The organism is Leptolyngbya sp. FACHB-261 (assembly GCF_014696065.1).
GTDB lineage: Bacteria > Cyanobacteriota > Cyanobacteriia > FACHB-261 > FACHB-261 > FACHB-261.
Window position 1 is genome coordinate 56,812 of the sequence record NZ_JACJPL010000028.1, and the last position, 57,671, is coordinate 114,482.

The following is a 57,671-nucleotide window of genomic DNA, read 5'->3' on the forward strand; positions in this document are numbered from 1 at the left end:
GATTGGGGAGAGGCGATGGATGCTGCTTGCTTTTCTGGTCGGGTTCAGGAACTGTCTCAACTCCAGCAGTGGTTGCTCCAGGATCACTGCCGTTTGATTGCTCTGCTGGGCATTGGCGGCATTGGCAAGTCGGCTCTGGCGGCCAAGCTGACTAAAAAGGTGCAAGGGGATTTTGATGTCATCATTTGGCGTTCTCTGGAGTTGGCATTGCCGATGGACGAGTGGCTGAGGAGTGTCTTGCGTTCCTTCGCTCAGTCCCGTGGTCCGGAAGCAGGGATGGAAACGGCCCTCCCCCGTAGCTTGAATGGCAAGATTAGCCGCTTAAGACATGAGTTGCAGGAGCGTCGCTGTCTGCTGGTCTTGGATAACGTCGAGACGGTGATGTGCGCGCCCAAACCGATGGGACAGTTTCAAGCGGGCTATGAAGGCTACGGTCATCTGCTGCGGTGGATAGGGGAAGTGTCCCATCAGAGTTGCCTGCTGCTGACCAGTCGCGAAAAGCCAAGGGAAGTCGGGCTACTGGAAGGCCAGCACCTGCCGGTGCGCTCATTTGTGCTTAAAGGCTTAGAGATTGCGCAGGCCCAGGAGATCTTCCGGCAAAAGGGGATGTTTTCAGGCACCGAAACGGAGTGGGCTGAGGTGGTTGATCACTATGGAGGCAACCCGCTGGCCTTGAAGCTGGTAGCAACTGCGGTGCGCGAGAGCTTTGGCGGTCGGCTGGGCGAGTTTCTGTGCTACATGAGACAGGGCATGGAAGTGTTGGAAGACGTGGAAGCTCTGGTGGGTCAGCAGTTTGAGCGCCTGTCGGAAGCGGAGCAAGCAACCCTGTGCTGGTTGGCGGTCAACCAAAAAAATATGACTCTCTCCATGCTGAAAGAGGAAGTTCCAGCCAGAATCAAGCGATATTTACCCAGAGCGCTGAACTCGCTGTTGAGGCGTTCTCTGATTGAGAAGCGAGAAAACGGCTTTTTCCTACAGCCCTTGGTGATGGACTATGTGCTGGAGCGGCTGAACCAGCAGGTTTGCCAAGAGATGATGCTCAAGGTCGATTAGCCCGCTGCCATCAAGGTGACTTGAACCAGGCCACTTGTACCAGACGGGCGGAGAGGTTGTAGAGAACAACTGAGCGTCCAGCCTCATCGAGAATGCGCAGGCTCTCGACCCAATGGGCTGCTTCTAAACTCACCAATAAACGTTTGACTTCCTCGTTGCGTAGGCCGGAGTCGCGGATGATCAGCGAGGCAGGAATATTGGCTTTGTGGCTGTGCGAGTCGGTGTAGTTAGCTAGCACCAGCAAAATTAGCTTGAGCGAGGGCATCAGTTTGAGGTCGCGGCTGATGTGATCCCAGAGGTGTAGGCGAACTTGGGAAGGGGATAGAGAAGGAGTCATTGGCAGAGCTTTAGGGATTAGGGATTAGGGGTTATGGAAGCTAGAAATCAGAACCTCATTGCCTGCGGCACCTCCCCTTGCTAAGGGGAGGTTGGGAGGGGTCGGATGGGTAGTGAGAGTTGCAAATCAAATCAGAACCTCATTGCCTGCAGCTCCTCCCCTTGGCAAGGGGAGGTTGGGAGGGGTAGTGAGCTGGTCTAAATCCAATTGCGCTTTGCGTTGTTGCCAAAGTCGGCGCAAGTAGGCAATGGCATCAGGTGCGTAGGTGAAGCGTTCGATTTCGGTTTTGAGCAGTTGGCCAAATTCTTGTAAAGCTTGGTGCGTTTCGCAGGTGCGAATGGTTTGGACGCAGGCTTCGAGCCAATGAATCAAGTTGCGATAGCTAATGAATTGCCCACCCCGGTCTTTGCGATGCACAAATAGAACCTGTGCCCATTGTTCAAAGCGCAGAATGCAGTCGGGTGGGATGCCGAGATAAGTGGCGAGGTAGGAGAGTGAGATCTCGAATTGACGCGGATTGATGGCTTGCAAAAGTTTGCGCATGGGGATGCAGTGGTGGATGAGAAATTGGGTATTTCAGGCCCCCCCGGCCCCCCAAGTTTGGGGGGAGAAAGAGAGTTGATTGAGGGTTTAATGTGATGGCAAAAATGAGTTCCAGTTCCCCCCAGCATTGGGGGGTTAGGGGGGCCAGTATGCGGTCGTGGGTAGGGGCGAGGTTGTCTCGCCCTGTGTCCCCTACGCAATTCACCCTTGAACTGGCAGGGTTCAAAACGTGGTTGCGGCAATATTGCACTGGGCAAGGAAACCTTGCCCCTACCGATGGAATTCATCACCATTGACATCAATAAGGTTTAGAAAATTTGCGGTCGTGGGTAGGGGCGAGGTTATCTCGCCCTTACCGGAATACCGCCAAATGATTAGCCACCCTGTTTTTGGCAATGCAAAGTCGGGGTGGCTAGGAGGGTGTTAAAATCACCCGTTAGCCTCCTGACTGGGTCGAACCAGTTGAGGGGTTAGCTGTCCACAAGTTGGCTTCTAACTTCTGGGCAGCGCTAAATTTTTGCAGCTATTAACCGTGATTGACGATAGGCAAAAGCTCCGCTCAATGCGATGCAGCCAAGATTAGCAGAGCAACGGGCGTTACGCAAGCGAGTCTTCTACGGGTCAGCAACCAGCCGCTCCAGCCAGCCAACGGAGCCAAAAGTTTAGCGACTCGTGCCTCCGCGCAGGCACCAAAGCCTAAAAATTAGCCAACGGAGCTAAAAATTAGCCAACGGAGCCAAATTTTTAGCTCGCGTCGGTCTGAAATAGCAAAAGATGGCTACTGAAATACCAATGGCTCTAAAAAGTTGATTAATTTCCTTCCGAATCATTAACTTTCCAAATCAATTTAACCAACTTTCGCTATTCAGAAGCAAATTTGGAAGAAAATCTAACAAAGTTGGCTAAATTTAGCCAACTTTCGCTGCTGCGACTGAAACTTGGCTACCCAATAGCAAAACTTCAATCAGAAATAGCGAACCGAGCTTATTTTTAGCAAAACTATCCTTAATCTCACTGAGTCTTTGGCCTCTGCTATGCAAAGTTCGGTATTTTTACGAAGTTAAAGCCTAGTCTTTTGGGGGCATTCCTAAATTTAACAAGTTGATTGTAAATTCCTAAAAGGTTGATCAAAATGCCTCTTATACCAGTTCACGCTACTATCTCCACCGCCTCCCAAGAAAGGATCGCCGCCGCCGTTGGCGTCCTTCGTCAAGAACTTTCCTTCCTGGTCAAAATGACGCCCGCCGAAGGCAAATCCCTAGCCAAAATGGGCGACAAAGCTCAAACTTTTGTCCAAAAGTCAGCCGAGTTTGCGGTTCGCAATCCCGACTATCTGCCGCGCCGCTTTGACCTGGAAACCATGCTGCAAGATGTGGAGCTGTTGGAAGATCTGTATCCCATCCTGATGTCCCTGACCGACCTGCGCGAACAAATGAATGACACCTATCGCGTCGTTGGCAATCAAGCCTACACCGCAGCCCGCAAAATCTACATTTCAGCTAAGGCAACCGGTGAGGGCGAAGTAGATGGTTCGCTGAGCCAACTGGGCCGCCACTTCCGCAAAACCCGCAAACCTCAAACCGACGCTGAAGCCTCCTGAGCAATCTTTTCAGTCTCCATAGTTCTCAAAGTCCTTAATTCTCCCACGCCTTTTGCAAGACGCTGCAAGGGGCATTTTTTTGTGATTAATTGCACCCGTTCACTACTTTCTGGACACTCGGCAGGCTCAAGAGATAGGCTGTGGCAGTTGCATAGCTACCAAACCCGGATGAATTGACCCTCAAATCTAAAACAAAGTACCCTCATCCGGTGGTTAAGAGCACCAGTCATCCACTGGAGCCTTGCTGGAGGATGCAGAGGGGGTTTCTGTGCCTACGCTTTTTGAGAGCTTGATTTTGAGTAGTGGTCGATGCTCCCCGGTGTGTTAGAAAGCCCATCACTGCTGCCGTACTCGTTTTCTTCAGATGGCATTTACTGTGAAGCAAGATAGAACAGTGAATCAAGTAAACATCAGTTTTCTTAGTTTGAAAGGAGTGGTACTTGAGGTGGTTGCAGGACAGTTTTGAGAAACCTTAGGAACACGGCAAAGTAGTAATTTAAGTGTAAATGTAATCCGCCTTTTGGGTCAGGTCGGTTTTAATTCTTTAGTAACCACCATTAACTATCATGTTGATTCGTCAGGTTGAGCTAGAGGTGCCCGCTGATAATCCATTCCACAATGATGCTTTAAACCGGAAGGAACTGGAACCTCCACTTACGCAGTTTGTAACCCAAGCCTCAGGCCCATTTGTACTTGCGTTAGATAGTTCTTGGGGTTCAGGAAAAACAACGTTTCTCAGAATGTGGCAACTTAAACTTGCTGAGACCGGACATGCTTGCCTTTACCTTAATGCTTGGAAAACTGATTTCACACAAGAACCTTTAGTGGCAGTTGTTGGGGAATTGTCAAGTGCTATTGAAAGTTTTGCACCTACTGGACAGCAAGGAACAGCTCTGCGACGACATATGAAAAAAGCTCGGCAAGTAGCTGAGTCGATTGCTAAACGCTCAATACTTGTAGGTGTAAAGCTTGCAACAATTGGCATCCTTGATACTAAGGATTTGACAGAGAAAATTATTTCCGATCTCGCGTCAGATATTGTGGAGGATCGGATAAAAAACTATGAAAAGGGCAAATCGGAAATTGAAGAATTTAGAAAATCCCTCGCCTCTCTTGCAGGAGAAGTGGAAAAACTGAGACCAGATGTATCAGCCAAAGTTGTAATCATAATAGATGAATTAGATCGTTGTCGTCCTACTTATGCAGTGCAACTTTTAGAACGGATAAAACATCTCTTTGATGTACCAGGAGTAGTTTTTATCCTCGGCATTGATCGATCCCAACTTAACCATTCAATACGGGCGCTTTATGGCTCAGACTTTAATGCACAGGGGTATCTAAAACGCTTTATTGATGTGGACTATCGACTACCAGAACCAAAAGCGGGGGATTATTGCTCATATCTTTTCAAATGTTTTGGTATTGAGGAACTGATATCAAAACGAAAAACACGAAATAAGCAATATGAGCTACAAGCTTTAAGAGATTTTTTAGGGTGCTTTATGTCTGCAGCCGGAATGACCTTGAGGGAGCAGGAACAAACTGTGGCGAGATTGAGAATTGTGCTACAAACAATTCCAACTAATCATTTTCTTTTTGAGATAACACTGAGCATTCTTTTATTCCTGCGAGAGTGGAATCGTAATATTTATACGTCTCTCTTGGCGGGTGAAGTTAATATTGAAGATATTCTTACTGAGATTGAGCAACTTCCTAATATCAAGGAAGCTTCTGGAAAACTTGATAGAGATTTACTTGAAGCAGTTCTTCTGGCTGGATTGATTGAGCTGGGTGTGACTTCTCCTAGTTTAGAAGATTATAGAAAACTTGTTGGCTCAGGCTCGAAGGAACCCAATTTTAATAAAGCCCAGAAAATTCTCCGTATCATTGAAAAACTTGACGATCCATTTGATCATGGTGGACCAGGATTTAAGGTTACGGAGCAACGATTGGCACTTACAAGTCGCTTTGTATCATATGACGATGAGAGTAGAACTTAACAAACGCATGTACTGTACTAGCTGAGATGCTTTCTATCTAGTTTCAACACTCTCGGAGCCTATGACGCTAGTTATTAGTCCGCTAAATTAGGGTCGGAAGTGTAATCTCAAGCCTATAGGTAGATGTGATGATTAAGTTGCGCGTAAAATCCAAACAAGAAAAAATCAACAAGGCGATAGTACTTTCAAACCTTCTTATCTTCGAATTTAATGCTTTAGAGACGGAATCGTTTGAGTATCCAGCAAGTCCCTAGAAAAGTTCATGAGTAACCGAAGATACTATTCCATTCGCACTGGTAAAAATCCTGATGCAAGTCGCTATGATTTGCCTATTCTTCTTAGACTATTTCACGATTTTTATCTTGAGTTTCTAAATAAAGATTATTTTCAGGAAAATTTTGGTTATATCTGTGTAGATGCTGGAGAGGTTTCAGGTAACTTAGGTTCTGACATCGAAGCTCAAATGTTTCGTGCCATTAGAAGACCTAAACTGTGGCCAATTCAGATAAGATATAAGAGCTACTCAGAAGACGATTTATTTGATGTTATTGAGTTTCTTTATGATCATGTCTCTAAACCAGTTGATGGGTATTTTCATGGCCACAATGCATGCGGCTATCATTACGATACTTTTGATAAAAGGACAGGCCAGCAGGAATTTAGAGATGTTATCAATCAAATTCTATATGATTACAAGGAGGGGTATGAACTTTCCGATGAGGGAGAAATTCTGGAATCTCCAGAGCAGGGATTAGAGAAGTTGTTTACTGCAAGTTTGCCTACGCGTGATGCTAACAATGTTGAGCAGCGCGTTCAATCTGCAATTCTCAAATTTAGGCGTTATCGCTCGTCTCTAGATGAGAGACGTGATGCAATTCGAGATTTAGCTGACGTTCTTGAGTTTCTGCGTCCTCAAGTTAAGACAGTAATATCGAAAAAGGATGAGAGCGATTTATTTTATATTGCTAATCAGTTTGGGATACGGCACCACAATGAACAGCAAAAGCAGGATTATGATAAAGCCATTTGGTACAGTTGGATGTTCTATCACTATTTAGCAACAATACACGCTTGTTTAAGGTTAATTAAAAAAGCTGAGAGCAAGTCTCCGAGTGAGGGCTAACACTCCACGACAACGGACGAACGAAAGTTGCTTCTGATGTTCCAAAGGTTACTAAAGTGATCTAATGTATAGTTAACCTACTCCACACAGAGAAGTTGCACTTGCCTTTGAAGGATATCAATGAGCTTGAAGGCGCTTGAGAGGCAATTCAAGGAAGAGGGTGAGCCAACCGTTGATAAGTTACAGCAAAAAAAATGTTGCAAACAAAGTTGTATGTTTATTGGAAGTGGATTGCTTTAGCTATCTTTTCGGCAATTTTATCTATTTTTTTATTTTCTACACCTAATATTGCGAACGCACAAAATGCGACATTCTCCACAGATCAAAATCCGTTATGTCAACAACTCGACTTCGAAAAACTAGGAAACAAAGAACGTCCTACCTTAGACTCAATAATTATAGAAACCGGGTCACGCATTATTCCAGACGGTGAAACTATAACTGTCAAGATTTCTAAGCCTTCACCTGCAAATACTGTCTTCTGCGCCAGGATCTATACAAATAAAGAGATCAAACCAGTCAGAGTAATAACAGCAAAAAACTCCTCTGATGGCAATACCATCCTAACACTAAGAACTCCTAGCATTGACTGGAGACTATTGCGTATCGAAGCAAAGTTTGATTTGGCCTCTATCCCGTTTGATGAATCTACTGGGAAATATCGGATAAATTCTCCAGATACATACGTGTCACAAGATGTAAAGATTAGTTCTTGGCCATTCTCTGTTGTTGGTTCTATTATTGCTATTTTTGTAGCTTATTCAGTGGCAGCTACTGCTGTCTACCGTTTGAAGAACAATCAAGAAAAAGGTCCCTCACAAAATATGTTGGGCTACTTAGATCTTGTTGCTTTTACATCAGAAAAGTCTGGGAAAGCCAATATTTCTAATTTGCAAATTACGTGGTTTACTTTAATTGTATTTGGTCTACTGGTCCATGTTCTGTTAAGAACTGGTGAGCTAAGTCCTATTTCAGACAATATTTTGTGGTTACTTGGAATCAGTGCTACTGGTAAGATTATCTCAAGAGGAGTGGATTTTACCAGAAATCGGTTATCACTTGAAAATCGGGCATGGTTGTATTATCAAGGATGGTTAAAAGATACTGGGCCATTAAAGGCAGCTAAGTGGGGAGACTTAATAATGACTGATAGTAGTTTTGATGTTTATAAGTATCAACTACTAATTTTTAGCTTGATCGTTGGTATAACTTTGACAGTGAGCGGTCTCAATGCGCTAACAACATTCAACCTTCCACAGGGATTTGTAAGTTTGCTTGGTCTAAGCAATGCTGTTTATATTTTTGGAAAAACAACATCTCCAAATCTTGTTGCAGAGTTAAATGAACATTTGAATCAACTACGTGGCCTTGAAAAGAGATATTCTGAAGATCCTGAAGCTTATAGAATGAAGGCTAGAGATGTTGCTAGTATGCTTGTTTTAGTATATGGAGAAGAACTTACAAAATTTAATTCTGGAATCACAAATTCTTCTTTAGAACCTAGACTGGTTGATTGAAAAATTTCTAATGAGTGACGAACTTAGAAAACCCACCTAATAAGACTAGCCAAATCACCACAGCTAGCCAGTGTATAACTGATGGCAACCAAATTGAGCCAGTACCTAAGTAAGCAATTGTGCATATAACCCCCAATAAAGCAGCTAAAACCAGAAAGATTGGTTGCACAAAGACGTAGTAACCAGAAGGATTCCAAGTCATACCTTGAATTGGATGGTAGACAATAAAAATTATTATGCCGATGATTATCCAAAGCATTTTTGTTTTCATAGACGGGTTTTCAAAAGGATGTGGTAGCAATAGAACTCGAAAAAGTATCTCCTCGCTCAAAGCTGGCATAACAAAGGAAAAAGCTGCAATTTTTACGACTTCTTTCCACGTTTCATTGATTATTTGAATTCTCAAGAAGTTAGATTTGAATCCGATAAATAGCAACAGAGCTATCAATACTAAAATAGGTAGTAGCAAACGTTTTAGTTGATTGGGACTGATGAAGTTAGTAAAAGCAAAATATAAACGCTCCCATAGTAATTGAACCATTGGTAATCTCTAGAAAATGACTTACTGATTGAATACCTTGAAATTCTACACTTATGATAGAGACTATCGGTGATGAGTAGAACAAGTTGTCGTGTTGCGGCATGTAGCTTGACAGGAAGCGCAACAACCTACCCAAAGTATTGGTAGGGGAAAATCCAGAGGGAAATATGCAATACGTTCTCATTATTCACGAAGTCGAAGATTACCCAGCATGGAAAATAATTTTTGATAACGCCGCACAAATCCGAAAGGAAGCCGGAGAAATTAGTTATCAGTTGCTCAAGTTTGAAAATGACGCTAATAACATTGTGCATTTCTCACGATGGGACTCATTGCAAAACGCCAAGAACTTCTTCGAGTCGGAAGCATTAGTCGAAATTCGTAAGCAAGCTGGTGTCAAAGCGCCCAAATTTGTTTATTTGAACGAAATTGAAAACGGCAATTTATAGAAGCGTGTAAAATCTGGGCACTAGCCTCAGTTACATTTGGAATCGCCTAGAATTGAGCAACCTACTAGAAAGTATGGATTAAATCCTTCTTACACAACGCATCTAACGCCTCTAGAATCTTACAAGGGGCGTTTTTTAGTGACCAACCTGCACCCATTCCTCCTGAACACATAGATTTAAAGCTATGGCATTTGAATTTGATCATCTCTTTATCTGTACTGATATTGGGGCTCCCGAAGCTGAGCCTCTAGTATCACTTGGTTTGATTGAGGGATCATCCAACACCCATCCTGGACAAGGCACAACCAATCGTCGCTTCTTCTTCCACAACGCCATGTTGGAACTGTTGTGGGTTTATGATCCAGAAGAAGCTAAGTCTGAGCCAATTCATCGCACTCATCTTTGGGAACGCTGGGCAAATCGGAATAACGGCGCCTGTCCATTTGGCCTCTGTTTACGTCCAGCCACAGACTCCAGTGACATCATTGCATTTCCTAGTTGGCCCTATCGTCCACCTTATTTGCCCGAAACAATGAGCATTGCAGTGGGCAACAATAGCAACGTGTTAACTGAGCCAATGCTGTTTCAGACTCCATACGGTCAACGTCCAGACCGTTACTCTGCTGAAAGGTTACAACCTCTCGACCATCCCGTAGGGATACAAGAAATAACCCGTGTAGAGCTAGTGAGTCCCACTGCCAACAATCCGTCACCAGAGCTTCAAGCCGTGATTGATACAAACCAAGTAAAGCTACGGGTAGGAGCAGAATATTGTATAGAGCTTGGCTTCGATGGAGAAGTGCAGAAACAACAAGTAGATTTCCGACCTGGGTTGCCGCTTATTATCCGTTGGTAGCGTAAACCTCAGACAACATAGAGAAACGACATCCCGAGCCATCAAACTCAGCTACCCCTTAAACCTGTTTATGCAATTGCCTATAAAAAACTGATAACTACATCTCACTTCTCTAGATTCTAAACAAGGAGCTGCAATGGCCAACTCATCCGCCAAATCATCAAAACGCCCATTCTTTATTGAACCTCGAACACTCATTGCTTGTTTCGGTGCCCTCCCTGCTTGTTTCGCTGTTTATACATGTCTCTATATGTTCGCTGTTCCGTATCTGCTAAATTCAAGGAGTGTCGTCATAACTTATACTGGATTTTACATTCAATTTCCAACTCTTATCGGAGAAGTGCACAACCTTCGCTGTCAGACTAGTGGGGCAGTTGTAGACGGTTATGAATACTTCTGCCGCTTTAATGCCGAACCATCAAGCATTGAGCAGTTTGTTAAGGAGATGAAATTCACTGCTGGGGAGTACGAATGTGGAGATTTAGAGCAGTATCCTCAAGAGCAGTGGTGGAAGCCGACAGACATAGCCGGAGGACAATGCTACTTAAACAGCCCCGCTGGTCACCCTATACTGTTGTATTCTCCAATCAGTCAACTTGCTTATATAAAAGATGCTGACTACTCTATAGACCATACTGACGACTAATCTTATTCTGGGACCACACGATAAAACTTTCCCAGGCTCAGAAGCCACTATCTCTAATAAAGCTGACTAATTATGCTACTAGGCGACCAGTGGGAACATAACCAAAAGCTTACTGCTAGAGCGAAGGGCAAAGTGGCTTAGAATTGTTGGTAAGGCAATGCTTTGAGAGGCAGAGTAATGAGATTAGGGAGCACTTTTCAAGTCAGCGTAGGGAATGAGTGAGATGAATCCACTAACTTCAAAGATCATTTTCACAATTGGCATAATCTCATGGCTGATCATCAGGATCCCTTACCAACGAGAGCAAAAACAGAACACCATCGTTGATGACCGAAAAACCCTTCAAGAAAAGGTAGTGCGCCTTCTGCTATTGCTTGGGATACTGTTCCTCCCGTTGGTTTACGTTCTATCTCCTTGGTTAAACTTTGCCAACTACCATCTACCAACCTGGGCAAATGGATTAGGCATCGCTACTCTTGCGCTCTCCCTCTGGTTGTTTTGGCGCAGCCATCACGACTTAGGCAAAAATTGGTCATCAACGCTGCAAATTCGAGAAGGACACACATTGACAACCAATGGTGTTTATCAAAACATTCGTCATCCGATGTACACCTCTGTCCTGTTACTTTGCATTGCACAAGCACTATTGCTGGCAAACTGGATTGCAGGTCTATCTGGATTCATTAGCTTCAGTATTGCCTATACAACCCGAGTTGGCCAGGAAGAACAGATGTTGCTTAACAGCTTCGGCGATGAGTATGAAACCTATAAGCAACGCACAAAGCGATTAGTTCCCTACCTGTTCTAAGCTGAGCCTAACAGCAAGTGACCAGCCGCACATGCTGAAGAAATGTTCGCTGTTCTTAGTAACTGAAAGATTGTCTGTGGACATTTTGGCTCAAGCTACCGCAGAAATTCCGTAAAAGCCTTGATAGACTGCTGTCCCCGCTGTGCATTTCCCGTGGTCAAAAAGTCCAAGATGGCACCCTGAAACAAGTGAAATAGAGATAAAGCAGTGGTTTTATCATTTGTAAGATCAAATAGAGCATCTAACCATTGTTGACTCTCGCGTTCTAAGAAAAGCTGTGTCTCTGCGTCGCCTTGTATGGCACGTCGGTTTAGCTCCATGGTCAGTTTCAGCAAGCCATTCATCTCTGGTGAGGTCAAATGCGTCCACATCTCCAGCAGTCGTTCTACTAGAGAATTTGACCCTTCCCGTGGCACGCCTTGAATTGACCACAATTTTTCACGCAAACGAGTCTCCAAAAGACCAATGAGTTGCCGCTCCAACTCGTGTTTAGAGCCAAAGTGATAAACGAGCATCCGTCCGCTAGTGCCCACTCTTTCAGCCATCGCGTTGATGCTACAGTCCAAAGCTCCCACCCCAATCGCGGCAGCTAGACACCGTTCTAGAAGCTCTTCCTTCTTCTGAGGCTCAGTGGGTCGGCTCATGGGTTGACAATTATCGTAATGGTCATTACATTAATGATTAGCGTAATAGCCATTACAGTAACACCGCTCAATAGGAAAATGACCATGAACGCGAAAAACCAAATCAGCCTCGTCTTGATTGGCTTCGTTATCTGGGTAGCAGCAACACTGGTTTTCCGGATAGCTGGTTCGTACTTCTTTGAACGTTCCGCTACTGAGTATTGGATCAATGTGATCGGCACAGGTGCCTTGTATGCTGCTGTATCCGTGGGATTAATGAAGTGGTGGCGTATTGAACCCAAAAATTGGTTGCAGGGTGCAATCTGTATTGCTTTACCTGGGATGCTAGGCGAGATTCCTATCCTCTCTAGCTTTTCTGAACTAATGAGCAATATGCAGCCCGAGACAGCAGGGCGCTATGCAGCCTTTTTATTTGGTGGTTATGCATCATTAATTGGTTTTGCTTGGCTAATGTCCACCAAAGCAAGTTCACTGCTCACGCCCGACAGCAAGTAATCAGCCGCGAGCAGTGAAGAGCAACCGATAGTGACGCCTCCTAATAAGTCAATGAAGCGGACGGTATAAAGTCTTGGTGGCAATACCAAGGTTGATTGCCACCACTGACTACAGATGTTAAAGCGCTCTATGCACACCATTGACATCGGCAAATTGAAGTTGGAGCCGCAACTTGCAGCACACGCTGAAGAAATGTTTGCTGTTCTTAGTGACCCGGCGATCTACCAATACGAAAATGAACCACCCGTGTCCGTGCAGTGGTTGCGCAAACGCTTCACAAGGCTTGAAGCAAGGCAATCGTCAGACGGTAGAGAGCAATGGCTCAACTGGGTTATCCGACTTCCCAGTGGCGAACTGATCGGTTTTGTTCAAGCCACCGTACATCCAAACCACCAAGCCACAATCGCCTGCGTTCTCACGAGCAAATTTTGGGGTCGAGGGCTCGCACGCCAATCAGTTCAGACCATGATTAGCGAACTGACTGAGCAATACCAGGTGCGCAACCTTTTCGCGATACTCAAGCAGGAAAACTATCGTTCCTTGCGCCTCCTCAAGCGAATTGGTTTCTCTATCGCCTCAAATGGACAATACACTGGAAGCGAAGTAAAGCCAGACGAACTTCTCATGCATTTTGAACCGCAGCTACCATGACACATAAAGCTAAGGCTTGGAGCAATTGGAAGTTGGAATGTTGGGGAGTGTATTGTTTGGTGTAATTGCCTTATGAAAATCTAATAACTACGTTTCAGTTCTCTAGATTCTGAACAAGGAGCTGCAATGGCCAGATCATCAGCCAGATCATCAAAACCCCCATTCTTTATTGAACCTCGAATACTCATTGCTTGTTTCGGTGCCCTCCCTGCTTGTTTCTCTGTTTATATATGTTTCTATATGTTCGCTGTTTCATATCTGCTGAATTCGAAGAGTGTCATCATAACTTACACTGGATTTTACATCAACTATCCAGCTCTTATTGGGGAAGTGCACAACCTTCGCTGCCAAACTAATGGACTAGTTGCAGACGGTTATGAATACTTCTGCCGCTTTAATGCCAAACCATCAAGCATTGAGCAGTCTGTTAAGAAGATGGGACTCACTTCTGCTGATTACGAATGTGGACGGTTAGATGATGAGTCTGCTCAAGAGGGATGGTGGAAACCGTTAGACCTAGTCGGAGGGCAATGCTGCTGGAGTAAGACTGCCGAGACCCCTATACTGTTGTATTCTCCAACCAGTCAACTTGGTTATATAAAAGATTTTGATTACTAAGTTATTTGGATGGTAATTTTAGGCGAGAGAGCTTAACCTTACAAAGCAGGCCAACCAGACAGCGCAGCGGCTTGATAAAAAACCTTTGCTGGCTTCAGTTATTTATAAGAATGATTCCCTCTTTCTGACACTCAGCAACCTCAATTTAAAAGGAGTGACCTTGCCAATAAAATTATTCTCAGAACTAGAGCCTAGACAGAGCAGGTTCCTGTTTGGGGTTGCCGCCATCCTCTTAGTGATGGCGATCTATACAACCAACTTTGTCGCTATCCGATATAGCATTCTCAATGGTTTAACTTCTCTTGATTTGGCCGCCTTGCGCTTTTCCGTAGCCGGATTGGCCATGTTACCTTCCTTTTGCCGTTTAGGTCTCAGAGATCTGGGTGGCTTGGGATGGCCAAGAGCAATGCTCCTGACTTGTTTGGCTGGTTCCCCTTACATGGTCGTTTTCTTTTTCGGACTCAGTTTTGCTCCAGCCTCACACGGTGCCGTTTTGAACCCCTGGCATTGTGCCATCAGTCGTTTTTCTGGGAATGGTGGTTTTGGGACTGCAATCATTCTCACTCAAAAGAGCAATTTCATTGATATCTATTACTCTTGGGGTTGTTTTTGTGACAGCCTCTTCGTTTTCTTTGCAAGGTTCAGTCTTATTTGGAGATCTCCTATTACTGAGTACAGGCATCAGCTGGGGTCTATTTACGTTATTAACTAAGTTGTGGGAGCTGAAACCGCTACAGAGTACAGCCATCGTGTCGGTTATTTCTCTATTTTATCTACCTCCATATTTATTCTTTTCGTATAACGGCTTTGAGTCTGCTTCGATTCCACACATCATTTCGCAAGCAGTTTTCCAGGGCATTATTCTGTCAATCGGCACACTTTACCTAGTCACCTATGCCGTTCAAAACTTAGGAGCACAGTTGACTTCTCTATTCAGCCCACTGGTTCCTGTGCTAACCACCTTAATTGCTATTCCTCTCCTTGGAGAAATTCCGACCTCGGCTCAGGGAATTGGCATTGTCTTGATTGCATTGGGCATGCTGAGTGCCGCAATAGCGAGAGATGCTCGGTAAGCCTGATGTGTTTCAGAGAGCCAGCGGTTGTAGCCATGAGAGGTGACCGTTGATGAGAATAAGCTAACGTGTCAGTGCAACAGATTGGCTGATGCTCTTCCTGCTGACAAGGCTATCTGCAAGCACAGGCCTTCGCCATTAGACAACAAAGCGCCGTAAGTATCTTACACATGAAGAAGACGGAAAATAAAGTATCCAATGGCAACAAAGCAAGATTCTATTATTGGTATAACTGAAATGAATAACGCGGTAGATAAGATTGTGCCTGTTGCACCTCTTGTATCGAGCCATCAAGCCGGGTGGAGCAACATCTTTTTTGCCTACTACCAACAACCTGCTTGTGAAATTCCAACGCACTATCTCAGCCAATATACATTCACAATCTGTAGTGAATTAAGCACTTCATCCTTAATTGAATGTTGTTTGAACAACCAACTTAAACGTTATTACTTCCAAAATGGAGACATCATCTTTTGCCCCGCAGGTATTAGCAAATCCTTAGCCTGGGAGCAGAAAAACAGTTGCATACTGCTTGCCCTTGAACCTGAATTGGTCGAGCAAGTTGCTTATGAGTCTATCAATGTAGAGCATATCGAATTTGCGCCAAAATTTAAGATTATCGATCCATTAATCCAACACCTAGCCTACGCGCTTAAGGCTGAGCTTGAGTCTGGTTGTTTGTCAGGTCGTCTCTACGGGGAGTCAGCGGCAGCAATGCTTGCAGTGCATTTACTCAAGATTAACTCACCTCTCAGACAACCCATCCAAGAGTATAAAGGTGGACTGCCTAGGGACAAACTGTCTCAGGTGATTGAGTACATTGATGAATATCTTGCTCAAAACGTAGGATTATCTGAGCTGGCTCAAGTCGCAGACATGAGCCAATATCATTTTGCTCGGCTCTTCAAGCGGTCAGTGGGTATTACTCCTCATCAATACTTAATCAGACAACGTGTGGAACGAGCAAAGCAGCTCCTGCGACGGCGTGATCTGAGCATCGCTGATGTTGCACTTCAATGTGGATTTGCTAACCAAGGGCACCTCGGCTACCACTTCAAACGTCTACTAAATACCACACCAAAGGTCTTTATAAAGAGCAGCAATAACCTGTAAAACAAGCAATAACCTGTAAGACTAAAAACTAAGTGAATCTATATTCTTAATCGAAGGGTGAATTGCTTGGATGCTCCTGAGCGCAGTATGCAAGTTGCTTAGAATCTCACCTTACCTGTAGTTACTCGTACCTTTGAAAGGGTGGTTCAGTATGTCAAAAGAGCACGTCAACCCAACATCCTTGTTTTCAAGCTTGAAATACGGCTTCTCTCAAATTGTCACTAGTGTCGGCGGAAGGACAGTATACTTATCTGGTCAAACACCATTTAACGCCGAAGAGCAAATTGTCGGTACCACTCGTCAAGAGCAGATGCGTCAAACTTTAAAAAATATCCAATCGGCGATGGAGGCTATTGGTGGGTCGCTTAAAGACGTCGTGTCGTTGCGCATCTATATGGTTGACTACAAACCAGACGAAGAAATCAATGTGATTGTTGATGGTCTCAAAGAGTTTTTTGTTGATGGTAATCCACCTGCAACAACCTGGATTGGTATTTCTTCCCTTGCCGTCAAGGACTTTCTGATAGAAATAGAGGCGACAGCAGTCTTGGAGTAATTACCAAGCAACCTACAGAAATCAATGCAGTTAACGCCTCGGGATCCTACCAGGGGCGTTTTTCAACGACCAATCTGCGTTTCCTCCTTCTGAATCCCAGCAAGCTCAAAAGACAGGCAGTATAGCTCGCTCTGTTCGAGTGTTGCATGAAAAAAGCCGCTCTAATATAGAGTTAGTCAATTACGCCCCTACGTCACTGGTCAAAACAGGTCCACATTGAGAAAAGATTTATGGACATTTGGCATGTTTTGTTAATAGCAATTTCAGTATCCCTAGCGGTGCCTTTGTTTTCTCGCGGGAACAATAATGAGAATGAAACCCGGATTGCATACATAGAACGCAAACTAGAACGAAAACTAGACCTACTCTTGAAGCACTTTGGCATTGAAGAGCAGGGCTACTCTGCCGATGATGATCTTGTTGACCTAATCCTCTCCGGACGAAAAATTGAGGCAGTCAAGCTTTATCGAGAACTACATCCTCATGAGAATTTAAAGAATGCAGTACGGGCTGTTGAGCATCTTATCCGTCAGCATGGCACAAAATAATTACAGTGCGCTCGCTAATCCTGCCGACTGGGTCTCCAAGCGTCAAGCTGACCTATCATTACACTCACAAGCTTAACTGCTTCGCTACTCTAGAATCACAGCCTAACAACTGCGGTGCAGCAGAGTACCACCTAGTTGCTAGTGAAGTTGCAAAGCCTTTGACAATCGTTGACTACGAGCGCTATACGGCTTCAACTACCGGCTAGGGCGTAGCTGAACTTTGCCCGTGAAGTGACCAAAAGCAACAGATGTTAAGTTGCTCACCTCAGCCTCCGGCCAGATCATTCATAATTTCTTCGTCATAAGTGTGGTGATTGAAATGCGGAATATCTGGGCATTTGCTTGGGGTGCGTTGGTTGGAGTGCTTGGTGGGCTAATTGGTCTGGGTGGTGCAGAGTTTCGCTTACCCGTTCTGGTCAGCATTTTCAACTATCGAACCCTACAAGCAGTCATTATCAATCTCATTGTAAGTCTCGTCACAGTCGCCTTTTCATTCATCTTCCGAAGTGGCGTCATTGGATTGGAGGACGTTGCTGAACATTGGGCAGTGATCGTCAACATCTTGGCAGGCTCTCTAATCGGCTCTTATCGTGGGGTCCACTACGCAACTCAGATCAGCGAGCGAACCTTACATTGGATCGTTGTAGGGTTTCTGATTTTTCTAAGTATGGTATTGATAGGACATAATTTCATCTTTAGTGTTGGTCGTTTGCAACTGCCAATTTTTTTGCGAATCGGCTTTGGATTCTTAGCAGGAATCGTAATTGGTATATTCAGTAGTATGTTGGGCGTGGCAGGTGGCGAACTGATTATCCCAACTATTATTTTGTTGTTCGCCGTTGATATTAAATTAGCAGGGAGTTTCAGCCTCGCGATTAGTATTCCAACGATTGTGATGGGCTTATTCAAATACAGAAGTCAGCAGCGACTAAAGGAGGTTAAATCAGAACAGAAATTTATCGGTTCAATGGCCTCTGGTTCAATTCTAGGTGCATTTGTTGGCAGCGGTCTTTTAAGGCATGTATCAAGTTCTCTGCTGTACTTGATCTTGGGTACAATTTTGTTGTTGTCGGCTTTGAAGTTGGCTAAGCACAAGCCAGCTGCCTAACACGCCCATGCCCATGCCCATTAGCCGCCGAAAATTGCTCAGTTATGATGCAGAGGTTGCCTGAGGTGGGTTATGGGCAACATTAGCTAGCCAATACCATAGCCGATCACAAGCCATGCCGAAGCCAACGAGGTATCTGTGGTACAAAGCTTTCGCCCAATTTCTAGCGAGCTGAAAAGCGGTTTAATCGAAGTTGCCTCGAACACCTGGACGATTGAGGCGAAAGGGTGTGTCTGCTACCGCTCTCCCATGCAGCCCCGCTATCCTTATACACATCGCGCAGTTGTGATTCGTCTCAGCGACGATAGCCTTTTCATTCTTTCCCCAATTCAGCTCACTCCCGATATTTGTGCCGATATTGATGCCCTTGGGGTTGTGAAATATCTCGTTTCACCCAATCACTTACATCATCTATATATGGGAGACTGGAGCCGAGCCTACCCCACTGCCAAGCTTTACGCATCACCCCGGCTGGCTTCAAAGCGCAAGGACTTAACCTTTTACAAAACGCTGTCTACAGATACGCCTGAGCCCGAGTGGGTTGGGCAACTCGACCAGTGCATTTTTGGGTCGGGGAATGGATGGTTTGATGAGATTGTCTTCTTCCACCGGGCGTCGCGCACTGTAGTCTTCACGGATATGGTCATGGACTTTGACCCAGCGACTTTTTCATCTATTTCGCGTGCTACCACTCAGTGGAACCAAATGTATCGACACACGCCGCGTGGCGTGCAGCTCGCGCACCTCTTTGACCGCGCATCTCTACGGGATGCCCTCAAGACTGTCCGTGGTTGGGAGCCCGAGTATGCAATAGTTGCTCACAGCCCCTGGTTATGTGTGGAAGGGAAGAAACAGGTCGCAGACTTCTTAGACTCTGCCTTCGATTGGCTGACCCCACAGCCTGTGCTCGTTGAATCCGTGATGACTGTAGCACGGCTCTCAACGCTCCTACTGGTTATCTGCCAATCCACGCACTCATTGTGTTTACCGCCGATATAGCTTATCCACACCTGACGAAACGGGGTGGGAGCAAGTAAGTTCCCTTCGCAATCGAACGACCCATTCCAACCATGCCTGCACAGACCCAGACTTCTTCTCAGAAGCAATGACATCGCGAGACATCAGGCTCGGCTACGCCTTAAACTTGCTTTCAGACTAGATAGAACTGAGCAAAGCAGTAGAAATAACCCCCTCCCTTGCTCCAGGCTCAGCTTAAGTTGAGCCTTAACTTAGTTATCTTGCCTGTTCAGAACTACTGAGACAGCCAATCATAAGGGTAGGACCCGAAGGAGAGCTTGTACATCTGCTCTCCTACAGCAGGAAGCTTGCGGGTCAGATTTTATAGCAGGGAGACAGTCGTCATGGATTCACGGTTGAAGATCGGTGGCTTGGTAGTTGCTTTTGCTGCAGCCATAGTAGTTGGGCCAAAGATCGTTTCGGCACTCAATCCCTCCAGTGACGTTAATACCTCTGGGACCTGGCCTCAGAATAACAAGTCCATTGAGAGCCCTGGCTTTCCCAGTGGCAACAAATCTATTGAGAGCCCCGGCTTTCCCAGTGGCAATAAGTCCATCGAGAGCCCTGGCTTCCCCAGTGGTAACAAGTCCATCGAAAGTCCTGGCTTCCCTAGTGGTAACAAATCCATTGAGAGTCCTGGCTTTCCCAGTGGCAATAAGTCCATCGAGAGCCCCGGCTTCCCCAGTGGTAACAAGTCCATCGAAAGCCCTGGCTTCCCTAGTGGTAACAAGTCTAATCAAGACCCTAAGTCCCAGGGTTACATCATTAATTCAACCCAGAGCGACCGGACCCAACCCGACCAACCAAGCCCAGCAGTTCCTTAAGCTGGATGGACCAGACGGGCCCGACCCAATTGACAAGATCGCCACTGCTTGACAGAACCGTGCAAGTGAATCAGGGCGCTTAGCTCTCCAGCTCGGCGCCCAGTTTTTCTGGGCTCAGTTTTCTTGGATAACCACCGATGTTTTGGGCGTTGAGATAGGTACGTGGCAAACGAAGAACATCTCACCCTGCTTGAGCAGGGGATAATAGCGTGGAACCAATGGAGGCAGGATGCTACTGAGCAGCCAGATCTCAGTGGTGTAAACCTCAGAGGTAAAAACCTCAACCGCCTCAATCTTGCCCAGGCAAATTTGCAAGGGACCGATCTCAGAAACGCCGAACTTTGCTACGTAGATTTCACTGGTGCTAATTTGCATCGGGTGAACCTCAACGAAGCGTATTTGATTCAAGCCAACCTCAGCAGGGCTGACCTCAGTGGCGCAAGTCTAATTGAGGCACATCTAGCCGAGGCCAACTTTGCTGAGGCCAATCTAGCTGGCGTTAACCTGACTGGTGGGGACTTAAAGAAGGCAAACCTGAGCAACGCTAACTTGAGTCGCACTGATCTCAGCGAGGCTAACTTCTTCGGGGCCAATCTCAATAGCGCCGGTCTAAACTTTGCCACTCTAGGATCTACAATTTTCGCAAACACTGACTTGACTGACGTGAAAGGACTTGACTCCTGCCACCACAAGGAGCCAAGTATTGTTGATCACCAAACAGTTGTTAGGTCTAGAAACTTAGATCCGACCTTTTTATATCAATGTGGAATTCCCCAGCAGGTGGCTGATTGCCTACTATTACTGCCACATCAGCCTCTGCAAACTTCAATCGTCAGTCAAGTGGTAGCCGACAATCCTCCTCGGCGCGCTGAGCTGTATCATGTTTTTCCAATTTCCAAAACCTACGAGCCTAAGCAAGGTTTTTTGTTGGATGAGAAAAAACTACAGAGAATTCATGACATTTTGCTCACTGGTCTGAACCGGTGTCGGGATCAGTCTTGCCTAATCTACGAAGTTTTTCGAGCCGACCATTCCTATCTGAAAACATCAAGAGTCGAAGACGTTTTCAAGGAAGGAAATAAGAATCTCAAGAGAATAACCAGAATTAGCGTTAGCAACGAGCACAGTAATGAACTAAAGCTAGAACTTGTCTTTCAAAAACTAAGCTCTGGTGGTCATACGGTGCTGAAAGTCGAGGGAGACAAAGCAGAAGCAACAGTTCCCGCCTACGAGGCGTTGCAGCAATACTTAGCCAGTCAAGTCAATGTCGTCAAGGATCAATCAAAGATTCGGCTTTTATTGTCTATCAAGATGGGCTTGCTATTTTTCTTGAACTTAACAGCTCTTCAGCCCCTGAGCAAACAGTATCCAATCCTGGCAGCCTCGGTCAATACAATCACTAATGTAACCGCGATCTTAGCGATCTTAATTGCACTGATCGGTGGCCTAAAATGGTACCTTGGGCCTGAGCTTGTCAACGACTATCTTTTCCCAGATAGCTTTTTTCTCTTCGGGCAAGAGACTAATCATTACAGAAAAATTCAAGAACTTCGTAAAACCGTAATCCTGAGCTTTGTTATCGCATCCGCGCTAGGGATTTTAGTCAACCTTTATACTAGTTGAGCCATTCTTTCCAAAACTCAGGCTCAAAGTTAAGAGCTAGGCAGAAAACAGAAGCCCACGTGAGCAGTTACAAGTGGATCAGCAAAGCGTCATGAAGAAAATCGCACTGGCGGAACACTTCGGTTCCGCCAGTGCAATTAGGAGCAAGTTTTCTACAGGCGAGTTCGCTATCTACTCAAACAAAACCATGCACAGAGCTATTTTTAGCTGTCTAGTCGCTACAGGGCTTTGCACACACTGATTTGTCGCTTGGCTCGCAAGATAGCGCCTTCTTTTTCCAATTTGCTTAGCGCTCGCGAAAAGGTTTCAGGGCTGAGACCGAGTTCACCTGCGATTATTCTGAAAGGTCGGTCCAGATAAACGTTTCCTGTTTCAGAAGGCTGGGCACAATTGCGCAGATATTGTAGGACGCGCTCTTTAGCCGAGCTAATTTCTCGCAACTCCAGGTGGGCCTGTAGAAACTGAACATGTTCAACCAGACCCTGCAACAAGTTTTGAGTTAGCCCAGGACGGCTCTGTAGAAACGATTTGGGATAGACCAGTACGCGAGAGGCAACCTCAGCAACGGCTGCATAGGCATAAACCTCAGAAAGGAGGGAAGCTTCAGCAAAACTGTGGCCTGCCCGCGCTATTTGTGAGGTGACCATTTTCCCCTCACTGGTGTAGCTAACCAGCTTGAGCCGACCCGTTTGCACGACAAAAAAAGCTAAAACTGGATCACCCGGTTGAAATAGAAACTGCCCTGGAGCGAGATCCTGATAGGTTAGCGTTGGCAGTAAATTTGGGGGGCACTGATTGTAGTTCGACCGCTCAGCTGTTGGAAAGCTGAATCTATCTAGATCAGGTTGATTGAGCGAGATAAACTCGAGCGTCTGATTTGAACCTAAGGGTGGAGAGGTTGGCCTGAGCGCTTGAGTGTTAAAGCTGGCCGAATAAATACTAACCATTTCGTCTTCTCCTATTAACTGGTTGTAGGGTATCGTCAAGAATTACTAAGAAGATCTAGACATGAATCCTTTGCAAGCAAAGTTTTCTTTCCCTAAAAATTGCCCAATCGGCCCGACGCCACGATTGCTGCTAACAGCCCTGTTCTGTCCCAGTTGCTATTGTGACGAACACCATTAATGAAGAATGCAGGTGTTTGAGTAACGCCACTGCGGGTTCCACTCTCGAAGTCTTCTTGAACTCGCTCGTCATGAATGTGGTCTGCCAACTCGCGTAAGACCTGAGTCACGTTCAAGCCGAGGTTAATGACATACTCCACTAGATAACCGTTACCTAGAGCGTGCTGATGATTGAATAGGATGTCATGCATTTCCCAAAACTTGCCTTGAGCAGCAGCAGCCTCTGCAACTTCAGCTGCCTTCTGAGCTTGAGTATGCAGTTGAGGCTGAGGGAAATGACGGAATACAAAACACAGCTGACCCGTAAGTTGGCGTTGAATTTCCTGCACAATGACATGAGCTCGACCGCAGTTAGGAGACTGATAATCTCCATACTCCACTAAGGTTACAACAGCCTCCTTCGAGCCTTGTCTGTGGTCACGCTCCCCTACTGGAAGAATCAGTCTATCCATATCTACCGCTTGACTCATGAGTTTCTCAGAGGCGTGTCTTGCGAATGGATGGGCGTTTCTACTTGAGGTCCATGAACAAGAGTATCGAGCTTGTAGGCTTTAACCACACTGCTCCTCAGTCATGAGTTTCAGCAGTCCCAGAACTTAGGGAAGTTGTTAGCTCTAGAGACAGGAAAAATCCTTATCCTTTGGCTAGGTCACATTGAGCCAAGTCATGCCTATCTAGATTGTGTTGGTCAAATATGTGTTGACCAAATGCATGTTGGCCAAACATGTGTTGGCCCAAGTTATGTTGGCCTAGCTTTGTGTTTGCCTGGACCGAACCTATGGGCCGAACATAGCCTAGTTAGCTGGCAACCTTTCTAGCCAGGATATCGTAACTAGGCTTCCCCAAACTTACCCTAGACGCGCAAGGCCTCGTTTGAGTGCTACTACCACGGCTTGTGTCCGGTCGCTGACTCCCAGTTTGACCAAAATATTGTTGATATGAAACTTGACTGTGCCACTGGTAATTGCCAGAGCAGTAGCGATTTCCTGGCTGCTTTTACCGGCCACCAAGTGCTGGAGCACTTCTAGCTCCCGCTCTGTAAGTTCTAGGCCACCAATCCGTTCGGTCAGCTTGACTGCTACGGTTGAGGCAATGTGCTTTTGCCCACTATGCACAGCACGAATGGCATCAAATAGTTCTTGGCAAGGGGCATCTTTAAGCAAATAGCCGCGCGCACCCGCCCTCAAACCCCGATAGATGTCCTCGTCCCCGTCATAGGTCGTCAGAACAATGATCCGAGCCTCAGGAAATTCGGCTCGGATCGCAGCAACGGCATCCGCTCCCTCCATGCGTGGCATGCGCAAGTCCATGAGTGTTACGTCTGGTTGATGCTGACGGAATAGAGCAATGGCCTCCTGCCCGTCTCCGGCCTGAGCAATGATTGTCATATCAGCTTCGCGCTCCAACAGCGCGGATAGACCCTCGCGCACGGGTGGATGATCATCCACAATCAGAATCCGAATGGCGCTGGCACTACTCATGACCTTCCCCTGCTCCTGCTGTACCTAGACCGCAACCACCACCACCACTTGCGTTCCCTCTCCTGGCGAACTGACGATAGTCAAACCTCCGCTGATTCGCTCGGCCCGCTCCTGCATACTGATCAACCCAAAGGAATCACGCTCTCTGGGCAGTGAGAGATCCAACCCCTTACCATTGTCTCGAACACAAAGACGGACTTCGTGGCCGCTAAAGCTCAACTCCAAATCGAGTCTGGTGGCTTCAGCATGTTTGAGAACATTGGTCGTAGCCTCTTGAGCGATGCGCAACAGCTCGCTTTCCAAATCAGGGGGCAAGGGACGCGGGGTGCCCTGAACTTGAAACTCAGCGCTGATTTGTGTACCTGCGGTTTTCTGGTGAAGATAGCGTTGAAGCGCATCGGTGAGATTATGGTCCTCTAGCCCTCCTGGCCTTAGGGCGCGGACTGAGCGGCGGGCTTCAGCCAAGCCAGCACGGGCAAACTTGCTAGCCCGAACAATATGAGTCTGGGCTGCCTGAGGCTGCTCCTGCACGATCCGATTGGCGGCCTCCAGTTGCAGAATGATGCTGGTTAGGGCTTGGGCTAGGGTGTCGTGGATCTCACGCGCCATGCGGTTGCGTTCTTCTTGCAGCGTTGCTTGCTGGGCTGCCTGTTTTGCCCTATCAGCCAGCCGCGTCAATTGAATCGCTAGAGCTGCTTGGTGGGCCAATGCATAGATCAGTTCCAGTTCTTCAGGCTTGAGCGCTGTCTTCTGCTCAAAAGCGAGGCCAAGCATACCAACCGGCTGCTCGCCAGCCATCAGAGCCAGAGCCGCTGCCTCATCATCCCCCACGCGACGATGCCACTCCAGCGTGCCAGGCCAGGCCGGGCCGTCAAAATCGTGGACATTGACCTGGTAGATCTGTCGGGTCTGGCACATGGCACTGAAGGCAGGGGTAATATCTGCCGAAAATGGGGATTGGAACAAGCCCGGCTCGTCCGCAACTGCGCCTAAATGAACCCGTCCAGCATTCACCGATAGATGCAGTTCGAGCGTATTGGCAGTGGCATTGAAGAGAAAGACATAACCTCGGCTGGCTCCAGCTTGCTGCGTGATTTCGAGCAGGACGTGACCGAGGAACGAATCCAAATCGGAGTCCTCTGCCAACTGATTCAAACTGCGCTTGAGGGCTTCGTTTGCTTTTGCCAGTTCTGCTGAACGTTCTTCAGCGGCTCTGGCACGTTCTTCAATGAGTCGCTCAACTAACTGTTTGCGGTGTAAAGCAGCCCCAATACTGTCGGCAGCAGCCGTGAGCACATCGATTTCTTGCTGAGTCCAATGGCGAGGGTTTACACAGTCATCAAAGCCAACACAACCGAGATAATGTCCTTCAATAAAGATAGGAACCACGCCAGTCGATTTAATTTCAAGCAACTCAAATTGGGCTCGGGTCACCTCTGGCAAGTCATCCACAACTCGCCAGATGGAGCGACCGGCATAAAGGGGCTGGATCAAGACCTGAAACTTCTCGTTGTCCATCACCGACATACCGACGGAGGCATGAGCGGAGCAACCTTCTGCAACCCATTCATAGGCGACACAATGTTGTCGTTTTTGGCTGAACGGATCTTGTCGTTCAAGGATCAGTGACACACGACTGATGTTGGCAACTTCTCCAACTGCCCGGAGAGCTGCTGGAATGGCTGTGTCCACATCCTCCGTTTCCAGCAGGTCTTTGGTAATTTGAGCCACAACAGAAAGTAGACAATCCCGTTGCTGCAAAGCCTCATTGGCTTTTGTCAGTTCTGCCGCCCGTTCTTGGGCCGCTTTTTCTTGCTCCCGAGCAATTGCGGCTTGTTTAGCCCGCTCAGAAAGACGGGCCAACTGTAAGGCCAAGGCCAATTGTTTGGCTAGTGCCTCGGCTAAAACAATCTCGCTCGCTGTGTAGGGTGACGTTGCCTTACGGCAGATCACCAGGGCCCCTTCGGCAACTCCATCTACAACCAGAGGGATGTTCAGTTCAGCTTCCCAGCCATGTTCGCGTTTAAACTCATCAAAGGCTGAAACTGAAGTTCCTTGCTCGTGATCTACAATGCTGGCTCGGTTGCGCTCTCGAATTGCACTTCCCAAATAGTCTGAAGGCACTTCAACCCCAGCAGCCAGTTTTCGGATCAGCGCAAACTTATCAGGATCGATGGCCTCTAACTCGTGAGGCAGGAAGACCCGACCATCAAGACACCAATAGCGCAGGAAAATCCAGTTGCCACCAGGCTGGTCGTAGAAGGCACAGCTTTGCCCACCAAAGCAGCGTGCCACCACCTTCAGAACCGGCGGCACAAACTCGTCAAGGTCATCAACAACGGCAAGAGCGTCGATAGTAGATTGCAAGGCATCATTTGCCTTCGCCAGTTCTGCGGCACGTTCTTGAGCGGCTTTTTCCCGTTCTAATAAGACTTGATGCTCGGCTTCTTCCCGAGCCTGCTGGATCCGTTTGCGTTGGATGGCGCTGCCAATGCAATCTGCCGCGATTTTTAATACGGCAAATTCAGACGGATTTCGCCGTTTTGCCTCACGGCAGTCGTCAAAGCCAACGACTCCCCAAAACTTGGTTTCTACAAAAATAGGAACAACGTGAAGTGATTTTATCCCAACTGCGGCTTGCACACTGCGAAATGGCTCGGGCATTTCTTCAAGCAAACAGCTGAAGCTCTGTCCCTGACAAAAAAGTTCGTACCATTCTTCAATTCCTTCGTAGCTCCCTTGGGCTGCCTCAGGGTGAGTAATTTGGCGTATGGTATGAGCGGAATCCCATTCGTACAAAATCCTCCACCATATTGAGGATGGATCAGATGGATGAGCAAAATTCTCGATCACTGCGACGCGATCGGTATCCAAGCTTTCCCCAATGATGCGTAGCGCAGTGTTAACTGCATCATCAAAGTTTTCTACCGTTAATAACGCATCCGCAGCTGTCGCTGTCGCCTCTAAGAGCCGATCGCGCTGTCTCAATTCTTCATTCGCTTTTGCCAGTTTCGCGGCCTGTTCTTGAGCTGCCTTTTCCTGTTCTCGGGCAATGGCAGCTTGCTTGGCTTCCTCTGCTAGTCGGGTGAGCTGAATAGCTAACGCAACTTGGTTCGACAAGGCAATGACCAGTTCGCATTCTTCCTGCGAAAAGACTCGTTGCTCACGAAAGCCTAGCCCCAAGAAGCCAACACTGCAATCGCCTGCCTTGAGCACCAGCGCGGCTACTTGTTTGCGTCCCTCCCGCAGATGCCACTCAACGCAATCTGGCCACATGGTTGCTTGTAATTCAGGATCCATGGTGACCATATCGAGAGTTAAGAAGAGGTTTTGCTCCTCCATCAGACGAAAGGCAGGCGTGATATCTACCGAGAAGGCAGCAGAAAAAATTTCAGGCTCAGTGGGTGTGCCCTGCTCGCTCAACTCCCCGTCAATGACCCGAGCAATTAGCTCCAACATCCGGTCCGGGTGCAGCACATATAGGTAAGCAAGATCAGCTTGTAGGGTAGCTGCAATTTCAAGCAGGACTTGCTTCAAGAAGCGGCTCAAATCCCCCTCGTGGGTGAGCCAGGAGAGGCTACGACGTAGGGTTGCATTAGCTCTCGCTAATTCACTGACCCGTTGTTGAGCGGCTTTTTCCTGCTCTCGAGCAATGGCAGCTTGCTTGGCCTCTTCTGCTAGCCGGGTGAGTTGCACCGCTAAGCTCGCTTGATGGACTAATGCCTGAGCCAGCTCAATTTGTTGGGCAGTAACTTGGTGCTCACGGGGAAGGCGAATAATCAACGCGCCGATACAAGTATCCCCCAACACCATAGGAACGTTGATTTCTTTGTACAAACCAACTGCTGCGATCCACTCGCAGTGTTTTGTAAAGGAATTCGTGCTGTGATCTTCGTAAATTAGACATTCCTTGCGCTGTTGCAGGGATTCAACTCCCATTAGCTCAGGCGGCACTCTGAAGCCCGTCAAGCCTGGATGGGTTGGGAAAACCTGGGATATTTCTTCACGGTCAAGGGTTTGCCCCTGCCGACTCATCAGACCAATGTGGGCGATGTCTCCCTCTGGGTGATACCAGTATTCAGTGATAGGGGCTTGGAATTGGTTGGCAATCACCCCCAGGACATGCCCCAAAAACTTGTCTAAATCCGGTTCCTTCGCCAGCACATCCAGCGACTGCTTGAGTGCATCCTTAGCTTTGGTTAACTCTGCTGTGCGCTCTTGCTCAGCCTGCAGGAGAGCTTGTTGAGTTCGGCGCAGTTCAGTGACATCGATCTGTGCGCCCCAGACATCAACAACATAGCCATCCTTGATGTTAGCGACAATGTTATTTAAGAAGTAGCGTTGCTGCCCTTGGGCATCAATTTCTTCCGTTTCTACATTGCGAACACGATAGTTATTTTCCAGAACAGTTCGAATAAACTTCCTGTTCTTTTCTGAGTCCTCCACATGAAAATCGGCGATTTCCAGGCCGGTTAAATCTTCAGGATTCTCAACCCCGTACATTGCAGCAAAAGCAGAATTAACTTCCTCAAGACGAAGATTTTGACAGAACAACTTAAATTGTTCTTCGATTGGCAAGTTGACTGGGAATGGCGGATCCAATTTTGCGTAATGGAATCCTTCGCTACTTAATTCGAACAGGGTCCGATAGCGCTCTTCCGATTCAGCGAGCTGATCAAGGGCTTGTGGGAGATGAGTATTGACCTGCTCTAATTCAGCCGCACGATCCTGGGCCGCTTTTTCCTGCACTTTAATCAGGGCAGTCTGCTTTGCTTCCTCCGCTAACCGAGTAAGCTCTAGTGCTAGCGTGGCTTGATGAGCTAGTGCTTGAACCAGTTCTATCTTCTCCGGGTTCGGCTCTAGCCATTCTCTAAAACACGGAGCCATAAACCCAATTACCTGACCACCTACTACAAGCGGCACAGCAACCACTGTTTCGTGCCCCATTTCTCGATGAAACGAGGGCGCTTGCGGAAAGCTATTGGGATCAGTCGCAGCCATCTCATGTGTCACAATCCAACCGGATTGAATTGCATTCCAACTTGGGCTAAGGTCTGCCGGTATGACTTCCCGAAAGGTTTCTAAACGTGGATCAGTGGCGATATCTACGATCTGACCATGCAGATAAATAGCTTTCATCGAAAGCGTATGGGTTGCTTTGTCATACGAGAACAAAGCATTAGAACAGGCTCCAATTTGCTCTGCGGCTTCGGTTAGCACATGTCCTAGAAATGCCTGCAATTCCGGCTGTTCGGAAAGCTTGCCAACCGCACGTTTCAAGACATTATTGGCTTTTGCCAGTTCCGCTGCCCGTTCTTGAGCCGCTCGTTCTCGTTTCTTGAGGATGGCAGCTTGCTTAGCTTCCTCCGCAAGCCGAGTTAACTGGATAGCTAGGGTAGCCTGCTGCGCTAGAGATTGAAACAGTTCCATCTGCTGCTCGGCCACCTGTTCCTGTTCTCGGAACGCCAGACCGATATGACCGATAGGTTGCTCGTTGAGCCGTAGGGCGAAGGCAACAATGCTCTGGTGTCCCTGCTCTTGGTGGAAGGCTAGTGTGCCAGGCCAGAATAGATGTGCTTCCTCAACCAGATTGAAGAACCTGGGTTGTCGCGACTGCAGCAAGATCTCAAAGAATGGGCTAGCGTCCACCGAGACTTCTGGGGGAAAGGGTTGAATTTCGAGCCGCCCTTCCAAAACCGTAGCCACTGTCGAGAGAGTGTTACGCTCCGGCTGCAAGACGGTGAAATGTCCAGCGGCGGCACCCAGTTGCTGAGCTGCCTCTAGAATCACATACCCCAGAAATGCCTTGAGATCCGATTCATGCGCCAACCTGTCGCCTGTTCGGCGGAGCGCTTCATTGGCCTTGGCAAACTGACGCTCCTGAACCTGAGCCGCTTTTACCTGCCCCCGTAGTGACTGCTCAATCTGCTGCTGTTGGGCAAGCGCTGCCCGCAATGTCTCAATTTCAGCCTGGGCACAGCGTAGTTCTGTTGTTATCCGGTCGCCTGAGTCAGACTCCGTTGACATTGCCTGATTAGCATTGGTTGCTTGTGCTTCAGGCATGATCGGCCTCCCGCAGGGCGTTAATTTCTGGAGTGTAGCCAGTCCTCCCTAACAGAAACGTTATCAGAGCTTAAGTCTAAAGTGTGTAGTTCCTTGCTACTATTCATGTCCTGGATCAACATTAACAACAGGTTAATTGATCCAAATCAAGATTCGAAGTTCTTCACTCAAAAATTAGCAGAATCAGTCATTCTGTCAGAAAACACTCACAGCCTAGCGTAAGAATCATGAAGGAATTTCAGGACCAAAATAAAGAAGCTTAAGTTGAACTTGAACAGGCTTATCAAGAATAAATGCAAGGTATTGCTACACGGGGACGGCTAGCTATTCCCTCAGCAGTGAAATAGCTAATCTGACCAGGCTGCTTGCCTAATACACCACTGACAAAACCCATTTGCGCTTAAGAATCTCATAACAGCGGTGAAAATTTCGTCAATACTAATCGATGCCCCAACCCTATGGCGAGGGCATCGATTAGGCGAGAAAACCAGCTGGCTGCTTTGAATGACTGCTTTAAATTGCTGCTTGGAATTGCTACTTTGAACTAGGGATTCTCATGCAAAAATGCATCGATTTGCCGCAGCTCGTCTTCATTCAGGCGGAATTGAGCGGCGCCAATGATACCCTCAACTTGTTTGGCATTCCGCCCCCCTACAATTGCAGCGGTCACTGCTGGATGGCGTAAGGTCCAGGCAATTGCAACTTCTCCTGGTGAGCGCTCATGCGATTGTCCGATTTGCCGCAGCAGCTCAACAAGCTTTAGGTTACGAGACAGGCGCGGCTCTTGAAATTCAGAACTGCCTTTGCGCCAATCGCCTTCCGCAAGATTGGCAACTCGTTCGGGTGTCATTGTGCCTGTGAGTAATCCGGATTGCATCGGGGAATAAACAATCACCCCAATGTTGTTCTCTTGACAATAGGGTAAAATTTCTTGCTCTATTTCGGGTTTAACTAGCGAGTAGGGTGGTTGTAGAGAGGTAACCGGAGCAATAGCTTGAGCGCGGCGCAATTGCTCGACGCTAAAATTTGAAACCCCAATGTGGCGGACTTTGCCTTCTTCCTTAAACTTTGCGAGTGTGCTCCAGCCTTCTTCAATTTCTGAGTCGGGGTTAGGCCAGTGAATTTGGTACAAGTCGATCGCCTCAACCTGAAGCCGTCGGAGACTCGCTTCCAATTCTCGTCGTATAGAATCTGTTTTCAAACTGCGACCAATTTCACGCTTCTCGTCCCAAATCATCGAGCATTTTGTGAAAATATAGGGACGCTGTGAGCGTTCTTTGAGCGCCTTCCCCACAATTTCCTCAGAATGTCCCAGTCCGTAGATGGCTGCTGTATCAATCCAGTTGACCCCCAGATCCAAAGCTCGCTGGATCGCAGTGATCGAGTCTTGATCTTCCTGCGGTCCCCAGCCGAATGCCCAATCGCCACCACCAATGGCCCAAGCTCCGTAGCCAATTGACGTAATTTGAAGGTCAGAGTTTCCTAACAGTTTTGTTTGCATTGTAATTTGTCTTTGGTTTGGCATTTGGAAGAGAGTCAGTGCTTATATTAAGCTCAATCTTGAGCACCGATGACCTGTAAGCCATGACCTCAAACCCATTCGCCAAGAATCGCAACGCTAAGCACTCCAGCTATAACCGTAAGCGCAGCTTAATAAACTATCAAGCAGACCAATCAAGTGCGTGCCATTACACCTGAAGCGCGAAGGTCGGGGATCTTTAATTCACATTTCTTCAGTCGATGCTAGACGAGCCTTTCCCTATCACAGTACCTATGCTTCCTCCAAGCACGCAATCGACGGGTTTCTAGAAGTTCTACGGCTTGAGTTGCTGCATGAGAAGCGGCCAATCAACGTCACCAATGTGATGCCTGCCTCAATTAACACGCCTCTGTTTAGCAAATCCCGTACCAAAATTGGGGTTAAGCCCCAGGGCTTGCCGCCATTTTATGAACCTGAGTCTGTTGCAGAGGCCATTCTCTACGTAGCAGAGCATCCAAAGCGCGAAATTGTGGTTGGTGGCGCGGGTAAGGCTTTTCTGCTCGGCCAGAAGCTCTCCCCCAGGCTTATCGATTCGCTCTTGCTGCTCCTCGGCTTTAAGTTGCAAAAGACCAAAGAGCCCAAGTCTGAGTCTGATCCAGATAATCTGTTCGAACCTATCTCCAGCGAGGACCGGGTAAAAGGAGATTTCACCAACCAGGCACGGCAAAGCTACTCTACCTGGTTGCAAACCCATCCCACCGCAAAGTGGGCGCAATTGCCGCCTTTGGGATCGCAGCTCTGGCGTTGCTTGTATCACCAGGCAGCCTTTAGAGGTGATGGCCCAGCACAGGGATGGCTCGCTTGACTGCTCCTGTCTACCAGAATGAGCAGCAGCGTCTCCCAAAATAGGTTCTGGTGACCAGGCAACAAGTTTTAGTTGCTTATTGATAGGGCTTAAGAGGCAGTTCAACCTGGAAGGTTGAGCCTTTGCCGACTGTACTCGTCACATGAATTTGTCCACCATGTGCTTGAACAATCTGGCGAACAATTGCTAACCCTAACCCAAAGCCACCGCTCCCCTGCGAACGCTCGGTGTCTACCTGGTAGAAGCGATTGAAGATATAGGGTAAGTCTGCTTCTGGAATCCCGATTCCCGTGTCGACCACCTGAATAATTGCCCATCCAGGCTGGGCAATTAGTCGCAACAGTACAGTTCCGCTGCCAGAAGTGTATTTACAGGCGTTGTCGAGTAAGTTTTCGACTACTTGCCTTAGCAAATCAGGATCAGCCCACAACTCAACTTGTCGCTCGGGTTGTTCGTAATTCAGTTTGATATTTTGAGATTTTGCTATTGTGGCAAACTGGCTTGCTAAATTTTTCAGTAGAGCGTTGAGACTGAGTAATTTTAGCGATTCAGGTGCAAGCCGTCCCTGATGGCGAGCTAACAAGAGCAAATTGTTAACCAAAACTCCCATAGACTTAGCGCTATCCACAATATTTCCCAAGGGGTGGTGGTAGCGCGAGTCATCGGCTGCGATGAATAAACCAAGCTGGGCATTGGTGAGGATAGCAGAGAGGGGCGATCGCAATTCATGGGAGGCGTCTGCTGTAAACTGTTGAAGCTGTTGATAAGCTTGTCGAATAGGCTGCATTGCAAGTCCACTGAGAAACCAACCTGTGAGTCCAATCAGGCCCAGCGTGATCGGAACAGCAAAAGTTAGCACAAGCTGAAACTGAGTGAGATTGTTTTGGGTTTCGATCAGTGGCGTCGCAACCTGAAGATAGCCAAGCACACCAGTTCTGCCTGCAACAGGTAATGTAGCTTGGCGCAGCCAGATCCCTGTTCCCAAAACTGGATCTGTTGATTGAATCGTGAGATAACCAAAGGAGGTATTTAACTGCTCTGGAGGAGAAGCCCCAAAAAAACGGACGAGCCGCCCTTCTACGTTATACCAGCGCACATAGATCAGATCTTCTGCAAGAGGATGAGATCCGCTACCCAACAAGGGAACATTACTCAGATCGACCTGGCTCTGGTTTTGGCGAACCTTATAGTTTACACTGGCGGCCATTACTCTAGTTTTGTCATAGAGCAGTCGGTCAATCCCCTTTAATTTGTCTTGCGCCTCAATCTGATAAATCACCCCAGCAAACAGCACAAGGATGCTTCCCATTGAGAGGGTGAACCAACGAGCCAGATTGCGACGACTTTGGTTGAACACGTCTTGCCTTCACAATCACTGTTTTTTGGGGCATTGCTGTTCGGGAGAAATTAGGCGGTAGCCCATACCATAAATGCTCTCAATCCAATTAGCAGCCCCTACAGCCTGCAAGCGTTGGCGAAGTTTGCGAACCAGAACGGTGATTGCATTGCTTTCTGGTTCAGTTCCCCATTCCCACACAGCTTGTTCTATCTGATTGCGCGTCAAAACCTGTCGAGGATGGCGCATGAGATACTCCAACAACTGGAACTCTCGACTGGAAAGGGAAACCACCGTACCCTGCCGTTCTATGGTGAGAGCGTCAAGGTGAAGGTGCAGATCCTCAAGCCGGAGCGTGTCACCTTGCCAAAGGGGCGAGCGCCGGCTTAATGCCCGCACTCGTGCCATGAATTCAACCAAGTCAATAGGTTTCACCAGATAGTCATCTGCACCCGCATCTAGCCCACTCACTTTTTCAGGTGTGGTATCTCTTGCTGTGATCATCAAGACCGGAGCTGTTTTTCCCGCTGATCTATACTGACGGCACAGATTTATGCCGCTGACTCGCGGCAACATCCAGTCCAAAATCAACAAGTCGTATTCTTTTTCCGATAAAAGCCATTGAGCTGTCTCTCCATCTTTTACACCATCTACGCTATGCCCCGCCTGAGACAGCACCGTTTGCAGCGGCATCAGTTGTTTGGGATCATCTTCTACCAGCAAAACTCTCATATCTCTGCTCACCTCCTCTATGGTTTGCAGCTTTAGCATTAGAGTTTGAAAAAGCTGGCGCATCTACTCTAGGCTGTATTCTGGAATAGAGCAGGCTGTACTAAAGTACAGAGGAGATGGTGGGTTCAGAGCAGATGGAAAAATAGTTAATGATTAAGCGTTGGTTGCAAGCATCAGGTGCAGAGTTCTGGTTGCCACTGCCATTTGTAGCGATCATGTTTTGGTCTGGCTCCAATTTCATAATGGCCCAAGAATTGAGCAAACCTCAAATAACAGAGAACAAACTTCAGGCAGATACTCAGTTTGAAGCAACTGTATCTATCAACATATTGCTAATCAATGCGGTTATTAACCGACAGCAAGGAACGACTCAGATTGAGGTAGAAACAGCAGAACCTATCTTAAAGCGGCTGGAGTTAGATCTGCCGATGACCAACACAAGCCAGATAGAGGAAGCGATCGCTCAAGAACTTCACTTATCGCGTCAAGATGTTCGACAGCTAGTTCGCTACGAAGTCATTGAATGAGGTTTTTCTAGAGCCAGTGCTGATACTAATGAGTTACACTGTGGCTGGCAGTAGCTGCGTTGGCTTTGGCGCGGCTTAGGCGACGTAGACCATTCAAATCTAGATAGCTAAACCCAACTTTTGAGAAAAAGGGTAAAACGCAGAATAGTAACGTTTCAATTGTCTGGTTGACCCAATTCAAACCAGAAGGGCCAATTAACCAGACGATCGGATAGCTAACCCATAGTACTGTAAAGTAGGTCGAAAGCCTGTTATAAAGCCTAGACAGCTCTACACCTTGCCCACGGGTTTTGGCCCTCAAAGGTATCCAAATTCCCCAAAGAATGACTAGAAACGCAACGACACCACAGGTGTACCACAGAAACCTGGCTTCACCATTTCCAGATAAATCCGCGATTAATCCTGTTACGACAACTATCGTCTGAGTTGCCATTAAGGCAGCGATTAACGTCCAGTCTTTTGCAATAAAATACATTGCCGTCCAAGACAATGACAGCAATAGCAAAGGGGTTGTGACGATCCAGTCAATGTAACGAGCGTAATGGGTTATTTGACCTGCAATTTCAACTTTACCCTGACCAAGTGCCATCGCCATGTAAGCCAGCCCTGACCAGATGGGAATGAAGGTAGCAACTAAATACTCGGACTTGGGAACGCCACGTGGATTGTTGCCGAGTGACATGAAATAAAACGCGCCAATCATCATTGAAATTACGTAAATCCAATGAAATGCGGTCTGTAAGTCCATAAGCTATCTCCGTTTCTTCTCAATCTTAAATCATAAATGTGATCCAAAAGTGAGTAGTAGGTTCCTACTACTCACTTTTGGATCACACTCCTGAGCAACACTATGAGGATAGTTGTAGGCAACATTGGCTTACGGCAGTTGTATTGCTCTTTTGTTATCGAGTGTGGAGAGAGTCAATGACAGCAACAATGGATAGCCTAAAATCAGCGGAACACCAATGGCATCACCTCTCCAATGAGCAGGTTGCCCGTTTGCTCAAAACTGATTTGGAGAGTGGTTTATCGTTTACAGAAGCAGCAGAGCGACATGAACGTTTTGGCCCCAACCAGTTAACAGCTCAGAAAAAAGAGAGTGCCTGGCTACGTTTTTTTCAGCAGTTTAATCAGCCGCTCCTCTACATTCTACTAGTGGCAGGACTGATTACAGCCTTTCTGCGAGAGTGGATTGATTCAGGGGTGATTTTTGGTGTAACGCTGCTCAATGCCACGATTGGCTTTATTCAAGAGTCAAAGGCCGAGGATGCAATTGCCGCTTTGGCCAAATCTGTTACGACTGAAGCAACGATTCTCCGCACTGGCCAGAAGCAAGTTGTTCCATCTAGTGAACTGGTGCCTGGCGATCTTGTCTTGCTATCTTCTGGGGATAAGGTTCCTGCGGATCTACGGCTCATTGAGACCCGCGACTTACAGGTCGATGAGTCAGCATTAACAGGAGAATCTGTCCCAGTAGAGAAAGAACTTCAGCTACTAGCAGCGGACACGCCCCTAGCAGAACGCACAAATATGGCGTTCACCGGCAGTCTAGTGACGTTTGGCCAAGGACGCGGACTGGTAGTGGGGATTGGTGAGATGACTGAGACCGGACACCTTTCCCAACTCATGCAGCAAAGCACCACACTGGAAACCCCACTGACTCGCAAAATTGACAGATTTGGCAAAACCTTGCTGTATGTCATTCTGGGCTTGGCTAGCTTCACATTTGTCGTAGGTATTGCCCAAGGGCTCTCTTGGGTTGAGGTGTTCAAAGCCGCTGTGGCTCTGGCAGTCAGTGCCATTCCTGAAGGTTTGCCCGCAATTTTAACGGTCACGTTAGCGACCGGGGTTTCCCGGATGGCGAAGCGGCATGCCATTATTCGAAAACTACCAGCAATTGAGACGTTGGGTAGCACAACCGTCATTTGTTCTGACAAAACTGGAACCTTAACTGAGAATCAAATGACGGTTCAAGAAATCGAGGCAGGTGGAAAGCGTTACCGGGTTAGCGGTGGAGGGTATGCACCAAATGGAGAAATTTCCCTTAACGGGCACTCCGTTGACCTAGAGAACAGCCCCGCCTTATATGAATGCCTTCAAGCAGGACTGTTGTGCAACGATTCCCATCTAGACGTGCAAGACGGAAACTGGGCTGTAGTGGGCAGCCCAACGGAAGGGGCATTGGTTGCAGTTGCGCACAAAGCTGGGCTAAACACCGACCAACTAAATCAGGTACTTTCTCGGCTCGATACTTTGCCGTTTGAGTCACAGTTTCAATACATGGCAACGTTGCATGACAATCACCCAGAACGATTGATTTATGTCAAAGGCTCAATTGAGGCAATTCTCAAGCGGTGTCGTCAGATGCTGAGTGAGGATGCAAAGGTGATTGCGATAAACCCAGAGCATATTGAACAAGCCGTGGATAAGATGGCAAAAAAAGGGCTTCGAGTTTTGGCACTTGCTAAGAAAGTTGTGCCCGCTTCTCAAGCCTCAATTAAGCATGCTGACCTTGCTCAAGGCTTGGTTTTTCTGGGGATACAGGGCATGATCGACCCGCCTCGCCCCGAAGCAATTCAAGCAATTCGCTCCTGCTGGTCTGCCGGAATTCAAATCAAGATGATCACGGGTGACCATGCTAAAACAGCCGCGGCCATCGCCGGACAGATGGGGCTGAATCAAACTGGAGAGGCTCCCGTTCTAACAGGTCAAGAACTTGCCCAACTGAATGAGGAGGAACTAGCTAATGCCGTTGAGCAGAGTAGTGTGTTTGCGCGTGTAGCGCCAGAGCAAAAGCTTCATATTGTCAAAGCACTTCAATCCAGGGGCGAGATTGTGGCAATGACTGGTGATGGAGTCAATGACGCTCCTGCCTTGAAGCAAGCTGACATTGGTGTAGCAATGGGCATAACAGGTACCGAAGTCACGAAAGAAGCGGCAGATATGATTCTGACGAATGATAACTTCGCCTCCATTGAGGCAGCAGTTGAGGAAGGACGCACAGTTTACAAGAATTTGCTGCGGGCGATTGCCTTCATCTTGCCGGTGAATGTTGGAGAGTCCATGACTATCTTGATCGCTGTACTTTTGGCAACTCCGCTGCCAATTTTACCAGTGCAAATTCTCTGGCTGAATATGGTCAGTTCAGTTGCCTTAAGCGTACCTTTGGCGTTTGAGCCCCCCTCTCCTGACATCCTGCGACAGCCTCCTCGTCCTGTTAATGAGCCGCTTCTATCTCGTAGGTTAATTACCCGGATTTTAGCAGTTTCATTGTTTAACTGGCTTGTGATTTTTGGAAGTTTTGAATGGATTATTCGCACCACAGGAAACGAAGCTTTAGCTCGGACAGTGGCAGTTCAAGCATTGGTTGCCGCAGAAGCTTTTTACCTGCTAGGCATTAGCCGCTTTGTCCCAGCAATCACTGCTAAGTTGCGCGGCAAAGATGAAGCATTCGGCTATGCGGTGGTGTTTGGGATTGGAGGGGTCTTCATTCTCCAATTCCTGTTCAGCCAATGGAGCATTATGAATCAGCTATTTGCCACCGAAGCTTTAAGCATGGCTCAAGGTTTAATTTGTATCGGAGCTGGGTTACCTATGATTGCCTTGGCAGCTTTGCTGAAGCGTTTTGCACCTCTGAACTAGATTGCTTCTGTAAGACAGCTTTGCAGATCGTATTTACACATTGCTCATCAAACGTCAGCATTAAGATTTCAATTCTTCTTATGACTTCTCAAAAACTCAAACACGCGGTCGGAATATTGCCTAACCGTCGGGATGCAGAACAGGCACTGATTGAGTTAAGGAATGAGAGTTTTCCTATGCACAAGATTTCAATGATTACCAAAACTTCTGATAGTGAAGTTTTGCATGATCAAGGTGTGCAGCAACACTCATTGACAAGAGCAGAAGGGGCAAAAGCAGGTGCGGTTGCAGGAAGTACAGGTGCAGGATTGCTAACTTTAGTGGTTGGATGCAGTATATTGCTGGTTCCCGGAATTGGTCCTGCGTTAGCTATAGAAACTCTTCTGGCAACATTCTTAGGAAGTGGAACTGCAGCTGCAGTCGGTGGTTTATATGGTGCATTTCAAGGTTGGTTGGTACCAAAGGAACAAGCAAGAGTTTACAACGATAGATTTGATCAAGGAGATTGTTTAGTAATCATAGAAGCAATAGAGGATGAGGTCCAGATGGCCGCATCGATTCTTAGCCGCTGGGGAATTCAGATGTGGCGTGTCTATGATTCTGTTTGAATTTCAGATGATGGATTCCGTTTTTGTGAATGTCCGTTTAAGGTGGGACAGAGGGGCCGCACATCAGCAATTGCAGCCTTATCGCAGTTCTAGCCCTGTCTGTATCACCAGCCGACAGAGGTGATGGCCCAGCACAGGGATGGCTCGATTGACTGCTTCTGCTTACCAGAATGAGCATCAGACATCCGCCGGTATAGGTTCTGGTCACCAGACGACAAGTTTTAGTCACCAGAATTTATATCCTGGTCACCAACCCAATAAATCTGGTCACCAGCGTAACGAATCTGGTTACCAGCTTAATAATTTTGGTTGCCAACCTAATAGAGCTGGTCACCAGGACAACCAATTTGGTTGCCAGCCTAATAAATCTGGTTACCAGCCTAATAAATCTGGTTACCAGGATGTACATTTGTGTCGAACTTTACATGATTTCATTTCAAGTTCTTAACAGTTAAGTCGAGGCAGGTGTGATCGCGTTAGAGAATCTATTGAGCTTGGCTAGAGGGACGATAGAGCCCTCAGTGAATCTCCCGAGTTGCCCTCAGACAGCTCTGACCTAAACACTAAAAATCTTTGCCCAACCCTATTTACAACTGCCTAAATTAGCGCTACATTCTCACTCAGTCTCGCTGGCGAGACGTTACCTGGTGCCGTTTGTGCAACACCAGATAACTGACCCTCGTGTTGTTCTTGACAACGCGAAGGCTGAGGGAAGTTTAACACCGACCAAGGCTGTTCTTTGGTTTCGCTTCGCGGGCCATAGAGCAGGTCCGTTAGCAGACAGACTAAGGGGTCAAGAGGTCACTAATTGCCCCTTTCCATTGACCATTCATCCCTGCCAAGGGCGAAGCACCAAAGTCGAAGTTCGGGACTTAGTCCCAACTTTGTGCCCACTGCTTTGCCCTAATCCAACCATCCTGATTGCGATAAAACTATGTCTTGCCAAATTCGTTGTGCCCTCTGGGATCTGATTTCCCGTGAGGCCGAATTGCCTGCGCTCAACAAACTGATTCTGCTAACTATCGCCAATTACACTGAGCCCTACCGCAGCAAAACTCCGGTGCCCATCTCCCTAATTGTGCGTGACACCCGCATTCAAGAACCCGACCTGCGCAAGTTCTTCACCAGCCTGGAAAGCGGTCACTGGATCGAGAAAACTTTAGTGCCTAATAGCGAAGGTCGCCCACCGATCACCGTCTACCATCTTGCTCCTCGTCTGCTTCGCGCCGCTCAACGTCAAACCGATCAGCCCTTCGTCTAAAGTCAGGAATCTAGACTCTTAGGAAGGCTGCCTACGAAACTGCCGACACGCCCGTGAACTGGTGTTTGCACACACCGTAGCTCTGGCTTGCCGCGACCGTCTCTAGTCAGTCCACGCCCTAAAAACTCGGTGCGTTAACGCAACGTTTATCGAGAGTAGGTAAACTGACTACAAGCTAGGGTGGGTCGCCGCCCTTGACCTGCTGCTCCATCACTTAGGAAAAGCCCCCAACGGTTGCCTTGGGGGCTCTACTTCTTGCATCTGAGAACGATCAGCTTTCTTGAAAAAACCAATGTCGGCTGTTGAGGCTACACCGACGACACTAAGGGTTGCCAACGAAAATACCGCGCCCGTTAGTACCGATGAAGACCTGCCCAAACACCTGGCGGCTTGCCTCCATCACATTGGGGGAGTTGCCAATCGCATTCTCCGGGTCACCAATGGAAGTCCAGGTTTGTCCCCGATCCAGCGAGCGAAAAATCCCTTTGTCCTGGCCCTCAATGCTGCCATAGACATAGAGAGCGGGGATTGTGCTACCCGCCTCTGGCAAACCAAACGCAAACAGATGGGCGTTGCTAACCTTGGCAATGGGTGTAAAGGTTGCGCCACCATCAGTAGAGCGGTAAAGGCCATCAGCATCCAGGCTGGCCCAAACCTCACCGGCAACCCCCGGCACAGTTTTGATCATGGACCAGTCTTCACTGGGCAGAGAGCTGTTGATCAGGTTAAAAGATGCGCCACCATCATCACTGCGATAAACCTTACCTGCGCTGTAGTAGTAGAACCGATTGCCGTCTACCTTGTCTGCAACTAGGGGCTGCGACCAGTTCCACGGTCCCTTAGGACCATTGGGCAGACCAACAACGGGAGCCCAGCTTGCACCGCCATCTGCACTGCGAATTGCTTGTCCCTCGCTAACCGTCACCAGCAATAGCTGGGGATCCGTAGCCGAGACCGCTACCCGCTGGGGCAGAATACCCGTTGGGAAAGAGGCAAATTCAGTCCAGGTCACACCACCATCCGTAGACTTCGCGCCTGAATAAACCTCAGTGCTGCGCCGACCGCCAACTCGCACCATTTGCAGCGGATCGCTTTCGCTGTAAGCAATGCTGTAGGTGTCCTGGAACGAAGTCTGACCTGCTCCCATGCGTTGACTGGGATAGGCGGTCAACCCATTGTTATGGTTGAAGCCATCCACATCTGCCAGACCACTTAACAGGACAGAGCCACACGGAGGTGCAGCCAACGCAAACGTGACAACCTGCTCATGTCCTTGCTCGTAGTTCGTCCAGCTTACTTTAGAGGCACTGATATCATCCGTTGCCCAAACGCCATACCAATCGGTCAGCCAAACCCGACCTTCAACCTTCGGATCAAATTCCACTGAAGCAACCGAAGGGTGAGAACGCATAAATTGAGTCCACCAGGGAACGGTGCTATTGGTGGAACGAGCCTTCTCCACCCAACTTGCCCCACCATCCAGAGAGCGATAAAGCTTGGTCGAGGGCGTCTCACCCAGACTGACTAATATGTCATTAGCATTGAAGGGATTGATGCTAAGCCCATTGAATACCGCTGTTGAATTGAATGGAGAAATATTCTGCCAATTCTGGTTTTGGAATTTACTAACCCCGGCATTATGCGTGACGTATAAAGCATCATTACTGGCAATCGTCATGCGATTGACTTGTATCGGACTGCCAGCCAGTTTGCTCCAGGTGACCCCGGTATCCGTGGATTGATAAACCCCATCTCCATAGGCACTGGCATAAACAAGACCGGGAATATTTTTGTCAAATTCAATATCAGTAATGCCAATACCCGGCGTGGAATTACCTGCAAATGAAGTGACTTTTGACCAGGTAGAACCAGCATCTAAGGTTTGCCACAGCCCATCGCGGCGGGACCCAAACAAAAGATTATTAGAATCTAGAGGATTAATGACTAGTCTCTCGCCCGTCCAGCGTTTCGCTTCATTGCCGCCCATCGGCAGATCCAGGCTGAGCTTCTGCCAATGAGCCCCCTGATCTGTAGATTTGAAAATACTGCCCTTGTCTCCCCATTTTGAGTATTTGCCTGCGGCAATATACACAGTATTTGGGTCATTGGGATCTAGCGCTAGCGATTCACCGCCGTAGTAACGGTTCTGCGCAAGAGGAAAACTATCGGTCAGCGGAATCCAACTTTGATTGACGGCATTCCAGCGGTAGAAACCACCAACATCTGTCCTGATGTAAGCGAGATCTTGCTGCTGAGGATGGTGATAAATCCCTGTCACATAACCACCGCCACCAATCGAGACATTACGCCATTGATAGGCGTCGGTTGAGCGGGAAATCAGCTGGTTGATTTGACTAGGGCTAGACCAAGTCATGCTCAAAGCCCTTTCGTCCCTGTTGTAGTCTTCCAGTTTGAGGTTGTAGCGTTGACTAACAGTTGACGCGATACCTGACTCCACCTTAGTAGAGCTAGTTGTGGCGTGAGTCCAGATGTTGCCAAGCGGCTGTCCCTGACTCCGTTGACTAACCCCACTTGCAAAGTCAGCAGTACGGGTATAATCGTTAGAATTTATACCTTTAGAATTCTGCCCTGAATAGTTTGAATTCCTAACTTCTGCAAGGAAACCTGCCTGACTGCTTCGGTTCTCATGTAAGCCCAATCCCAACGGGCCTTGCATCCTACGGTTTTGTGCTGTCTCTAAAGACTCTAGAGAACCACTACCCAAGCTCTGCTTGACAGGACTAATCCGAGCGTCAGTACCGGTGTAATTCACTACACAAACCCCCGTAAATTAGATGTCTTTTTCCGTTGTATTTTGCCCACCGAGCCAGCAGTTAGCAACAGACAAAGCTCCACAGAACAACTATACATACCTGCGGTAGCTGTCAGAACCGGGTAAATCCTTACAGCCAAGACATTGGGCCAATCAACTTAAGAATCCTCAGTGCAAACCACTCGTTTTCTAGATAGACAATCAATTAAGTCAGAAATGGCTTTTCCATCCTGCATACTTCTTTTTACTTAGACGTAAAGGTACCAGCAGCTACAGGTTGCCAGTAGCTTTTACAAGTCAAAAGTGACTAAACAGGACAGGGCATGGCCTAGCGGCGCTGCTAGGCCAGATAGAAGTGCAACTGCTGTCTACATGCCCAAGGACTACGAGGCTAGCTACCCGAACCTTGATATTGTTTGTCACCAAATAGTACCGCCCGAGCCTGCTCATCAATCGGGCCTTGGCGAACGCGGTCAGCTAGAACTGCAAGACCTTTTTGTACAGCTGGGCGCTCACCAATGGCATTGAACCAGCGCTGCACATGCGGGAAGTCAGCCAGGTTTTGGCCTTGGCGTTCGTAGGATCTGAGCCAGGGGTAAGTTGCAATATCCGCAATCGAATAAGCCCCTGCTAAATACTCTTGTTCGGCAAGGTGTCGATCCAGCACCCCGTACAGTCGCCCCGCCTCTTTGGTATAGCGGTCAATTGCATAGGCAATAGGTTCAGGCGCATAGCTCCGGAAGTGATGCGCTTGGCCCAGCATCGGACCAACACCACCCATTTGAAACATCAACCATTGAATCGTTTGGTAGCGTTCACTCGGTTCAGTGGGCAACAGCTTGCTAGTCTTCTCAGCGAGATAGATCAAAATTGCGCCAGACTCAAACAGAGCATAGGGATGTTCCCCTGGCCCTTCTGGATCAACAATTGCCGGAATTTTATTGTTCGGGCTGATCTTGAGGAAGTCTGGCTCAAACTGGTCTCCTTTATTAATGTCAATTGGAATGACATTGTAGGAAAGCCCTAATTCTTCCAAAAGAATCGAAACCTTGAAGCCGTTGGGAGTAGGCCAAGTGTAAAGATCGATCATAATTACACCGTAATTCTCTGGTTCAGTTGTGTTTTAGCTGCGTCAAATTCTTGAAGCACTGACGTTAGCAAAGCACAATTCAAGGAGTTGTATTTGGTCTGACCTTGACGCCTTTTCTCTAAAAGACCCACATCAGCTCTAAGCCTGACGAGTAGCCGCTCGGGTATAAGCCGTGACGTAAGCCGGGGGTTCAATCGCTGAGGACAAACGCGGATCAGCAATCGGTTGTGCCGTAGCCAATTCTAAGGGAAGTTCCCCTGCCCAAACTGGCAGAGCATAATCCTCTTCGTCATCCACCGGTGGACCCGTGCGTACTTTGGCTGAGGCCTCAACCAGGGGCAAAGCAAGCACTAGAGTTCCTGTCAGTTCACTGCGATTAGGTGGACGAACTTCAGACCAGCGTCCTGGCACAATGTGTTCTGTAAACGCCCTCAAAGCCTCTAATTTCTGTTCCGGTTCAGAGACGATAGAGGCGGTGCCAAACACAACAACAGAACGATAATTCATCGAATGATGAAAGGCAGAACGAGCTAAGACCAGCCCATCAAGTAGGGTGACCGTTACGCAGACATCAATGCCAGTTTGCAGCGTGCGCAACATGCGGCTGGCAGGCGAGCCATGAATGTACAGTTGCTCTTCAATGCGCCCGTAGGCGGTGGGAATCACGAAGGGATTGCCGTCAACCACAAAACCGACATGGCAAATCAAACCCTCATCCAGGATTTGGTATACCGTAGTGCGGTCGTATTCTGCGCGTTTGGCAAGACGTTTAACCGTACTGCGTTGTGTCGGTACGAAGGCTGGACTTTCTATGCTTTCCATGATTGAAATACCAGATTAAGCTTCTTGAGTCGGATCAACAAGACCAAAGGCTCGAACCGGGAATGTACCAAAGTTCTTGACTTTGACCGGTACTGAGAAGAACTTGAAGCCCTGTCTCGGTAAGGCTTGCAAGTTGCAAAGATGCTCAACAATTGGAATCTCAGCTCCTAACAGAAGCGTATGGACCGGCCGATGACCGTCACGAGTATCGTCGATGTTGAGCGAGTCAATACCAACCAGAGCTACTTGTTGATCGACTAAGTATTGAGCAGCCTCTTTAGTCAAATAGGGGTGATCTTCAAAGTACTGGTCAGTGCCCCAATGTTGGTCCCAACCTGTTTGGACTAAAACAGCTTTGCCCTGGAGTTCAAAATTGGCAAAGGCTGAGGCATCAATGGCTTGACCCTTACTGCTCTCGACTTGCACAACAATCCCTTCTAAATCTGCTAGAGAAGCAAGCGGTAGTTGAGATAGATCTTTGCCGTGGGCATAGCGATGGAAAGGGGAGTCGAGATAGGTACCTGTATTGGCAACCATATCGATTCGACCAATTGAAAACTCAGTCCCTTCTGCGTAATGATCTTTTGACGCTTCCCGACTGAGAAAATCACAAATTAGGGGGGCAGGTAGACCTTTGTAAGTGATCATGCCGTGCTCGACCGTGTGACTGACATCTACAAAGTTTTGTTCGCGGTCTTGATCTGACACAATCTCATCCCTCATCGATACATCCTTTACAGAAGCGCTTTCAAAATCTGGGCTACCAGCTGGGCGGTGCGTTGGTCCATATCCTGTTGCGGGGTGTACTCCACAATCTCAATAGCTTTCAGGCCTGGATGTTGTCGGATTAGGCGGAACGCAGCCAACAGTTCTGCGGCTTTGATGCCACCCGCCTCTGGAACTCCGACTCCCGGTGCATCGGAGGGATCCAAAGAATCCAGATCGAGGGAGAGACCAAAGCCGCCCGTTCTGTCCGTGACAATTTCAAGCGCCTCCGCCAAAACGGTATCTAGACCTCGCTCTGCAACTTCCGTCATCAAAAACACCCTCACGCCTAATTGCTGAAGCAGGCTAACTTCTTCTGCCTCAAAACTGCGGGCACCAATCACAGCGACCTGCTTTGGGCTAAGTTTGCCTCCCACACTCTGAAGATCGACCAGACTGGTTTCGCCCTGGCCAAGCAGCGTGGCTAGACCCATACCGTGACAAGCCTTGGAGGGGCTGGTTGCAAAGGTGTGAGAGTCGAGGTGGGCATCCAGCCACAGCAACCCTAAGTTTTGTCCCAGCCCTAAAGCCTGGGTCAGACCACTCCAAGTACCAATGGCAACCGAATGATCACCTCCCAAAACCACGGGGAAATAATCCTGCTTCACAGCATCAGCCACGGCGATGGCGACGTCTTGCACATGGGCTAACACCAGTGGCAACGCTTCCTGCTGCTGGTTGATCTGATGGCTGGCGTACCGCAAAGCAGGGTAAACCGAGGTCAACCAATGGGCAGGAATGCCTGTTGCCAGCAGTTGCTCCACGAGTCCACTAGCCTGCAACGCAGCTGGGCCATCTTCACTGTGGTGGCGGCGGGCTCCCCAACCGGTCGCTGCGCCAATCAGGCCAATCGCTAGTTTTGTCTGGGCAAGGTTGGGCATGGAGTATTTGGCATTAGGTCGGACTGGTTAGCGTGGCATCGTCAGCCTAGCGGTGAGAATGGTCTTGCACAAGCGCCAATTTTGGCTTGAGCAACCAGTCCACTTTGCTGAACTTTGTCAGCTTCATTGCCAATGGACTTCGCAATTAGTCTGGATCCTCAACAGCCCCTGCCGCTGCACCGTCAGCTCTACGCAGAGTTACGTCAGGCGATTCTGACCGGTCGCCTGACGCCAGGGCAGCGCCTGCCCTCGACCCGAAGCTTCGCTCAGCTCCTGGGCATCTCCCGCGCTACGGTCACACTCAGCTACGAGCAACTGCTCAGTGAGGGCTATCTGCAAGCAGTAGTCGGTTCTGGCACCTTTGTTTGCCAGCAGCTTACCGATGAGTTGCTGCGGCCTGCACCGATTGCAACCCCGCTTCAGGCCGTTCAGGCTGGCGAACCGCACCTGACCCTGTCTGACTACGCCATCAGCCTGAGCCGTATCGCTCTCTTTGAGCCGCCTCTACTCGATGCGCAAATCAGCTTTCGCGGGCAGCCAGATCTCGACGCCCTTCCGCTTCAGCAATGGCGACAGCTCTTGTCGCGGCATTGTCAAGCTCATGAGCAGGCGATGCTTGACTACTGTCCAGACCTGCTAGGCTATCGACCTCTACGCGAGGCAATTGCCCGCTATCTAGCCCGGTCACGGGCCGTGCAGTGCGACCCAGACCAGGTATTGATCGTCAATGGTTCACAGCAAGCCCTGGACTTATTGACTCGAATTTTGATCAACCGAGGTGACCGAGTGGCTCTAGAAGATCCAGGCTATCCGGGCGCACGGCGTGTCTTTTTGGCTCAAGGCGCTGACCTCTGTCCGATTCCAGTGGATGAAACTGGGCTGCAAGTGGAGCAGCTCAGCCAGCTAGGCGGAGGCGTCAAGTTAGTCTACGTAACTCCCTCGCATCAGTTTCCAACCGGCGTCGTGCTATCGCTGCCGCGACGCCTGGAGTTGCTGGATTGGGCACAGCACACGGGCGCAATGGTGATCGAAGATGACTACGACAGTGAATATCGCTATGGCAGCCGTCCCATTCCGGCTCTGCAAGGGTTGGACCAGGGCAATTCGGTCCTGTATATCGGCACTTTCTCTAAGGTGTTGTTTCCGGCGCTACGCATTGGCTACTTGGTGGTACCTCGATGTCTGGTCAAGCTGCTAGCTCGGGCCAGGTGGTTAGCAGACCGGCAAACGCCTCTGCTGGAACAGTATGCCCTGACTGATTTCATCAACGAGGGGCATCTGGAACGCCATATTCATCGCATGCGCCGACTCTACGATCAGCGTCGCCAGGTCTTGGTTCAAGCGCTGCAATCCCACCTACCGGGGCAAGCCACGATCCTGGGCGAGAACGCAGGCATGCATGTGGTGGTGCGCCTGCAAACCAGTCTCAGTGATCTTGAAGTGGTCGCCCGCGCTGCTCAGGTAGGGGTCGGGCTGGTCAGCACTCGCAACTACTATCTCCAGCCCCGCTGCGCCACTGAAACAGAGTTTCTGCTGGGTTATGCCGCTCTACAGGCCTCAGACCTGCAAGAAGGAGTGCATCGTTTGGCTCAGGTGTTGCAAGCAGCAGCAAGTAGGGAAAGCTAGCGTTTACGCTGCGTTGAACAGGATGCTCCCGTTGTTCAATCCGTCATCTAGAGCAGGAACAGTCGCCTCAATGTGGAATCTTGGTGCTTCTTGGAACCAATTCAAGCTGAAGTCAAAAAAGTTGCAACTTCGACAGCAGGGGTTGTTCCAGAACAGCTTAGCCGCGCTGATCATTTCTGGGATATTAATGCCTACGCAATTGCCTGCGGTTGCTGAGGAGGTTGCCACGAGCGACCCAAATCAAATCCTGCAACTTGAAGAGCGCAACATCAATACCAAAGCGTTTCTCTCTACAATTGCTTGGGCTGAAGGAACGGGCAATTCCTATGGCTACCAGATCATGTTCACCGGTGTTTATTTCAATAGTTTCTGGGATCATCCTCGTCAGGTTCGGTGTGCTTACTCCTGGGCACGCAGGCTGTGTAGCAGCGCCAGTGGACGCTATCAATTCCTGGAAACCACATGGGACCGTGTTGCTTTGAAACTAGGCTTACGGGACTTTTCGCCTGCATCGCAAGATCAAGCAGCGGTCGAATTAATTCGAGAACAAGGGGCTCTGGAAGATGTAGAAGCGGGTCGTTGGCAAACAGCGATTTACAAAGTTGCACCAGTCTGGGCCTCATTGCCTGACTACAACACTGGACAATCAGTTTACGGTCAACCGGTAAAGCTGATAGATCAGCTGGGCATTGTCTATGCTTACAGCTTGAATTTTTATCGTCAATTGGCTTTAGCAGAAGTCACTGCTAATCGCTCACTTTCTGCTCAGGAGAAACTGGTTTTGGATTTTGTTCCTGTGCCCTCTGTATCACCCCGCTTACCATTTCCCTCAACCGACGATCCTAGCTTCCCGCGCTTTTGAGGGGAAGTAGATTCAGTGAAGGATCCGGATGCCATACGCAGAAAAACTGGAGATTCAGGTGACAGGATACCCGTTCGTACGGAGGTGGGTTTGGGGTATTATGACCGTTTGCCCTGGTCCAGATTTGGCCTCTCTGGCAGCAACTCAGACTTTTTTCAACCAAAAATCTCAGGATTTCCGGAAACAGATTCTGTTTTTGGATCACAGGTTATGACGGTAGAGCTTGCTTTGTTCTACTCCCTTTGGTATTTTGACCCTGGCTCAATTGTTCCCTAATGGCTGGAGGCCTGATCGTGTGGTGTGTGATTCTAACAGGAGTAACGCAATGCAGCTCAATTTGAGGTACTGAACTCGACCGAAACAGAGCTTGCATTTTCAGGAAATCTAAAGAATTAAGAGCTGCATTCAGCGAAACTCCGCAGGTGTATGAACAGAGAACCCAGAGAGAGTTTTTCAGCTTGGAATGCTGAGGGGAATCCTATGTCCAAAATTACGGCTCCCTCAGTTAATTTCCTGACCAATCTACCGAATGACACGACCAGAACGGTCAGTTCAAAGGCTGATCCAAACGGTCCAATTCCACCGGCAGAAATGCAGCAAGATCCTATCCAGGAAAGTAATCCCCAGAAAAATATTCCTCAAAAAACAGTTCAGAAAGAGCAGAATTTTATTCGTTCTTATGGGCAACGCTTAGTTCAGGGTGGCTTAGGTGCATTGTCAGTTTCTCTGGCTTTGATGGCAGTGCCCCAACAGGCAGAAGCCTATCCCTACGGCTCCAGCTCAGACAGTTACGGCACAGAAGTTGAAGAACTTAGCCCCAACACCAGAGCCTTTCTGGACACGATTGCTTGGGCTGAGGGAACTTCAGGTCGGTATGGCTACCAGATCATTTTTACGGGAGCTTACTTCGACAACTTTGTTGATCATCCTCGGCAAGTCCGCTGTGCTAATTACAGAAGACGAAGGCTTTGTAGCAGCGCCAGTGGACGTTATCAGTTCCTAGAACGCACCTGGGATCGTGTCTCTAATAGGCTGAACCTACAAGATTTTTCACCTCGCTCTCAGGATTTGGCGGCAGTTGAGCTGATCCGAGAAAAAGGGGCCTTGGAGGATGTCGAAGCAGGCCGCTGGGAGACTGCAATTTACAAAGTTGCACCAGTTTGGGCCTCGCTGCCCTCGCCTAGTACAGGCAGGTCAGTCTATGGGCAACCATTCAAATCAATTCGTCAGCTGGGAGCGGTTTACGCCTCCAATCTGAATTATTACTACCAGGCCGTTGCGCGGGAACCGATTGCCAGCCGCATACCTGAGTCCTATCAGCCGATACGCTCAACGCGCTGGCAACAGCCTCGGCCTCTGCGTCCAGCTAGTAATCGCCTGCCGTCTCCTGTGGAACCGACGCTGTTTCCACCGTCACGGATTGAGATTAGTGCCCCTGTAGCCCCTCGGAACCAGCCTAATCCCCGTGCTAGTTCCTCAGCTCAATCGCCACCTAGCTGGCCCTCTGTATTTGCCGAGAATACCTATCGCACTAACAATCAAAGCCAGTCCCCAATTGAAGACTTGCGCTAGTCCCCAATCGAAGGTCTGCGCTTCTAATACCAACTCACTTTTGAATCGCTATGCATTGATCCCTCCCAACCTCCCCCCTGTAAGGGGAGGAGCTGTAGGTGGCGGGGTTTTGATGGGTAGCTCTCATTTAGAGAATTGGTATAACCACACTTTCTGAATTGGGCTTTCTAAATCGGGCTCTCCAAACTGGACTTGTGAAGTTGCCTTCCCCAATCGTTGCAGATTGGAGAAGGCAGGCATGAGCAGGTAGTCTTGCCCCAGAATCTAGCGCTCCAGGATCTAGTGGTGGAGCTGGAGCAGGGCTTTGGTCAGGATGCTGGCATCCCTGCGCCATTCGCGGATTGCTTCTCTACCCCGTGTCACCACTTCAGAGCGTTCCGCCTGCCGCAAACAGATACGGCTGAGGACTGCGATGAGCGTAGAGAGGCTATAGCGCTCGACTAGGACGACCAGGATCTCGAAGTCGCTGTTGCTGAAGCTGGGGTTGTTGTCACTCATGGACGGTGGCCCTCGCTGATTTTGGCAGCTAATTTGATGACAGCCGATTTACTGGCATAGACAGGCATAGGTTTGTTCTCCTTGGGTTGCTCCAAGATTGGATGCAGTGAACCGTGGGGCAGTTGCTAGAACTGTCCCTGTGCCCATTTGTGAGGCGACCCTTACGCTGGAAGCCAAGGAGAATGAGTGACTACAGCAGTGTTAAACTGCCCCGTAGCCTCCGGGCTGGACCTCTCAGCTTGGGGGTCAGCCGCCTGGGAGTTGAGTTCGAACTCCCAGGCGGTGCCTCACTGAATGGGCTGACTCAAGAATTTATACCTAGATCTCGCTAAGGTCAAGCCCTAGCGAGAAATGTTTGTGGTGAACTTTGACTGTGGAAGCCTCGGGGATAGTGCTCTGACTGGCAAATGAGCTGAGGATAATAGAGGCAGGAATTGACTCATGGATGTTAAATGATTACTCCCACTCAATTGCCTGCACCTACCGAGTCAAGAGTTCTCCCTAAAGGGATCAGTTGGCACACTTTTGAAACGCTGTAGCAGGTGAGCTAGGAATTGAAATCAGACAGCTAGGTTCCTTAACCCTCAAGCGAGAAGACCTAAGCCGAGCGATTGAACCAGGTATCTGTTTTTACATTCAAAATGAAGCTCTGGTGAGTGGCAAAAGCATTGAGCTAGCAACGAATCCACCTCCAGATCTGGCTTTAGAAGTAGACTTTACCAGCCGTTTTCTGAACAAATTTCATATCTATGCTTCGTTATGAGTTCCTGAATTCTGGAGATATGAAGACCAGACTCTTATGGTCTATAAGCTGGTCGATGGTCAGTATAAGCGCTGTGACCAAAGCCCTATTTTTCCCTTCTTACCTATCTAGGAAATCCCAAGTTTCATTGAGCAGAGCAAAACTCTTGGGCAGAGAAGTGCGGTTCGTCTACTTCGCTTGAGGATTCGCCCAATTCTGCAAAACCAGTCTTTGTAAGGTCTACTGCTGGGCAGTAGTCACTTCAAGTGTCACTACTGCCCCTAAAAACGCTCCTGGAAACTCCTCTAAAAACGCCTTAGGACTCGCGACCAGAGGCCCACATATCGCGCCACTTAACCGTTCCCTCACTCGCCACAAACCAACGCCGGGGCACTAGGTTCTCGCGTAATGGAGAGGTGCCTTCACGCCATAGAGCGTAGCGATAGGTGATTAACTTGCCAGCACTTTCATTAAAGGGAATCTCACCAAACCAGGTGCTGCTGTTAACGTACTCCAGCGGGAAGGCTTTGCTGATGTTCCAGTCGCCCAGTTCAGGACAGTCACCCGTCACCACAATCCTCTCACCCGGTTGTGTGTGCACCCCGTTCAATTGGGCTCGCACAATGGTTTGCCCCCTCACCCGCTCACCAACATGACTGAGGACAATTGCGCCCCGTTCTTCCAATGGCAAATCGCGAATTTTGCCATCCACAACTTCAACCTTGCAACGGGTCAAGACGCAGGTATGTTCGCCATCGGGGAGATCGGTTGAAATCTCAGGCAGAGTTGTTTCACCACCCCGGTTGAGCAAGACTACGCAGACCGAATCGCGGTGCTTGCGTGAATAGCAGTAAACATCTGGGCTAACATGTTGCGGCCAGTGCCCACCCATAGCTACCGCAGGATTCAACCGTCGCAATCCAGACAGCAAGCGGATAGTTCGATAAATTTCCGACTCAGTATCCCAGCTATTCATCATTGGGCGGTTGTAGGGGTCGTTACCGCCATTAGTATCGTCGTGGAGATACTGCTCCGTGCCGTAGTAAATACAAGGAATACCCCGAGAGGTCATAATCAGCACGATCGCGACCTTCAGCATTTCTGGGTCGGGATTTAAGCTTTGAAAGCGCGACATGTCGTGGTTATCGATAAAAGTGACCAGTTCGGTCGCACTTTTGTAGCGATAATCCATGTCAAAAACTTTTTGAATCTCTTGGAAACCCGCCTCTGCTCCCTGGGCCAATGCTTCCCGAATGGCAACGCACAAACCAAAGTCAAGCAGCGTCATGCCTGATTCGTTGGCAAATTCCACAGAGCGATCATCAAAGGGGCTACTGTAAATCCATTCCCCAAAGATAAACACATCGGGTCTGTGCTTATACATATCCCCGGTAAATTCTTGCCAGAACCAGATGGGCATATGTTTAACAGTATCGACCCGCAGGGCATCAACCCCCCGGTCTAGCCACTGTTTAATGGAAGATTTAATGTATTCGCGATAGTCGTCGTTGTTCTCGTTGAATGTTGCTAGCCCCGACAACTCACAGTTCTGAACCTGCCACTCATCTTCCCAGTCATTGACTTCACCGTAGTGGTGATACCAGTGGTCTTTATCATCGTTAAAGTCAGCAATCTTGACGCCATCGTCGTAGAGTTCACCTTTCTTGCCGCTGAAGTCTGGATTGCTGTGGTTGCAAACAATATCCAGAATTAACTTCATTTTGCGCTTGTGCAGCTCTTCAACCAGACGATCGAAGACGGTGTCTTTAGTCTCCTGGGTTTTGTTGAGTGAAGGATTTTCGTCTTTGCCAATGAAGCGAGGATTGATGCGCTTAAAGTCTTTGGTCCAGTAACCGTGGATGGCCGCTTGTTCAACAAATAATGCTTCTACTTGCTCAAAGAGGGGAGTCAGCCAAATTGCGGTTACCCCCATGTTTTTCAAATAATCGAGCTTGTCAATAACACCTTGCAGATCCCCTCCCCAGTATTTCCCCCAGTCTTTTCCTTCCAGGTCGTAGAGGTCTGGGTTAGGCCCTTCATTATTGTCTGGATCCCCATTAAAGAAGCGATCAACAACGATGAAATAAATGGTCTCCTGACGAAATTCAATATCCCTGGTGTAAAGAAAATCTAAATCGATTTCAATATCTTGGACTGGTTCATTGACTAAAGCTTCAATCTTCGACTTTTCATCCTCCACCTGATATTGATCTTGGGATAATTGAGAAGGAGGAGTAGCCATAGGGTGATAGAGTTTCGTAGAGGTAGAATTGAACGAGCGCCGATCAGCCGATTACAAGAACGAGTACCATTAAAATTGGCTCGGAAATCTTACAAATTATATACATGACCGAGAATCTATCTTTGGAGGGATTTATCGCTCAAGCCGTTGCAATGGGTTCTCCTGATTTCCAGCAACTTGTCAGTAGATGCTGCTTCGCCCATTATTGTGTTCAAGGCGACTAGAGAACCTAATCAGTCAAATTAAGGTCGAGTACGAGCAATCGCAAACTGCTCCATAGCTTACCTTTTACGACACTTTTACGACCAGAGAATCACACTGTAAAAAATCAGTGAGGACAGAGAGTTCCTAGCCAATGGCTGCTTGCTTGAGCACGGACAGGATGAAGGCTGGCTGAAATAGCGTAGTAGGGGGCTTGACCATGTGCAGCACCTCCAGGAATTCCCGTAGAGCCTCAGGGTTCTGATGGCTGAGCAACCTGACCCGATCGACATACCATTGCAGCAGGCGATGGCTCATTGCTAGTTGGTCGCCCTCCGTCGTTGGCCACCGCAAATCCTCACCTGTAGCTAACAGCCAAGGCGTGGCATTAACTTTGGCTAGCCGCTTCTGAAAAACTTGAGTTTGCCCTATGGGGCTATCACCAGAGGGCGGCAGTTGCTGCCTGAGGCACTGACCGAGGGTAAGAGCCGCTTGTGCTGCCGCTGTCATACCTTGCCCATAAATGGGATTAAAGGCACATACTGCATCTCCTAGAACGACAAGCTCATTAGGCCAGCTTGGCACTCGTTCATAATGCCGCAGGCGATTGTCTGTGCAGCGGTAGCAATAGATGGGCGAGAGGGCTTGAGCCTCTTTGATCGCCTCATAAAGCATAGGGCTACGCAGACTGCGGGCAAAGCTCAGAAAGCCTGCTTCATCATTAGGTGGGTAATCCCGACCAACACCCGTTAAGGTGAGAATCCAACGGTTGCCCTCAATCGGATAGAGCATGCCTGCCCGAGAGTGATCAGGGGGTTTAGGCCAAATTAGTAGCGATTGCCACTAGGCAGTCTGCGTTGAGGGGCGTTGGTACCAACAACTGGCATAGCCAACAAAAGAATTAATATTAGTTTCTGCAGGCAGGGCATAACCCAATGCTTCTAACCACTGAGGCGTCCGAGAACTCCGACCACTAGCGTCTACCACTAAGCTGGCAGTTAAGACCTCTTCTAAATCACTCCTACCCTGCCGGCAATCAGGATGAAGGCGTGTTCGCACCCCCATCACACTTGTATTTTTGGCATCAGTTACCAAGCCGACTACCTGGTAACCCTGGCGAAAGCAGTCGGCAGTCCAATCGACCGTAGAAGCCCCCAGCTCGATTAACTGGTCTTGTAAGCCTGGGAATAATTGCTCTAGAATTCGCTGCCCCTGTAGTAACAGCACACGGAATTGGTAGGACTGAGGAACACCTTTGCGTGATTGAGGGCTGGGTGGAAAGTAGTCACGGTCAATAATCGTGACGCTACTGAAAAAGTCAGCCAGTACTCGGCCCGCTAACAAGCCTGCTATGCCCCCACCAATCACCAGGGCCGAATGCTGGTTGTACCGTTTGTTGTACCCTGGCTGGTCGCTGGCTATTAATGCTGAAGCAGGGAGCTTTAAGTCCATCAGAACGTCCCATTCGTTCTATCTGGATTATTGCAACCTTGAGGCTCTAATCAACCTGCTGTTGAATAAGAGTAATTAAGGAAACTGATCGCTTAAAAGTGCCAGTAGGGATGAGCCCTCCTCTACCAAGTTCTAACATTTGCTGCTCAGCTGCAAAGATGGCCTTCCACTAACGACTGACTACACCAACGGTCTATTCCCCAGCATTCGAGGCCATAGAAGGCTCCAGCATGCGCTTAAACTTCTGTAATTTATCCTTATCATTCTTCAAGTCTTTCTTCAAAGCGCGGTACTGGTCAGATCGCACTCTGGCAGATATTTGCTCTGTTCCTTCTGCAAAGCCCTGCTCCACAGATCGCTTCATGATTTGCATAATTGCTTCTATCTTCTGCTCTTCCGCGTCTAACGCTTCGTTGATGCTATAGACCAGCTTTTCAGCCAATCTGTTCTTGGTAAGGGCTTGATAATAATTGCGCAAGTTATTTCTCAGTTTCTCAGCTTCCTTCTCTCGCTCTGCATCCCTATATTCTTGGTAAAGTTGGCTCAAAAATCTAAACAAGAAAAAAAGAACCACAGAGAGTAACAGCGCCGATATCCAGGGAGAACTTTTGAACGCGCTGATGATAGGCGCAGTTAGATGCTGCATAATTTGCCTTCTGCCGGCAATTCCCAGAATACTAAAGAGGCTGAACATAAAAATGAACTGCATCCACTGGCCTCTAATCGTTTTGAAGATATAGCTAACGGGGGAAACTTCCTGGTAGCGGTTACCGCAAGCAGGTACAGCTATCGCCTCCTGGAAAATAGACGGATCATCAATGTTATGGCTTGGTTGAAATAACGAGGGATCCAAGTGATTCAAATCTAGAGACGGGATAGAACTAAGCGTGTTGTAAGTCCTTTGGAACAGCCCTACTAAACCACCTTGAACATAGGTGGTACAAAGACGCTGCCATTCTTGGTTCGACCAAAAGCTTAATCTTGAGCGACAGAAACGCATCAGAGCTGTATTAGCATCAAGCACCTGACCTTCAATTTCCAGTTTTCGCTTATGTTCAGATTCTGACTGCTCAATTACGGACGGCACCAAGAATTCTAGATGAAGGTATTTTCGACGGTTTCGCTTTGTCACGCAGGGCTTCAGGCGGTCTGCAAAACGCCTGATTTTACAGGAGATACTGTTTTCGAGGTATTCATCTAACAAATCAACTTTCGACTGTTTCAAGACCTCTCTAGCTTGTCTAAAAAATAGACTCTTGTCTGCATTAATTTGCTTTAAAGCT

50 protein-coding genes and 1 pseudogene (2 of these 51 only partly in view) are annotated in these 57,671 nt (G+C 48.2%); 29 read left to right on the forward strand and 22 right to left on the reverse strand.

The genetic code is table 11. The annotated features are described in order from the left end of the window. On the forward strand, positions 1 to 1,053 hold the 3' portion of the coding sequence (locus tag H6F94_RS24175) for an NB-ARC domain-containing protein (RefSeq protein ID WP_190804841.1). The gene continues 336 nt to the left of window position 1, outside the view; only the last 1,053 of its 1,389 coding nucleotides appear in the window; the start codon falls outside the window, past its left edge; the stop codon is at positions 1,051 to 1,053. Positions 1,054 to 1,063: 10 nt separating this feature from the next. Here H6F94_RS24175 and H6F94_RS24180 read toward each other — a convergent pair whose 3' ends face one another. After that, complete coding sequence (locus H6F94_RS24180) at positions 1,064 to 1,390, reverse strand: hypothetical protein (RefSeq protein WP_190804842.1); 327 nt, start codon at positions 1,388 to 1,390, stop codon at positions 1,064 to 1,066. Between the two features lie 126 nt (positions 1,391 to 1,516). Continuing rightward, the gene (locus tag H6F94_RS24185) at positions 1,517 to 1,933 is read right to left on the reverse strand and encodes a hypothetical protein (RefSeq protein WP_190804843.1); all 417 of its coding nucleotides are present in this window, start codon (positions 1,931 to 1,933) and stop codon (positions 1,517 to 1,519) included. 1,132 nt (positions 1,934 to 3,065) lie between these two features. Between H6F94_RS24185 and H6F94_RS24190 the strand changes: the two genes are divergently transcribed. From H6F94_RS24190 to H6F94_RS24205, 4 genes are all read left to right on the forward strand, one after another. Continuing rightward, the gene (locus tag H6F94_RS24190) at positions 3,066 to 3,533 is read left to right on the forward strand and encodes a hypothetical protein (protein ID WP_190804844.1); all 468 of its coding nucleotides are present in this window, start codon (positions 3,066 to 3,068) and stop codon (positions 3,531 to 3,533) included. Positions 3,534 to 4,099: 566 nt separating this feature from the next. After that, complete coding sequence (locus H6F94_RS24195; protein WP_190804845.1) at positions 4,100 to 5,533, forward strand: KAP family P-loop NTPase fold protein; 1,434 nt, start codon at positions 4,100 to 4,102, stop codon at positions 5,531 to 5,533. A 262-nt stretch (positions 5,534 to 5,795) separates the two neighbouring features. Then, the gene (locus tag H6F94_RS24200) at positions 5,796 to 6,656 is read left to right on the forward strand and encodes a hypothetical protein (RefSeq protein WP_190804846.1); all 861 of its coding nucleotides are present in this window, start codon (positions 5,796 to 5,798) and stop codon (positions 6,654 to 6,656) included. Positions 6,657 to 6,850: 194 nt separating this feature from the next. After that, a complete protein-coding gene (locus H6F94_RS24205) occupies positions 6,851 to 8,173 on the forward strand; it encodes a hypothetical protein (RefSeq protein ID WP_190804847.1) in 1,323 nt (440 codons plus the stop codon). Between the two features lie 7 nt (positions 8,174 to 8,180). Here H6F94_RS24205 and H6F94_RS24210 read toward each other — a convergent pair whose 3' ends face one another. Next, complete coding sequence (locus tag H6F94_RS24210) at positions 8,181 to 8,714, reverse strand: CPBP family glutamic-type intramembrane protease (RefSeq protein ID WP_190804848.1); 534 nt, start codon at positions 8,712 to 8,714, stop codon at positions 8,181 to 8,183. Between the two features lie 167 nt (positions 8,715 to 8,881). Between H6F94_RS24210 and H6F94_RS24215 the strand changes: the two genes are divergently transcribed. The 4 genes from H6F94_RS24215 to H6F94_RS24230 all read left to right on the forward strand — a co-directional run bounded on the left by H6F94_RS24215 (position 8,882) and on the right by H6F94_RS24230 (position 11,473). Beyond that, the gene (locus tag H6F94_RS24215; protein ID WP_190804849.1) at positions 8,882 to 9,163 is read left to right on the forward strand and encodes an antibiotic biosynthesis monooxygenase; all 282 of its coding nucleotides are present in this window, start codon (positions 8,882 to 8,884) and stop codon (positions 9,161 to 9,163) included. A 184-nt stretch (positions 9,164 to 9,347) separates the two neighbouring features. Beyond that, positions 9,348 to 10,019: a hypothetical protein gene (locus H6F94_RS24220; protein ID WP_190804850.1), complete on the forward strand. Its 672-nt coding sequence runs from the start codon at positions 9,348 to 9,350 to the stop codon at positions 10,017 to 10,019. 136 nt (positions 10,020 to 10,155) lie between these two features. After that, positions 10,156 to 10,665: a hypothetical protein gene (locus tag H6F94_RS24225; protein ID WP_190804851.1), complete on the forward strand. Its 510-nt coding sequence runs from the start codon at positions 10,156 to 10,158 to the stop codon at positions 10,663 to 10,665. 223 nt (positions 10,666 to 10,888) lie between these two features. After that, positions 10,889 to 11,473 carry a protein-S-isoprenylcysteine O-methyltransferase gene (locus H6F94_RS24230; RefSeq protein ID WP_190804852.1) on the forward strand — a complete coding sequence of 195 codons (585 nt, stop codon included), beginning with the start codon at positions 10,889 to 10,891 and terminating at the stop codon, positions 11,471 to 11,473. A gap of 95 nt (positions 11,474 to 11,568) precedes the next feature. Here H6F94_RS24230 and H6F94_RS24235 read toward each other — a convergent pair whose 3' ends face one another. Continuing rightward, complete coding sequence (locus H6F94_RS24235) at positions 11,569 to 12,117, reverse strand: TetR/AcrR family transcriptional regulator (RefSeq protein WP_190804853.1); 549 nt, start codon at positions 12,115 to 12,117, stop codon at positions 11,569 to 11,571. An 84-nt stretch (positions 12,118 to 12,201) separates the two neighbouring features. On the opposite strand from H6F94_RS24235, the gene H6F94_RS24240 reads away from it, so the two are divergent. The 12 genes and pseudogenes from H6F94_RS24240 to H6F94_RS24290 all read left to right on the forward strand — a co-directional run bounded on the left by H6F94_RS24240 (position 12,202) and on the right by H6F94_RS24290 (position 21,743). Continuing rightward, a complete protein-coding gene (locus H6F94_RS24240; protein WP_190804854.1) occupies positions 12,202 to 12,612 on the forward strand; it encodes a DUF5367 domain-containing protein in 411 nt (136 codons plus the stop codon). 129 nt (positions 12,613 to 12,741) lie between these two features. Then, a complete protein-coding gene (locus H6F94_RS24245) occupies positions 12,742 to 13,263 on the forward strand; it encodes a GNAT family N-acetyltransferase (protein ID WP_190804855.1) in 522 nt (173 codons plus the stop codon). A 703-nt stretch (positions 13,264 to 13,966) separates the two neighbouring features. Next, entirely contained in the window at positions 13,967 to 14,593 is a 627-nt protein-coding gene (locus H6F94_RS32580; protein WP_242041407.1) for an EamA family transporter, read from the forward strand. Further along, positions 14,493 to 14,954, forward strand: a complete 462-nt coding sequence (locus tag H6F94_RS24250; protein ID WP_313949373.1) for an EamA family transporter — start codon at positions 14,493 to 14,495, stop codon at positions 14,952 to 14,954. The genes H6F94_RS32580 and H6F94_RS24250 overlap by 101 nt, the downstream gene beginning before the upstream one ends. A 198-nt stretch (positions 14,955 to 15,152) precedes the next feature. Beyond that, positions 15,153 to 16,067 (forward strand): helix-turn-helix domain-containing protein, encoded by a 915-nt coding sequence (locus H6F94_RS24255; protein ID WP_190804857.1) that lies wholly within the window; start codon positions 15,153 to 15,155, stop codon positions 16,065 to 16,067. Positions 16,068 to 16,218: 151 nt separating this feature from the next. After that, entirely contained in the window at positions 16,219 to 16,623 is a 405-nt protein-coding gene (locus H6F94_RS24260; protein ID WP_190804858.1) for a RidA family protein, read from the forward strand. Positions 16,624 to 16,853: 230 nt separating this feature from the next. Further along, positions 16,854 to 17,171 carry a hypothetical protein gene (locus H6F94_RS24265; protein WP_190804859.1) on the forward strand — a complete coding sequence of 106 codons (318 nt, stop codon included), beginning with the start codon at positions 16,854 to 16,856 and terminating at the stop codon, positions 17,169 to 17,171. A gap of 256 nt (positions 17,172 to 17,427) precedes the next feature. Beyond that, positions 17,428 to 18,279, forward strand: a complete 852-nt coding sequence (locus tag H6F94_RS32585; protein WP_242041392.1) for a sulfite exporter TauE/SafE family protein — start codon at positions 17,428 to 17,430, stop codon at positions 18,277 to 18,279. Between the two features lie 138 nt (positions 18,280 to 18,417). After that, on the forward strand, positions 18,418 to 19,278 hold the full coding sequence (locus tag H6F94_RS24275) for a DUF4336 domain-containing protein (protein ID WP_190804860.1): 861 nt from the start codon (positions 18,418 to 18,420) through the stop codon (positions 19,276 to 19,278). 362 nt (positions 19,279 to 19,640) lie between these two features. After that, the gene (locus H6F94_RS24280) at positions 19,641 to 20,120 is read left to right on the forward strand and encodes a hypothetical protein (RefSeq protein ID WP_190804861.1); all 480 of its coding nucleotides are present in this window, start codon (positions 19,641 to 19,643) and stop codon (positions 20,118 to 20,120) included. 162 nt (positions 20,121 to 20,282) lie between these two features. Then, a pseudogene (locus H6F94_RS33645) lies at positions 20,283 to 20,714 on the forward strand (pentapeptide repeat-containing protein); the annotation flags it as partial. A gap of 69 nt (positions 20,715 to 20,783) precedes the next feature. Continuing rightward, positions 20,784 to 21,743, forward strand: a complete 960-nt coding sequence (locus tag H6F94_RS24290; protein ID WP_242041393.1) for a hypothetical protein — start codon at positions 20,784 to 20,786, stop codon at positions 21,741 to 21,743. A 218-nt stretch (positions 21,744 to 21,961) separates the two neighbouring features. Here the strand turns inward: H6F94_RS24290 and H6F94_RS24295 are convergent, their stop codons facing one another. The 5 genes from H6F94_RS24295 to H6F94_RS24315 all read right to left on the reverse strand — a co-directional run bounded on the left by H6F94_RS24295 (position 21,962) and on the right by H6F94_RS24315 (position 31,912). Next, complete coding sequence (locus H6F94_RS24295; RefSeq protein WP_190804864.1) at positions 21,962 to 22,690, reverse strand: Crp/Fnr family transcriptional regulator; 729 nt, start codon at positions 22,688 to 22,690, stop codon at positions 21,962 to 21,964. Between the two features lie 92 nt (positions 22,691 to 22,782). Continuing rightward, positions 22,783 to 23,337, reverse strand: coding sequence for a DsbA family protein (locus H6F94_RS24300; RefSeq protein ID WP_190804865.1), 555 nt, complete (start codon positions 23,335 to 23,337; stop codon positions 22,783 to 22,785). 378 nt (positions 23,338 to 23,715) lie between these two features. Further along, positions 23,716 to 24,348 carry a response regulator gene (locus tag H6F94_RS24305; RefSeq protein ID WP_190804866.1) on the reverse strand — a complete coding sequence of 211 codons (633 nt, stop codon included), beginning with the start codon at positions 24,346 to 24,348 and terminating at the stop codon, positions 23,716 to 23,718. Between the two features lie 24 nt (positions 24,349 to 24,372). Beyond that, positions 24,373 to 30,411, reverse strand: coding sequence for a GAF domain-containing protein (locus tag H6F94_RS24310; RefSeq protein ID WP_190804867.1), 6,039 nt, complete (start codon positions 30,409 to 30,411; stop codon positions 24,373 to 24,375). Positions 30,412 to 30,955: 544 nt separating this feature from the next. Continuing rightward, a complete protein-coding gene (locus tag H6F94_RS24315; protein WP_190804868.1) occupies positions 30,956 to 31,912 on the reverse strand; it encodes an aldo/keto reductase in 957 nt (318 codons plus the stop codon). Between the two features lie 181 nt (positions 31,913 to 32,093). Between H6F94_RS24315 and H6F94_RS24320 the strand changes: the two genes are divergently transcribed. Further along, a complete protein-coding gene (locus H6F94_RS24320) occupies positions 32,094 to 32,756 on the forward strand; it encodes an SDR family NAD(P)-dependent oxidoreductase (protein ID WP_199320644.1) in 663 nt (220 codons plus the stop codon). Positions 32,757 to 32,832: 76 nt separating this feature from the next. On the opposite strand, the gene H6F94_RS33350 is transcribed toward H6F94_RS24320, so the two are convergent. Then, on the reverse strand, positions 32,833 to 34,113 hold the full coding sequence (locus H6F94_RS33350; protein ID WP_190804869.1) for a sensor histidine kinase: 1,281 nt from the start codon (positions 34,111 to 34,113) through the stop codon (positions 32,833 to 32,835). A 15-nt stretch (positions 34,114 to 34,128) separates the two neighbouring features. Then, entirely contained in the window at positions 34,129 to 34,824 is a 696-nt protein-coding gene (rppA, locus tag H6F94_RS24330; protein ID WP_190804870.1) for a two-component system response regulator RppA, read from the reverse strand. A gap of 149 nt (positions 34,825 to 34,973) precedes the next feature. Here rppA and H6F94_RS24335 point away from each other — a divergent pair, with 149 nt between their 5' ends. Continuing rightward, on the forward strand, positions 34,974 to 35,351 hold the full coding sequence (locus H6F94_RS24335) for a hypothetical protein (RefSeq protein WP_190804871.1): 378 nt from the start codon (positions 34,974 to 34,976) through the stop codon (positions 35,349 to 35,351). Positions 35,352 to 35,376: 25 nt separating this feature from the next. On the opposite strand, the gene H6F94_RS24340 is transcribed toward H6F94_RS24335, so the two are convergent. Further along, positions 35,377 to 36,099, reverse strand: a complete 723-nt coding sequence (locus H6F94_RS24340) for a bacteriorhodopsin (RefSeq protein WP_190804872.1) — start codon at positions 36,097 to 36,099, stop codon at positions 35,377 to 35,379. A 176-nt stretch (positions 36,100 to 36,275) separates the two neighbouring features. On the opposite strand from H6F94_RS24340, the gene H6F94_RS24345 reads away from it, so the two are divergent. The 3 genes from H6F94_RS24345 to H6F94_RS24355 all read left to right on the forward strand — a co-directional run bounded on the left by H6F94_RS24345 (position 36,276) and on the right by H6F94_RS24355 (position 40,862). After that, a complete protein-coding gene (locus H6F94_RS24345; RefSeq protein WP_190804873.1) occupies positions 36,276 to 38,993 on the forward strand; it encodes a cation-translocating P-type ATPase in 2,718 nt (905 codons plus the stop codon). Between the two features lie 80 nt (positions 38,994 to 39,073). Then, on the forward strand, positions 39,074 to 39,601 hold the full coding sequence (locus H6F94_RS24350; protein ID WP_190804874.1) for a hypothetical protein: 528 nt from the start codon (positions 39,074 to 39,076) through the stop codon (positions 39,599 to 39,601). Between the two features lie 934 nt (positions 39,602 to 40,535). Beyond that, on the forward strand, positions 40,536 to 40,862 hold the full coding sequence (locus H6F94_RS24355; protein WP_190804875.1) for a hypothetical protein: 327 nt from the start codon (positions 40,536 to 40,538) through the stop codon (positions 40,860 to 40,862). Positions 40,863 to 41,184: 322 nt separating this feature from the next. Here H6F94_RS24355 and H6F94_RS24360 read toward each other — a convergent pair whose 3' ends face one another. The 5 genes from H6F94_RS24360 to H6F94_RS24380 all read right to left on the reverse strand — a co-directional run bounded on the left by H6F94_RS24360 (position 41,185) and on the right by H6F94_RS24380 (position 47,193). Further along, positions 41,185 to 43,635, reverse strand: coding sequence for a hypothetical protein (locus H6F94_RS24360; protein ID WP_190804876.1), 2,451 nt, complete (start codon positions 43,633 to 43,635; stop codon positions 41,185 to 41,187). Positions 43,636 to 44,026: 391 nt separating this feature from the next. Next, positions 44,027 to 44,725 carry a glutathione S-transferase N-terminal domain-containing protein gene (locus H6F94_RS24365; RefSeq protein ID WP_190804877.1) on the reverse strand — a complete coding sequence of 233 codons (699 nt, stop codon included), beginning with the start codon at positions 44,723 to 44,725 and terminating at the stop codon, positions 44,027 to 44,029. Between the two features lie 138 nt (positions 44,726 to 44,863). Beyond that, the gene (locus H6F94_RS24370; RefSeq protein WP_190804878.1) at positions 44,864 to 45,547 is read right to left on the reverse strand and encodes a pyridoxamine 5'-phosphate oxidase family protein; all 684 of its coding nucleotides are present in this window, start codon (positions 45,545 to 45,547) and stop codon (positions 44,864 to 44,866) included. A 15-nt stretch (positions 45,548 to 45,562) separates the two neighbouring features. Continuing rightward, positions 45,563 to 46,255 (reverse strand): cyclase family protein, encoded by a 693-nt coding sequence (locus H6F94_RS24375; protein WP_313949372.1) that lies wholly within the window; start codon positions 46,253 to 46,255, stop codon positions 45,563 to 45,565. A 26-nt stretch (positions 46,256 to 46,281) separates the two neighbouring features. Continuing rightward, on the reverse strand, positions 46,282 to 47,193 hold the full coding sequence (locus tag H6F94_RS24380) for an arginase (protein WP_190804880.1): 912 nt from the start codon (positions 47,191 to 47,193) through the stop codon (positions 46,282 to 46,284). A 132-nt stretch (positions 47,194 to 47,325) separates the two neighbouring features. Between H6F94_RS24380 and pdxR the strand changes: the two genes are divergently transcribed. The 3 genes from pdxR (at position 47,326) to H6F94_RS24395 (ending at position 51,253) form a co-directional block, all read left to right on the forward strand. Continuing rightward, positions 47,326 to 48,819: a MocR-like pyridoxine biosynthesis transcription factor PdxR gene (pdxR, locus tag H6F94_RS24385; RefSeq protein ID WP_190804881.1), complete on the forward strand. Its 1,494-nt coding sequence runs from the start codon at positions 47,326 to 47,328 to the stop codon at positions 48,817 to 48,819. A gap of 187 nt (positions 48,820 to 49,006) precedes the next feature. Beyond that, a complete protein-coding gene (locus H6F94_RS24390) occupies positions 49,007 to 49,681 on the forward strand; it encodes a glycoside hydrolase family 24 protein (protein WP_242041394.1) in 675 nt (224 codons plus the stop codon). Positions 49,682 to 50,161: 480 nt separating this feature from the next. Beyond that, positions 50,162 to 51,253 carry a glycoside hydrolase family 24 protein gene (locus H6F94_RS24395; protein ID WP_199320645.1) on the forward strand — a complete coding sequence of 364 codons (1,092 nt, stop codon included), beginning with the start codon at positions 50,162 to 50,164 and terminating at the stop codon, positions 51,251 to 51,253. Positions 51,254 to 51,532: 279 nt separating this feature from the next. Here H6F94_RS24395 and H6F94_RS24400 read toward each other — a convergent pair whose 3' ends face one another. The 5 genes from H6F94_RS24400 to H6F94_RS24415 all read right to left on the reverse strand — a co-directional run. Further along, positions 51,533 to 51,751 carry a hypothetical protein gene (locus H6F94_RS24400; RefSeq protein ID WP_190804883.1) on the reverse strand — a complete coding sequence of 73 codons (219 nt, stop codon included), beginning with the start codon at positions 51,749 to 51,751 and terminating at the stop codon, positions 51,533 to 51,535. A 1,058-nt stretch (positions 51,752 to 52,809) separates the two neighbouring features. Further along, positions 52,810 to 54,735: an alpha-amylase family glycosyl hydrolase gene (locus H6F94_RS24405; RefSeq protein WP_190804884.1), complete on the reverse strand. Its 1,926-nt coding sequence runs from the start codon at positions 54,733 to 54,735 to the stop codon at positions 52,810 to 52,812. Positions 54,736 to 55,083: 348 nt separating this feature from the next. Next, complete coding sequence (locus tag H6F94_RS32595; RefSeq protein WP_242041395.1) at positions 55,084 to 55,728, reverse strand: hypothetical protein; 645 nt, start codon at positions 55,726 to 55,728, stop codon at positions 55,084 to 55,086. Between the two features lie 51 nt (positions 55,729 to 55,779). Continuing rightward, entirely contained in the window at positions 55,780 to 56,388 is a 609-nt protein-coding gene (locus tag H6F94_RS32600; RefSeq protein ID WP_242041396.1) for a hypothetical protein, read from the reverse strand. 193 nt (positions 56,389 to 56,581) lie between these two features. Next, positions 56,582 to 57,671, reverse strand: the 3' portion of a protein-coding gene (locus tag H6F94_RS24415) for an FHA domain-containing protein (protein WP_190804885.1). It continues 1,175 nt past the right edge of the window; 1,090 of the gene's 2,265 nt are visible here — the last part of the coding sequence; its start codon lies off the right edge, out of view; it ends in the stop codon at positions 56,582 to 56,584.

Excerpts from the sequence above, each read along its gene's own strand:
- H6F94_RS24180 (WP_190804842.1), bottom strand. The coding sequence starts at position 1,390 with ATGACTCCTTCTCTATCCCCTTCCCAAGTTCGCCTACACCTCTGGGAT.
- H6F94_RS24185 (WP_190804843.1), bottom strand. The coding sequence starts at position 1,933 with ATGCGCAAACTTTTGCAAGCCATCAATCCGCGTCAATTCGAGATCTCA.
- H6F94_RS24190 (WP_190804844.1), top strand. The coding sequence starts at position 3,066 with ATGCCTCTTATACCAGTTCACGCTACTATCTCCACCGCCTCCCAAGAA.
- H6F94_RS24195 (WP_190804845.1), top strand. The coding sequence starts at position 4,100 with ATGTTGATTCGTCAGGTTGAGCTAGAGGTGCCCGCTGATAATCCATTC.
- H6F94_RS24200 (WP_190804846.1), top strand. The coding sequence starts at position 5,796 with ATGAGTAACCGAAGATACTATTCCATTCGCACTGGTAAAAATCCTGAT.
- H6F94_RS24205 (WP_190804847.1), top strand. The coding sequence starts at position 6,851 with ATGTTGCAAACAAAGTTGTATGTTTATTGGAAGTGGATTGCTTTAGCT.
- H6F94_RS24210 (WP_190804848.1), bottom strand. The coding sequence starts at position 8,714 with ATGGTTCAATTACTATGGGAGCGTTTATATTTTGCTTTTACTAACTTC.
- H6F94_RS24215 (WP_190804849.1), top strand. The coding sequence starts at position 8,882 with ATGCAATACGTTCTCATTATTCACGAAGTCGAAGATTACCCAGCATGG.
- H6F94_RS24220 (WP_190804850.1), top strand. The coding sequence starts at position 9,348 with ATGGCATTTGAATTTGATCATCTCTTTATCTGTACTGATATTGGGGCT.
- H6F94_RS24225 (WP_190804851.1), top strand. The coding sequence starts at position 10,156 with ATGGCCAACTCATCCGCCAAATCATCAAAACGCCCATTCTTTATTGAA.
- H6F94_RS24230 (WP_190804852.1), top strand. The coding sequence starts at position 10,889 with ATGAATCCACTAACTTCAAAGATCATTTTCACAATTGGCATAATCTCA.
- H6F94_RS24235 (WP_190804853.1), bottom strand. The coding sequence starts at position 12,117 with ATGAGCCGACCCACTGAGCCTCAGAAGAAGGAAGAGCTTCTAGAACGG.
- H6F94_RS24240 (WP_190804854.1), top strand. The coding sequence starts at position 12,202 with ATGAACGCGAAAAACCAAATCAGCCTCGTCTTGATTGGCTTCGTTATC.
- H6F94_RS24245 (WP_190804855.1), top strand. The coding sequence starts at position 12,742 with ATGCACACCATTGACATCGGCAAATTGAAGTTGGAGCCGCAACTTGCA.
- H6F94_RS24255 (WP_190804857.1), top strand. The coding sequence starts at position 15,153 with ATGGCAACAAAGCAAGATTCTATTATTGGTATAACTGAAATGAATAAC.
- H6F94_RS24260 (WP_190804858.1), top strand. The coding sequence starts at position 16,219 with ATGTCAAAAGAGCACGTCAACCCAACATCCTTGTTTTCAAGCTTGAAA.
- H6F94_RS24265 (WP_190804859.1), top strand. The coding sequence starts at position 16,854 with ATGGACATTTGGCATGTTTTGTTAATAGCAATTTCAGTATCCCTAGCG.
- H6F94_RS24280 (WP_190804861.1), top strand. The coding sequence starts at position 19,641 with ATGGATTCACGGTTGAAGATCGGTGGCTTGGTAGTTGCTTTTGCTGCA.
- H6F94_RS24295 (WP_190804864.1), bottom strand. The coding sequence starts at position 22,690 with ATGGTTAGTATTTATTCGGCCAGCTTTAACACTCAAGCGCTCAGGCCA.
- H6F94_RS24300 (WP_190804865.1), bottom strand. The coding sequence starts at position 23,337 with ATGAGTCAAGCGGTAGATATGGATAGACTGATTCTTCCAGTAGGGGAG.
- H6F94_RS24305 (WP_190804866.1), bottom strand. The coding sequence starts at position 24,348 with ATGAGTAGTGCCAGCGCCATTCGGATTCTGATTGTGGATGATCATCCA.
- H6F94_RS24310 (WP_190804867.1), bottom strand. The coding sequence starts at position 30,411 with ATGCCTGAAGCACAAGCAACCAATGCTAATCAGGCAATGTCAACGGAG.
- H6F94_RS24315 (WP_190804868.1), bottom strand. The coding sequence starts at position 31,912 with ATGCAAACAAAACTGTTAGGAAACTCTGACCTTCAAATTACGTCAATT.
- rppA (WP_190804870.1), bottom strand. The coding sequence starts at position 34,824 with ATGAGAGTTTTGCTGGTAGAAGATGATCCCAAACAACTGATGCCGCTG.
- H6F94_RS24335 (WP_190804871.1), top strand. The coding sequence starts at position 34,974 with ATGATTAAGCGTTGGTTGCAAGCATCAGGTGCAGAGTTCTGGTTGCCA.
- H6F94_RS24340 (WP_190804872.1), bottom strand. The coding sequence starts at position 36,099 with ATGGACTTACAGACCGCATTTCATTGGATTTACGTAATTTCAATGATG.
- H6F94_RS24345 (WP_190804873.1), top strand. The coding sequence starts at position 36,276 with ATGACAGCAACAATGGATAGCCTAAAATCAGCGGAACACCAATGGCAT.
- H6F94_RS24350 (WP_190804874.1), top strand. The coding sequence starts at position 39,074 with ATGACTTCTCAAAAACTCAAACACGCGGTCGGAATATTGCCTAACCGT.
- H6F94_RS24355 (WP_190804875.1), top strand. The coding sequence starts at position 40,536 with ATGTCTTGCCAAATTCGTTGTGCCCTCTGGGATCTGATTTCCCGTGAG.
- H6F94_RS24365 (WP_190804877.1), bottom strand. The coding sequence starts at position 44,725 with ATGATCGATCTTTACACTTGGCCTACTCCCAACGGCTTCAAGGTTTCG.
- H6F94_RS24370 (WP_190804878.1), bottom strand. The coding sequence starts at position 45,547 with ATGGAAAGCATAGAAAGTCCAGCCTTCGTACCGACACAACGCAGTACG.
- H6F94_RS24380 (WP_190804880.1), bottom strand. The coding sequence starts at position 47,193 with ATGCCCAACCTTGCCCAGACAAAACTAGCGATTGGCCTGATTGGCGCA.
- pdxR (WP_190804881.1), top strand. The coding sequence starts at position 47,326 with ATGGACTTCGCAATTAGTCTGGATCCTCAACAGCCCCTGCCGCTGCAC.
- H6F94_RS24390 (WP_242041394.1), top strand. The coding sequence starts at position 49,007 with ATGCCTACGCAATTGCCTGCGGTTGCTGAGGAGGTTGCCACGAGCGAC.
- H6F94_RS24395 (WP_199320645.1), top strand. The coding sequence starts at position 50,162 with ATGTCCAAAATTACGGCTCCCTCAGTTAATTTCCTGACCAATCTACCG.
- H6F94_RS24400 (WP_190804883.1), bottom strand. The coding sequence starts at position 51,751 with ATGAGTGACAACAACCCCAGCTTCAGCAACAGCGACTTCGAGATCCTG.
- H6F94_RS24405 (WP_190804884.1), bottom strand. The coding sequence starts at position 54,735 with ATGGCTACTCCTCCTTCTCAATTATCCCAAGATCAATATCAGGTGGAG.
- H6F94_RS32595 (WP_242041395.1), bottom strand. The coding sequence starts at position 55,728 with ATGCTCTATCCGATTGAGGGCAACCGTTGGATTCTCACCTTAACGGGT.
- H6F94_RS32600 (WP_242041396.1), bottom strand. The coding sequence starts at position 56,388 with ATGGACTTAAAGCTCCCTGCTTCAGCATTAATAGCCAGCGACCAGCCA.